The organism is Falsibacillus albus (assembly GCF_003668575.1).
GTDB lineage: Bacteria > Bacillota > Bacilli > Bacillales > DSM-25281 > Falsibacillus > Falsibacillus albus.
This window is the reverse complement of the sequence record NZ_RCVZ01000003.1, coordinates 237,424-295,094: the sequence shown is the minus strand read 5'-3', so window position 1 is coordinate 295,094 and position 57,671 is coordinate 237,424. Positions and strand designations below refer to the sequence as shown.

Here is a 57,671-nt window from a genome sequence, read left to right as displayed (position 1 = left end):
GGCCAGGCGGAACTGCAAGTCGGCATCGTCGACCAGGATCATAGCGTGCTTTCAAAGGACACCACCCAGTTTGTAGAAGGATTGAAGAATGTAAAAGTGACGAAAATCAATTCTGACCAAGTGAAAGATAAAGTAGCATCAGGGGATTTGGATTGCGTCCTCACATTAGGTCAAGGATTTTCAGATAGCCTAAAGTCAGGTGCACCTGGGCACGTCGAATTGACCTCGATTAAAGGGGCGCAGATCACTGCGTTCGTGAAATCCTATCTTTACAATGACTTAGACAACATTGCTGCAATCGGAAAAGCATCAGGGGATCATCCAAATGCTTTCAATAAGATATATCAAAGCTATAAACAAGAGCATTTTAAGCTGACGACTGCAACATTGAAGGATACTTCCAAAAATAAAGACATGACCAATCAAACGATCGGCTTCCTGTTGATGCTGCTCCTTATTTCTGCAGGCAACCTGGGGGAAATCATCCTAAAAGAAAAGGAAGGCAGGACCTATTTCAGACTTTTATCGACGCCGATCACTGCAAGGATGTATGTGTTGTCAAATGTATTGGTCAGCCTGATCATCATGAGCTGTCAAATCCTTGTCACACTGTTCATGATGACAAATGTATTCCATATCCAAACAAGCGTACCTCTGGTTGAGATGTTTATCCTGTTATTTTTGTTCGCACTCGTCGCGATCGGGCTTTCACTCATTACGGTCACATTTGCTTCAAGCACCGCTTCATCCGGTGCGATCCAAAATTTGATCATCGTTCCGACCTGTATGCTGTCAGGCTGCTTCTGGCCAGTGAAAATCATGCCGGATACCGCACAGAAAATTGCAGATTTCCTCCCGCAGCGATGGGTCCTGGCATCTCTTGATAAATTGCAGAGCGGCGTCGATCTGAACAGCATCTACTTGAATATCCTGATTATCATCTCATTCGCCCTTGTGTTTTTCTTGATTGCCATCTATCGATTTGGCCGCAATAACAATGTAAGGAATTTTATCTAGCATTTTCTCGAAGATTTTCGGCAATACGATTTAGTTGGATAAATTCAACATTTGATGTTGATTGGAGCGGAAGGTGCGAGACTCCGGAGGGATCACCGACCGCCCCTCGGAAAGCGAGCATCCTTCTGCGGAAATCAACGTTGCCGAATCTTGATGAATATTAATTAAAAAAGAGCCAAAAGAGGAGAAGAAAGATAATTTAGAATATTCATATTGATTTCCGACCCATCATAAGTTAGTATAAAGACAACTTATATGGATCACATGTGACTGATTCGATCAGGCATGGTGGTGTGTTGGCAAGGGAGTGTCCTTGCTCCGTACCCCCATGCCTTTTTTGCGCATATTTACTGAAGGAGCTGTTGATGTGCTTTCGAAATTATTTAGAAAAACCAAATATGAACAAATACTCGCACCGGTAAATGGAGAAGTCGTTTCATTAAAAGATGTGCCAGATCCCGTTTTCAGTCAGGGGATGATGGGTGAGGGGGTCGCCTTGCAGCCTAATGATGGAAAAGTCTCTGCACCTGTTGCCGGAAGGGTCATCACTGCAGCAAAAACGAAGCATGCTGTTGGTATACGTACGGATGCCGGAAACGAGATCCTCGTTCATGTAGGGATTGATACTGTGCTTCTGAGAGGGGAAGGCTTTGAGTTGCTGGTGAAGGAGGGGGAGTATGTCCAGGCGAGGCAGCCGATTCTCCATTTTTCGTTAGATTTTGTCAAAAACAATGCAAAAAGCATACTGATTCCGATAGTTGTGACTAATATAGAACATAGGGAAACCCCTATAGAATTTTTGCCAAATAAGAGGGTCAATACGGGTGAACCTGTCATGAAGGTGGCAATGGTTAAATGAGAAAGGAGCGTGTCTCGGTTGAGGGTGAAGAAGGTATTGAACAATAATGCAGTCGTGGTCATTGACGGCAATGAAGAAAAAATTGCTTTCGGCCCCGGGATTGCCTTTCAGAAAAAGAAACATGACATCATCAATCGGCAAAAGGTTGAAAAGCTTTTTGTGATGGAGGAAAAGGAAAGATTCCAACAGCTCTTGCTGCAAATTCCTGAAGAGCATCTGGATGTTTCAGAGCAAATCATATCCCATGCTGAAGAGTCTTTAGGCACAAAATTGAATGAGCATATCCACATTGCACTCACCGATCACCTTTCTTTTGCCATAGAAAGGGCTAGAGAGGGAATCCATTTACAAAATAAGCTTCTCCATGAAATAAAAATCCTCTATAAAAAAGAATTTGAAATCGGCAGGTGGGCGATCGAGTATGTCCATCACCAGCTGGGGATTGAAATGAGAATGGATGAAGCAGCCTATATTGCCCTCCATATCCACACAGCCAAGCCTCATAGCCGGGATATACATGAAACCGTCAAATCTACGACAATGATCAGCGATATGGTCGCGATCATCAAGGAGTATTTCGGGATTTCATTGGAAGAGCAGGGGATTGCCTACCAAAGATTGTTGACCCACCTACGATTTTCATTGACGAGGGTGTCCGCTAAGGAATTCCATACGATGGACCCCGAAATGCTTGACATGATCAAAAAGAAATTTTCATTATCTTATAAATGTGCGAAAAGGGTTGGGAAAGTCTTAAGCCGAGACTATGAGATTCATATTTCAGAAGAGGAATTGGGGTACATCACCCTTCATATCGAGAGGCTTCAAAAAACAGAAATAGGTTGATCGGGCTAATGCCCTTCAATAAACATTTTTGAATCAAAGGGGGAGTAGAGATGTTGGGATATCTTCAACGAATAGGAAAAGCACTCATGCTGCCGATTGCCGTTTTGCCGGCCGCTGCATTGCTGCTAAGACTGGGCCAGCCGGACCTGCTTGACATTAAATTCATTGCGGCTTCAGGCGACGCCATTTTTGCAAATCTGGCTTTGTTATTTGCCATCGGTGTCGCCATCGGGTTATCGAAGGATGGCAGCGGGGCTGCGGGATTGGCTGGAGCGGTCGGTTATTTGATCTTGAAAAATGGCAGCGCTGCCATAAATGAATCAGTCGATATGAAAGTGCTTGGTGGAATCATTGCCGGGATTGTCGCCGGCCATTTGTATAATCGCTTTTCAGAAACAAAATTGCCGGATTTCCTCGGCTTTTTCGGCGGAAAACGGTTAGTGCCGATCATGACAGCGCTGGCTACGATTATTTTGGCCCTCATCTTTGGGTTTGTTTGGCCCCCTGTCCAAACAGGCATCGATCATATCGGCGACTGGCTCACCGGAGCAGGTGCACTTGGGGCAGGGGTCTTCGGATTCTTAAACAGACTTCTGATCCCATTCGGGCTTCATCACATCCTTAATAATATCGTTTGGTTCTCGTTTGGTGAATATCATGGGGTCACCGGTGATTTATCAAGATTCTTGAAAACGGATGATCCGACTGCCGGGACATTTATGACAGGATTTTTCCCGGTCATGATGTTCGGACTTCCAGCCGCTGCCTTGGCCATGATCGCCGCGGCAAAAAAGGAAAAAAGAAAAATGGTTACAGGTATGCTTTTAGGGGTGGCCTTCACCTCATTCCTTACCGGGATCACTGAACCGATTGAATTCACGTTCATGTTCCTGTCGCCTGTCCTTTATTTTATCCATGCATTGTTGATGGGTTCATCACTTTATATAACGGAGCTGCTTGGGATCAAGGACGGATTTGGATTCTCAGCAGGTTTCATCGATTATGCCATCAACTTCGGCATCGCTACTAAGCCGCTGCTGTTGCTTGTCGTTGGACTCGTATATGGGGCAGTTTACTTTGTCGTCTTCTATTTCATGATCAAAGGATTGAACATCAAAACCCCTGGACGCGAGGATGACGACGATGTGCTGGCAGATGGCATGAGCGGAGTTGAAGCAGCACCAGCCTTGGAAAATTCCAAAACTAGATTCAAAGATTTGGCGCTCGCTTATTATGATGCCTTGGGAGGAAGGGAGAATATTGTCAATGTGGATAATTGCATCACCCGCCTTCGTATGAAGGTGAAGGATGCCCAGCTGGTGAATGAAAGCGAAATGAAAAAGCTTGGTGCCAAAGGCGTGATGAAATTGAGCAAGACCGAGATTCAGATCATCATCGGGACCGAAGTTGAATTCATCGCGAATGAATTAAATAAACTAATATAATACGAAAATTTAATGACCGTTTCTCTTATTTGGAGAAACGGTTTTTTACTTTTATGGGTATTTGCATCATTTCGTTCCAACTTGCATCAGAATCATTGCAAATTTCCTATTGACCGCATATAATCTGAGTGTGGGAATCAAACGGTTCTTACTTTTTTTACTATTAAAGTTTGCTATGGGAAACATTTTTATATAAAGGAAAAGTAAACCTATAGATAGAAAGTAAAGGGGAAATACTTCATGAAAGACAGAACATTGGAAAGGAAAAACCTATCGACATCCGCAGCGGCGGTGCTCAGCGGAAAAACGAAGGGCTGGAAAAGGATTCTGCCGTTCCTTGGGCCCGCGTTCATCGCTTCGGTTGCCTACATCGATCCAGGAAACTTCGCGACAAACATAGCGGCAGGTTCCAAGTACGGGTATTTACTGCTTTGGGTCATACTCGCTTCGAATTTAATGGCGATCCTGATTCAAACGATGTCGGCAAAATTAGGCATTGCAACCGGACGGAATTTGCCTGAGGTGGCAAGGGAAAGATTTTCAACGCCTGTTCGTATTTTTCTTTGGATACAAGCCGAGCTGGTCATCATTGCCACGGACTTGGCCGAATTCATAGGGGCGGCACTTGGGCTGTATTTGCTGTTCGACATTCCGATGATCGCTGCAGCCCTCATCGCAGCAGCGGGGTCATTTGCGATACTCGAGCTCCAGCGAAGGGGCGTCAGATCATTGGAAGCAGGAATCACGGCAATGGTCATGATCGTGGTGCTCGCATTCGGCATCCAGGTCTTCATTGCAAAGCCTGAAGCGGGGCCATTGGTGACAGGGCTCCTCACCCCTAGGTTCGACGGTGTAAACAGCATCCTTTTGGCAGCTGGAATCCTTGGTGCGACGGTTATGCCGCATGCCATTTACCTTCACTCCGCGCTAACGCAAAAAAGGGTCATCGGAACCAATGAAGCTGAAAAGAAAAAAATCTTTCGCTATGAATTCATTGATATTTTAATTGCCATGGCCATTGCAGGCGCGATCAATGCCAGCATGCTGATTGTGGCCAGTGCTTTGTTTTTCCAAAACGGTTTGGAGGTATCGGATTTAGATGTCGCCTTCCAAAAATTTGGCGAAATGCTGAGTCCGTTTTCATCCCAGCTATTCGGCATCGGCCTCCTGGCTGCAGGACTATCGAGTTCTACGGTTGGAACGATGTCAGGTGACGTCGTCATGCAGGGATTCATCCAAAAAAGGATTCCGATCTACCTGCGGCGGACGATCACGATGCTGCCGCCGCTGGTCGTCATCATCCTTGGGGTCAACCCGACGCATGCCCTCGTTCTCAGCCAGGTTGTCCTCTCTTTCGGCATCGCCTTCGCGCTCATCCCGCTCATCGTCTTCACGAGCAGCCGAAAATTGATGGGGCAGCTCGTCAACAGCAAATGGACGACAAACATCGCATGGTTGATCGCAGCAGTCATCATTGTCTTGAACATCTTTTTGTTGTATCAAACGATATAATAAGATTGAAATCCCTTCTCTGAGTGAGAAGGGATTTTTTTAGGGGATAAAAAAAATGTTCCTCATGCCCGAAACAGGGGTGAAGAGGCCAAAAAGGGAACGAGCCGGGAGTGCTCGTTCCCGAAAAAAGGCTGATTAAATCACTAGAAGTAGCCTCTAATCACCGCAATCTCAATTATTATCTAAACCAGGTAAAATAGAAATCCTGAAATCGTAGACATGCAGACAACCGATAATACAAACACTGCGATCAGCTGCTTTTTAAAAATGGATTTGAGAAGCACGAGTTCAGGCAAACTTGCGCCGGCAGAGCTGATCATCATTGCCATGACCGGACCTAGCGCCATTCCTTTCAAAACTAATATTTGGGAGATGGGAATCATGCTGGATAATCGGATATATAGCGGAATTCCGACAATGGCAGCAGCCGGTATGAGCCACCAGGCATCGTCGCCAAACCATTTCCCGATGAATTCAGCCGGGACTAAGCCGTGAATGACAGCACCGATTCCGGCCCCGATGATTAAATATGGATAGACGCTTTTCATGAGTCCCCATGTTTCTTGGAAAGCTATTTTCCAAGAGAATGCACTTTGCCGTTCTTGGTATCCAGTCATGATGACTTGTTTGATGTATCGTTCAAACCCAAGAAGGTCCAAAACGAATCCAATCACCATAGATAAAACACTGGTCGTAATCGTATAGAAGATGGTGACCTTCCAGCCCATCATCACGGTCATGATCGTCAGGATGGTTGGATCCAAAACCGGGGAAGCAAATAGAAAGATCATGACAATGGAAAAAGGGACCTTATTTTTTAGCATATTGACGACAACGGGTATGGTCGAGCATGAACAAAATGGTGTGATAAAGGCAAATACGATTGCCGCCAATCCATTCAAAACCTTGTTTCCATTCGATAGCCGTTTTTCGATTTTTCGATAAGGGATGTAGGCCTGAAGAAGTGAAATAATGAAGGAAATGCCTACGAAAAGGATGGTTAGTTCGGCTGCAATGTTTAAAAAATTTCTCAAAAATTCAATCATGGCATTTTCCTCATACTTGGCAGCAAGCAGGTTGAATGATTGAAGCTTCTGTTTCGCAGAGGGCTTTTTCAGCAGCTGGACGATGGTTGATTTGCTCCTCGTAATACTTCCATGAATGTTTGGCTCTTTCTTCTGTTTCCTGTATCTTCATTTTCGCAATTAAATGGTAATCCATATACATATTCGTTCTTCCTCTCTGATTTTAATTAATCAATTTTTTTTGATTTATAGTTCAAAATGATTGGCAGCACTCTTCACAACAAGCTTCTTCTTCCTCTGGAACTTCAATTATTTTAATGTCGCAGCAATCTTTTTCTGCTTCTTTGCTAAACCAATTTATCCATAATCCCATTTCTAATCACCTCCTTTGATTAATCAATTTTTTTTGATTTAATACTTAAAAAAAGAATCATGCTTCGGCCTTCTAGCAGCTGGAAGGCCGGAACAGACAGCATAGCTCTGGCGATAAAAGATGATTAATTTCTTCTGTATTGATTTGATAATAGCTCCACGTGCCTTTCGTTTCTTTCGAAATCAGGTTGGCATCCAACAGTATTTTCAAATGATAGGAGAGCTTTGATTGCGGCATATCGATCATTTCACTCAAGTCGCAAACGCATGTCTCTTTTTGGCTGCACAGTAAGTTTAAAATGTGAAGCCTTTTCTGGTCGGCCAATGCTTTAAATTTTTGTTCGTAGCGTTCAAATGCAGTCTGCTTAGTGATATCGAGCAAGGGGATTTGTTGGTCCATAGCGAGTTTCCTTTCATCAAAATTATTTGATATATTGTATTATATTCCCAAAAAATGAAATATGCAACTTCTAAATCAAAATAAATTGATAAATTATATATTAGTGATTGATTATATAAGTGTATGCTTATATAATGGGTTTGGAGCAGGAGGGATGACCTATCATAAATACTCAAATTCAGGAAATGGAAAAGAATGCCCAGTTGTTGAAGCTGCTGGGAGACAAAACGCGGTTGACAATTGTTCGTTTGCTTTCATATTCAGAATGCTGTGTATGCGAGTTTGTTGAAATTTTTCAAATGAGTCAGCCGGCCATCAGCCAGCATATGAAGAAGCTGAAGGATGCAGGGGTTGTGAAGGAAAAGCGGAAGGGTCAGTGGATTTTTTATTCATTGAATGAGCATGCTGACCAATATGCGTACCTGCAAACCATTCTAAAGGATTTACCAGACCTGCATTTTTTAATAGAAGATCTAGACCAAAAAGGAAAAAGAATCTCTTGCTGCTAAGGGATGAGAGGATGAATTTTAATTGACTTCAATCATTTTGGCCATTGTTATTTTTATTGCGACCTTGATCCTCGTCATATGGCAGCCCAAAAATTTGGGGATCGGATGGTCTGCATGCGGTGGTGCGATACTTGCACTCATTGCAGGAGTAGTCAGTTTTCATGATGTATCGGAAGTGACGAGCATTGTCTGGAACGCCACGTTGACATTCATTGCACTTATCATTATTTCATTAATTTTGGATGAAATTGGCTTCTTTGAGTGGGCGGCTCTCCACATGGCCCGTTTTGCGAACGGCAATGGGGTAAAGATGTTCTTCTTTGTCACTCTATTGGGCGCAGTTGTTGCTGCCTTATTTGCGAACGACGGGGCTGCATTAATCCTGACACCGATTGTCTTGGCGATGGTTCGTGCATTGAAGATGGAGGAAAAGATGATATTGCCGTTCATCATCGCGAGCGGCTTTATTGCCGATACCACTTCACTGCCTCTTGTTGTCAGCAATCTAGTGAACATTGTATCTGCCGACTTCTTTCATATCAGCTTTGCTCGATATGCTTCCAGAATGATTGTGCCGGATTTGTTCAGTATAGGGGCAAGCATGCTTGTCTTATATTTATTCTTTAGAAAATCGATACCAAGGGAATATAATGTCGAGGAATTAAAGGCGCCCCAGGATGCAATCAAGGACAAGCGATTGTTCTCCATATCATGGGTGGTGCTCGGCTTCTTGCTGGCAGGATACTTCATCAGCGAATGGGCCGATGTGAAGGTATCATTCATTGCCATCCTGATTGCGATTGTATTTTTATTGTTTGCCAGAAAAAGCTCGGCCGTTCATGTAAGACAGGTCGTAAAAGGAGCTCCATGGGCCATTGTATTTTTCTCGATCGGCATGTACGTCGTCGTCTATGGATTGCGCAACGTTGGTTTGACCGGGGTTTTGGCCGATATCATCAAGGCAGCAGCGGCCCATGGTTTGTTTGCCGCGACGGTTTCGATAGGCTTCTTAGCCGCGATTTTGTCATCGATCATGAACAATATGCCGACTGTCATGATTGACGCATTGGCTATTTCGGATGCACATGCATCGGGTGTGGTCCATGAGGCATTGATTTATGCCAATGTCATCGGAAGTGACCTTGGCCCGAAAATCACACCGATCGGATCGCTGGCAACCTTGCTTTGGCTTCATGTTCTGCAAGGGAAAGGCGTCAAGATTTCTTGGGGCTATTATTTCAAGGTCGGGATTTTATTGACGATTCCGACATTATTCATCACTTTGTTCGGCCTATTCATTTGGCTGAGCGTACTATCATAAAATAGGAGGAATCAAACATGGATAAAAAAACAATCTATTTCTTATGTACAGGCAATTCGTGTCGAAGCCAAATGGCGGAAGGCTGGGCAAAAAAGTATTTGAATGAAGAATGGGAGGTCCGAAGCGCAGGTCTTGAGGCGCATGGACTGAATCCGAATGCAGTCAAAGCGATGAAAGAGGCAGGCATTGATATTTCTGAACAAACATCCGACATCATCGACCAGGATATCCTAAATAATGCTGACCTAGTCGTGACTCTTTGCGGGCATGCAGCAGATCATTGCCCTGTGACGCCTCCACATGTGAAGCGCGTTCACTGGGGATTCGATGATCCAGCAAAGGCAGAAGGAACAGAAGAAGAAAAATGGGCCTTTTTCCAGCGTGTCCGTGATGAAATTGGGTCAAGGATCAAACGATTCGCTGAAACAGGAGAATAATGGTCTATCTCAAGAGCTGTAATACCAACAAAGCATACTATTGATAAAGACGATCAAAGAGACGATGTCCCTATGAATGAGGGGCATCGTCTTTTTGTGCATTCAATCCACTTAATGGTTTAAGTGGAAAAATGGAGTGGTATTGAACAGCATATACGACCTTTCATTTTAGAAGGAGGGAACATGGTTGAAGCCATTGCGCTGGTTATGGTTGTTTTTAGGGTCTGCCCTATTGCTGAGTATGGGCGGATGCAGTCAAATCGAAGTGTTAAACCCAAAAGGCCCGGCAGCAAGGGATCAGTTTCATCTGTTTCAGCTGACGCTTTACCTTATGCTTGCCGTATTAGCAATCGTCATCTTCATATATATTTATTTCCTTGTGAAGTACCGATGGACGCCTGAGAGAAAAAATGTCGTTCCACGGGGGTCAGCCGGAAACAAAAAGCTGGAGATTACATGGACAGTCATTCCCATCATAATTTTGATTATCATCGCTGTTCCCACTGTCCAGGATACATATAAGCTTTCGAAAGCTACGGCTCCAAAGCAATGGAAGGATACACTGATGATTAAGGTGACGGCGCATCAATTTTGGTGGGAGTTCGAATACCCGGAAGAAGGTGTCAAAACTTCGGATGTCGTTCACATTCCAGCTAATCGGGATGTAGTCTTCGTCATTACTTCCAAGGACACCATTCATTCCCTATGGATTCCACAGCTTGGCGGGAAGATGGATGCCGTTCCAGGGAAGACGAATCGCCTTTGGATCAAAGCTGACAATACTGGAACCTATGAAGGGAAATGCGCTGAGCTCTGCGGAGCTGGACATGCGTACATGCTTTTTCAAGTGAAAGCAGATTCCCAAGCCGATTTTGATAAGTGGATGGGCCAAATGAAACAAGAAGAAGTGCCATCCACCGAAAAAGAAAAGGCTGGAAGAGAGGTATTCGCAAAGACGTGTCTTTCCTGCCATGCAGTCAACGATGACAGCTTTAAAAAAATGGGCGATTCCGCACCGAATCTGACGGGATTTGCGGACCACGATCGGATTGCAAGTGTATTACCGAATACAAAGGAAAATCTAAAAAAGTGGTTGGATGATTCGGAGAAATATAAGCCTGGATCCAAAATGCCGCCCTTTAACATGCTCTCTAAAAAAGACAAAAACCATTTAATAGCATACTTGCAAAGCTTAACGAGAAAGCAGGATTTGGAAAATGGGAGGCAAAAGTAAATGGACATTAAATACAGCTTTTTCGGCAAAAGCATCCGGTTTCCATCGGATATTTTGGCAGCGGATTTATCCGTGCTGTTATTCATTCTTTCGGCCGTCTTTTTACTGACCAAATATAAAAAGTGGAAGTGGCTTTGGGGGTGGGTGACGACCACCCACCATAGCAAAATCGGAATCCTTTATTTGACGGCTGGCGGAGCATTTTTTCTCAGGGGCGGTCTGGATGCCTTAATCATGCGGTTGCAGCTCGCTTTGCCTGAAAATCATTTTTGGGTGTTTCAAGGAGAGAAGTACAACCAGATGATGACGACGCATGGAACGACGATGATTTTCTTCGTAGCCATGCCGCTATTGATCGGCCTGATGAATATTGCCGTACCCTTGCAGATCGGGGCAAGGGACCTTGCTTTTCCTTATATGAATGCCCTGAGCTTTTGGCTTTTTTTTGCCGGGGGATCCTTGGTCAATATCAGCTTTGTATTGGGTGGATCGCCTTCTGCCGGCTGGACGGCCTATGCCCCGCTTGCCCTCAGTACATTTTCACCGGGACCGGGTAATGATTACTATGCCCTTGGCCTTCAAATTGCCGGGATCGGGACACTGCTGACGGCGATCAATTTCCTTGTCACAATCTTGAATAAGCGGACCCCAGGCATGAAGCTCAGCCGAATGCCACTTTTTACATGGTCGACGCTGGTGACGGCAATGCTCATTCTTTTTGCTTTTCCAGCGCTGACGGTCGCCCTTTTATTATTAACATTCGACCGCATGTTCGGAACGGCATTTTTGGTTGGAGACATAGGGAATTCACTGATTTGGCAGCATCTCTTCTGGATTTTCGGCCATCCAGAAGTATATATTTTGATATTGCCGGCCTTTGGCATTTTTTCTGATGTCATCACTGTTTTTTCCAAAAAACAGTTGTTTGGCTACACGTCCATGGTATTTGCGATTGTATTGATCGGATTCTTGGGGTTCATGGTTTGGGTGCATCATATGTTTACAGTCGGACTTGGACCATCTTCGAACGCAATTTTTGCTATTTCGACGATGTCCATTGCAGTGCCGACGGGAATCAAGGTGTTTAATTGGCTTTTCACTTTAAGGGGAGGAGTCATTCGTTTTACCACGGCCATGCTGTACGCTCTTGCCTTCATCCCGACGTTTGTGATGGGCGGCGTCACCGGAGTTATGCTTGCAGCTGCTCCAGCTGACTATCAATATCATGACAGCTATTTCGTCGTCGGACATTTTCATTACGTACTTGTCGGCGGTACGATACTTGGGATTTTTTCCGGCATTTATTATTGGTGGCCCAAGATGTTTGGATTCCTTTTGGATGAAAAAAGGGGAAAATGGCAGTTCTGGCTGTTTACGGTCGGCTTTCATCTCACCTTTTTCCCTATGCACATCATGGGTTTGATGGGGATGCCGAGACGCGTCTATACATATCTTGACGGCGAAGGACTCGGCCCCTTGAACATGATCAGTACGATCGGCGCTTTCCTGATGGGATTCAGCGTCTTGCTGCTTCTTTACAATATTTATTGGAGCTATCGCCATGGAGAAAAGGATGAGACAGGAGATCCTTGGAATGGCAGGACGCTCGAATGGTCCATCCCGTCACCTCCACCGGAATACAATTTTGCCAGAAGACCATTCGTCAGGGGAGTCGATGCGTTCTGGAAAGAAAAAATGGAAGGGGATGGCGCTTTTAAGCCGGCAGAAGGCAGGAAGGCTGTCCATATTCCGTCTTCCACCGCGCAGCCGATGATTTTAAGTGGCTTATTCTTTTTGACTGCGTTCGGGTTCATTTTTGATTGGAGGGTTGTACAAATCGGGGGAGGAATATCGATTGTGGCGCTGGCTATCATCCGATCTTTCACAGATTGCGGTGGCCGCATTATCCATCCTGAAGAAATGGAGTTAAATGCTGTAAAGGAGGAGGAGTAAATGGCTGAAGGAACAGGGCAGCATTCGTTTGGTATGAGTGAAGAGAAGGCCAAGGATAAATTACTGGGAATGTGGTTTTTGATTGCAGCGGAGGTAGTCATGTTCGGCGGGCTTTTCGGGGTTTATTTAACCTTGAAAAGCCATATTGGGGATGGACCTCCTTCCGAAGCGCTCTTTGAAATCAAGGAAGTCGCAAAATCGACTTTCGTGCTGCTGTCCAGCAGTTTTACGTGTGCGTTGGCATTTCATCATCTAAAAACCGGCCAAAAAGATAAAGTCATCCTTCTTTTATCCATTACCCTGCTGCTTGGGATGATATTTCTAGGATTGGAAATAAAAGAGTTTTTAAATTACGTAAAAAAGGGGTATAGAATAACATCTAGTCCTTTTCTATCCTCTTTTTACTTATTAGTGGGCACCCATGGTAGCCATGTGCTTGCAGGGTGTATATGGATGGTTGTCCTGCTGTCACACCTAATAAAAAAAGGACTGAATGCTTATACTGGATCAAAGGTTCACGTCTTCAGTCTCTATTGGCATTTCGTCGACGTCGTATGGGTATTCATCTTCACGGTTGTGTACCTATTCGGAAAGGTAGGGTGAAAATGGATTCTACTAATCTGTCAAAATGGCGATATTATTTATCGTTTGCAATCATGATCCTATTTTCAGCCTTTGCTTTTTACTTGACCAGCGAAATGAAAATGATCATCACGCCAGGCAGGCTGATGACCGTGCTTCTTTTGATGGCATTCATTCAAGCAGGCATTCAGTTTATTATTTTTATGCATATATTTAAAACACAGAAATGGTATCGGATCATCGCCCTGTCCAGTGGTGGAATGGTCGCAGCGCTTACGATTCTATTTCTTTGGCTGCTACAATAAATTGAAAGGAACGGTGAAAAAATGACAGTAGCTTCCTATATATTAATTGCAATCGTCATACTATTAATTGTTGTACCTCTTATTTTGATTGGCTGGATTTGGTATAAGGATGAGAAGCAGGAAGAGCATTCAGTGCTGAGAAATTATCCTGTCTTGGGGAAAATGAGATATATTCTTGAAAAAATAGGTCCGGAGTTGCGTCAATACCTTTTTCACAATGACAATGAAGCCAGGCCTTTTTCAAGGAGGGAATATCAAAGCACCGTCATCTCCGCAAAATATAAAAGCAGGCTTTTGGGCTTTGGTTCTGAAAGGGATTTTGACGGACCCGGGTACTATGTCAGAAATGCCATGTATCCTGTTCATCGGGAAGATTTGAAAATTGACAACAGCAAGAAGGTAAAAACAAAAATTTATAAAATCGATAAGGATAATTTATTCAGGAGACAGGAGCATAGGGAGTATACGGAAGCGGATCCATACTATCTTCATGATGATGACGCCATCTTGATCGGCGGGGATACATGCCGGAACCCTTTCAAAGTCAAAGGATTCATCGGCCAATCAGCGATGAGCTACGGGGCTTTGGGAGAAAAAGCCATCACGACTCTCTCCACTGGCCTTGGATTGGCTGGTGGTACGTGGATGAACACCGGTGAAGGAGGATTGTCACAGCATCATTTAAAGGGCGGCGTCGATATCATCTACCAAATTGGTCCTGGATTGTTCGGTGTCCGCACGAAAGACGGCGAATTCTCTTGGGAAGAGTTCAAAAGAAAAAGTGAAATCGAGGAGGTAAAAGCGTTTGAATTGAAGTTCGCCCAAGGCGCCAAAACGCGCGGCGGGCACGTCGACGGATCAAAGGTCACACCTGAGATTGCTGAGATCCGCAATGTGGAGCCGTGGAAATCAGTGGATAGTCCGAATCGTTTCTATCAATTCAACAATAATGAAGAGATGTTCGATTTCCTTGAAAAGCTCCGTGATGTAGGAGGCAAGCCGGTCGGAATCAAAATTGTCGTCGGAAACATCGATGATCTGGAAACCTTCGCAGCCGACATGGCGAGATTGGGCAAAGGCCCTGATTTCATCACGGTCGATGGGGGGGAAGGCGGAACAGGTGCATCCTACCAGGAATTGGCCGATGCAACAGGCCTGCCGATCCGTGCGGCATTGCCGTTGGTCGATGATATGCTGAAGAAATATAAGGTCAGGGATCGAGTGAAGATATTTGCATCCGGTAAATTATTGACACCTGATAAAATTGCCATGGCACTTTCCATGGGTGCAGATTTGGTCAACATTGCAAGGGGACTCATGTTTTCGGTCGGCTGCATTCAAGCACAGGTCTGCCATACGAACAATTGCCCCGTCGGCGTCGCGACGACAGATCCGAAATTGCAGCGTGCACTCATAGTGGAGGAAAAATCCTTCCGTACATGCAATTATTTAATTTCTTTGCGAGAAGGAGTATTTAACCTGGCTGCTGCAGCAGGCATTGATTCTCCTGTTAAATTTGAAAGGAAGCACATTATCTACAAAGACGAATTCGGACTCGTTTATCCCGTGGATGACCTCTTCAAGCAAGTCCCATTCGTCGAAACCCAAACACACGCAGCAAACAGCTAAACAAAAAAGGCTATGCCCCTCAGGTGACAGGCACCTAATGGGCATAGCCTTTTTTTTGTTGAAGTTTTTTTATTCATCCTGTTCTTTTACACTTAGTTCCATTAATATTGTTTCGCCTGCAGTGGCTTCGGCTTCATTTGTGATGGCAAAGTTACCGATTCTGTTGGCGTTTACAACGACAATTGGAGAGGTGGATGATAGATTTTTCTTTTTAAAGCTGTCTAAGTCGAACGTAATCAGCGGGTCGCCGGCTTTCACTTTATCCTTTTCCTCAACATGTACCTCGAACCCATCGCCTTCAAGCTTTTCGGAATCAAGGCCGATTTGCACCATGAGCTCGATGTCATTCTCGGTATGAATCGTCAATGCATGCTTCGTCGGGAAAACCTGGACGACTTCACCATCGCATGGAGCGACTGCTTTTCCTTGAACAGGTTTAACGGCTGCGCCTTTTCCCATCATGCCGCTGGAAAATTTCGTTTTATTCACTTCGCTTAATTTCACGATTTCCCCTGACAATGGAGATAATAGCTTAATGGAATTTTCTTTCTTTTGATCCATCCTTATTCACCTCGAAGAATTTCATTGTTTAGTTGAATTTACCCTTTTTCAAGGAGGGTTAATCTCTCATGGGAAAACTTGCTTTTTTGAGAGTGATAAAGAGGGAAAAATTCCCTTTGAGGAGAATAGTTTAGATTGAGGGGGAAGAAAGATGTTCTATGAATTTTTAAAAAGATATAAAATCCGTTTATTTTTTCTACTGACTGCGCTTATTTTTTTATTCGTTTCAATGATGTTCAATGTTCGGCAAGAACTTCTGCTTAGGCCGGATGCTTGGAGCAGGAGCATTTCCATTCCTGTATCTGCTGAGCATAAGAGCGTCTATACTCGTGAGACGCCAAACTCAATCGTGGTCAACACAGCCAATGAACATAAAATTGATCAAATAGTAATAGACAAGAAGGATTTTTCCGTAACCGACAAACAATCATTCGATATCCCGATAAATCCGTACTATTCTTTTTGGGTCTCAGACGATAATCAAACAATCTATTATGTTGCTGATAAGCAGCTCTGGAAAATGAATGGAGATAAAGCTGAAAAATTGGGGAAGGACATTCAAAGGATATATACAGGTCCGGACACGATTGTTGCGGTTGAAGGGGATCAAATGATCGCATTGGATCCTTCCACCGGGAAACAATCAGCGCTTCTAGCAGGAAAAGAGGCAGAGAATATCAAATCGATATCCATTGATCCCGCACTGTCTTCCATCATGGCATTATCGAATTCCGGAGGGCAGGAAAATACTGTTTTTTATTTTTCCAAAACTAAGACTGGTTACCATAAGAAAGTATTGACTTATATAAGCCCTCCAGTAAAAGAAGTAACAGATCTGTATTTTACCCAAATGAAAGGTAAGGTTCATGTCATTTTCTCTACCGTAATGAAAGAAGGGGGGAGCCGTTCTACTTCTTCATACTATGCCATGTTTTCGCCTGAAAAATCGGAGGGAAACTTATCAGCAAAACCATTGGAAGTGTATGATCAAAATGGAAAGGTATTCGATGCCATTCAGCATGTTCAGCTGAATCAGGTCGGCAATAGCCTCCAATTATTTTTTTCTGCCGACGGATTGCTAAAAAAGTCGAATGAAAATATCAATATGTATTCTGCATCAAAAGAAGGTGGAAAGTGGATAGCGAAGCGGATCAGCACATCCTATCAGCAAGCCACTTTGCCGCTGCTCTTTAATGGCGACGAGGCGATCTGGCTCAGCTTCGATGGAAAAATATATCATGTTTGGGGAGCAGCGACGAAGGATGCCATCATCAAGCAAAGTGAGAAACTGACACAAACAGACTGGAAAAGGGCATTGGAGAGTACTATGATTTCACTTTCGAGCTGTATGGTTTTCTTCTTGCTCTCTCTCATCTTGTTTGCTCCAGCGGTGGTGATGATTTTCATTTCATATGTATTTAAAATTAATAATGCGAAATGGCTCGGCTATATGAGTATTGCGGCGACCCTTATTCTTCAATTTATCGTTATGCAAAAAATCCTTAACAGTCACTTTGCTTATGTCGCACCTTCATATTTGACGTTTCCATACAGCCATATCACCCTGCCCTTCATCATCGACATTATTTCGTTCTTTGCTTTTTACATGACTGAAAACAAAGAATGGGGTTATGAAGGAAAAGCGTTTTATTTTGTTGGTGTGAACATATGGTTTGCAGCATTGGTTGTGGGATCTTACATGATTTAAGTGAGGCTGTTTTTTCAAATACCGACAAACTATACGAAAATAGCCTAAAGATATGAACCCCACTTTAATGGACAATTTTTGAAAAAGAACCCTGACTTAATATATAAAGGAGAATGGACCATGGAATATCGTGTATTGACACCAGATGACGCAGAGGAATATTTGCGGATACGCTTAGAGGGGTTAAAAGGAAATCCAGAAGCATTTGCCACTACATATGAGGATAAAGTAAATGAGAAGGATGCCTTGAAAAAAACGGCGGGTAGACTGACGACAACGGATGATGTGTTTACGATGGGCGCATTTTCCGATGGCAAGCTGGTCAGTGTGGTCACCTTTGTCAGGGAGATGGCACCAAAGCTTCATCACAAAGCCTCTATCTTCGCAGTGTATACCTCCCCGGAATATCGGGGAAAGGGAATCGCCAGACAGCTATTCCTGGAACTGCTTGAAAAGGTGAAGGGATTTAAGGGACTGGAGCAGCTTCATTTGACAGTCGTTTCAGATAATCTTGCAGCCATTCATTTGTACAAGTCGCTAGGGTTTGAAAAGTTCGGAACAGAAAAAAATGCGATGAAGCACGGGGACCGGTATTGGGACGAGGATCTGATGGCGCTATTTTTGAAATGGTGAAAAACTCGGTGGTTCCCGGGTTTTTTTCATGTTTTTCGGCTGTTATTTGCCAGCGATTCCTATTGAATCAATGATTTTAGTAGTGGTTCATTGCTTGTGGAATTGGATATCAGCGAAATATTAAATATATCTTCGAAAATCCGAATTTATCTCCGAAAATGGACAATATATCTTCGAAAACCCCAATTTATCGATTATTCTACATAAAATGACAATCTTCGCGGGACCACGCTGTACAGCACCAATTCCCATACAAAAAAGACCGGGCTTATTCGCCCGGTCGTTCCATTGTATTTAAACCCATCCCAATGCACGGACAACCTGGGCGACAATGAACGTGACAGCAAGTGCGATCCCGGTTGGAATGGCAAAGGCCATGAAGGTCCATTTTTTGCTTTTCGTTTCTTTGTAAATATTGACGAGTGTAGTCCCACACGGGAAATGCAGCAATGAAAACAGCATCATGTTTAATGCAGTCAGCCAAGTCCAGCCATGGTCAAGGAAAATCTGCTTCAATGCATGGAGGTCATCCACTTCTGTCAGGGCGCCGGTCGAAAGATAGCCCATCAATAAAATTGGCAGGACTATTTCATTCGCTGGAAGTCCGATAATGAATGCCATCAAAATGTATCCATCCAATCCCAATGCTTTCGCAAAAGGATCAAGGAAGTCGACAAGATAAACCAGGATGCTTGTGTCCCCTATATAAATATTCGCCAGTACCCAGGTGGCGATACCTGCAGGCGCCGCCACTTTGACCGCCCTCATCAACACGTTCCATGATTTATCGATGCTTGAACGTACGATTGTATTGATGATTTTTGGCCGGCGGTAGGGAGGAAGCTCCAGTGTATAGTGTGTAGGAACCCCTTTGAGTGCTGTTTTTGAAAGGACCCAAGATACGGATAGGGTGACGATGATTCCCACAATGACCATTCCGACCACAACGCCGGCAGTGACAAGCGTTCCCATTCCTCCTGTATATCCTGCCGCCATGAACAGGGAGGCAAGCAGGATCAATGTCGGCCATCTCCCGTTACATGGTACAAAGTTGTTTGTCAGGATGGCGAGCATCCTTTCCCTTGGAGATTCGATGATGCGTGTCGACATGATTGCTGCGGCATTGCATCCAAATCCCATGGCCATCGTAAGCGATTGTTTTCCATGGGCGCCGGATTTTTTGAACAAACGGTCCATATTGAACGCCACCCTAGGCAGATATCCGTAATTCTCCAGCAGGGCGAATATCGGGAAGAATATTGCCATCGGAGGGAGCATGACACTGACAACCCAAGCGGTGCCCCGATACAGACCGAGGACCAGGATTCCGTGAAGCCACTCCGGGGAATGGAAAAATTCAAATGCTTTCGTTAAATATCCTTCGAGCCATCCAAAGAATTCAGCAAGCATCGAGGACGGGACATTTGCGCCGGCGATCGTCAAATAAATAACGACGGAAAGCATGGCAAGCATGATCGGAAAGCCGAAAATCGGTGAAGTGAAAATTTTATCCAATTTCTCATTATGCCTTAATTTATCCTGGTTTTTGACCGAGACGATGCCGCTGCAAATTTCACGTGTGTTTTTGAAAATCTGTCCGACCATTTCATCACGCGTATGGTCGCTGGACATGCCATCTGCCTGTTGAACGAGACGGTCGAATACATTAGATGCTGAATGCTGCACCTTGATTCCTCCCCCTTGGGCTAATCGTTTTCAGCCTCATTTTTAATTCGTTCATTAACTCCTTGTCTCCATCCAATAACCGCAAGGCGATCCAGCGCGTCGGATACTCGTTTCCAAACAATTCTTCAATGGAGGGCTCCAAAGCCTTCACCTTTTCTTCGATTTCAGGTGAATAGCGAATGGAATAAGGGTTCACCTTGATCTGACCGAGCACCATCTTTTCGATCGTCTCCAGCAGTTCCGTTATTCCTTCATTATTTCGGGCTGAAATTTTGATGACTGGGACCCCAAGCTTTTCTCCAAGCTTTTCGGCATTGATTTCGATGCCTTTTTTCCTTGCTTCATCCATCAGGTTCAAGCAAATAATTACCCGGTCCGTCATTTCAAGCACTTGGAGGGCAAGGTTCAGGTTTCTCTCCAAGGAAGTGGCGTCCAATACGACCAGGGTAATATCCGGTTTTTCAAACACAATATAATTGCGTGCAACTTCTTCATCGGCTGAGTTGGAAAATAAAGAATAAGTGCCTGGTAAATCAATCATGCGATATTCGCGGTCCTTATGCTTAAAATAGCCTTCCGCATGAATGACGGTTTTGCCCGGCCAGTTCCCGGTATGCTGCTTCAGTCCGGTCATCCGGTTGAATAAAGTGCTTTTTCCTGTATTCGGATTTCCTGCAAGGGCAATGGTGAACTTAACTGAAGGATCCATCCTCGATCAACTCCCCAATGATTTTTGAACTCTCCTCACGTCTCAATGCGATTGTCGTATTGCTAACATGAAAGGCAACCGGATCGCCGAGCGGACTCTTCTGCAAGACCTTTACTGTGCTTTCGGGAACAAACCCAAGGTCCAGTAAGCGCCGCCTCATCGTCCCTTCTAAATGCAGCTTTTTAATAGTAAAACTTTGCCCGGTTTCAGCTTCGCTTAAAGGCAATAATTTAGACGAGCTCATATTATTTCACATCCACAAAATATTTTTGATTAAAACATTAAAGTTTCCCGTGACCAACTTTTGATTATATCCTATGCATTATGCTCCGATTTGTCAACAGAATATTTTTCAGAAAATAAATAAAAAATAAATTCGGTGTTTAAACAGTTATTAATCAAACGTTTGATTAAAAATGGTGAAAAATATGCTTTTGACTCAGAACCAAGTTTTCATTACAATCATAATATGAGCATATATTCATATAAAATATTTTTGACCGTCAAAGTGTTGACTTAACTTATAGGTTTACGGGAGGTTTTTTGTATGGCCGAATACAAGCTGCAAGGCCTGTCATGTGCCAATTGTGCAAGGGAGCTTGAGGAGGAAATCAATAAACTGGAGCATGGGGATGATGCAAAAATATTATTCAACTCCAGCAAGCTCGTGTTGAATGACCGAATCGATCGGCAGCGTGTGGATAAAATCCTTGCATCTGATGGTGCAAAGATTATCGATGAGTCTCTGGAAGAAGAGCCAGAGGGGCAACATGAGCATACCCATGAAAAAGCAGATCGCCTAAAATTGATGCTTGCCCTGTCTGTGCTGTTGTTTGCCGGAGCGATTTTTATCGATTACCAATGGAATCACCTGGCGGCCGTTTTCTTCTTTTTATTTGCCACTGTACTGAGTGGGCATAAAACGTTCGTGAAAGGATTTAAAAATCTTTTCAAGTTGAAATTCAATATTGATACGTTGATGACCGTTGCCCTCGTCGGTGCATTTGCAATCGGTGATTGGAGAGAGGGAACGTTCGTCGCCATCCTGTTCGGGCTGAATGAATATTTGGAGGGGCTTGGGATGGAAAAGGCGCGCCGTTCCATGGAGGCTCTTCTAAAGGTGGCGCCCAAGGAAGCCACCCTTTATGAAAATGGCATTGAGAGAACGGTTGCCATTGATTCGTTAAAAAAAGGAGACTTGGTCATCGTCAAGGCCGGGGAGAAAATCCCTTCCGATGGGGTCATTGCAGAAGGTATCAGCTCTGTCAATGAAGCGGCCATCACCGGTGAGTCAATGCCGGTCGAAAAATTCGACGGTGAAAACGTTTTTGGAGGAAGCATTAATAATGAAGGTGTCCTGAAGGTGAGAATTCTAAAGCCATATAAGGACTCTTCATTGTCCAAAATTCTTCATTTGGTGGAAGAGGCGCAGGAAACGAAGACCCCGACCGAACAGTTCATCAATCGGTTTGCGAAATACTACACGCCAATCGTGATGCTGATTTCAATCTTTGTCATGGTTTTTCCACCATTATTCATGAGCGGCAATTGGGGAGAATGGTTCTACCAAGGGCTGGCGGTATTGATCGTCGGTTGTCCGTGCGCCCTGATTTTATCTTCGCCGATTGCCATCGTGTCGGGGATTACACGCAATGCGCGCAATGGCATCCTCGTAAAAGGCGGTGTCTTTCTTGAAAAGCTCGGTAAAATAGATACCATCGCGTTTGATAAAACTGGGACATTGACAAAGGGGGCGCCCTTCGTTGAAAAAGTGAAGGTCTATGATGAAGAGTTGTTTTTCAAAATTGCAGGCTCAGTCGAAAAAAGCTCTTCGCATCCGATTGCACAGGCAGTCATGGAAAAGTTGAGTGAAAATGAATGGGTATATTTCAAGCCTGAGCGAATCCAGACTGTAGCGGGTCAGGGTGTCATTGCCCATATTAATGGGAAGGAATACCGAGTGGGTAATGAAAAGAGCCTGATGATCGATGTTCCTGCAGACATTCAAATCGCAATCAATGAATTGAAAAACGAGGGATTCACGCTCGTTATTGTTTCAGATGAGGACCATATTTTGGGCATGTTTGGGTTGCGGGATTCATTAAGGGATGAAAGCAGGGAGATCATTTCAAGTTTGAATGATTCCGGAATCCAGACGGTGATGCTGACCGGTGACCATCAGCTCATGGCAGAAAAAGTGGCCGGGCAAATCGGTTTGACGGATTATTATGGCGGTTTGATGCCGGAAGAAAAAGTGGAAAAGGTGAAAGAACTCACCATGAATGGACGTGTAGCCATGATTGGTGACGGCATTAATGATGCACCTGCATTGGCCATGGCAGATCTCGGGATCGCCATGGGGAAAGGGACGGATAGTGCGATCGAAACTGCGGATATCGTTCTCATGCAGGACCATTTGGGCAAGCTGCCGGCAGCGATCAAAATTTCCAAACGAGTGAATCGTGTCATTCGGTGGAATATCGGGATGGCGCTGGGATTGAAGCTCATTGCCTTGCTCTTGACCATCCCCGGGCTGTTGACACTTTGGATTGCCATCCTATCTGATATGGGGGCAACCATTCTGGTAACCTTGATCAGTTTGACCGTTATGATTGAAAGAAAAAAGTATTAGCTTGAGAGGAAGGCTGGCAATCGTGCCGGCCTTTTTTGAGTCTGCCTTTTCAATAATATTGTGATTGCTTTTTTTTATTATTTCACCATTTGATGTTGATTAGAGCGGAAAGTGCGGGACTTCGTTGAAATCACCACCCGCCCTAGAGCGGAAATAAACCATGCATAACCACTGACAACTAACAGCAAACTTTTCGAAAAGAGCCTCTATAGTCACTATTTGGATTTTTATTGAAGAAATATCTATGTAAGAAGTCACTTATAGATACCTTCATACGTATAATAAGAAGATTTAAAGCAAAACAGCAATCGGAGCATTGGATGCACTAAATAATTTGATTTTAGTTGAATCTTCCAGCCGGAAGTGATAAAATCCTTCGAAATACTTTAAAAAAGGTGATAGACATGGGTGTTCATAACTATTTTAAAAGTTTATCCGACTTGGAAAAACTGATCCGCTGTCCAGGGAAGTTTAAATATCACGAGCATACCGTGGCAAGCCATTCTTTTAAGGTCACGAAAATTGCTCAATTCCTGGGGACGATAGAAGAGAAAAATGGACAGGAAGTGAACTGGAAAACGTTATATGAGAAAGCTCTGAATCATGACTACGCAGAACTGTTTACGGGCGATATCAAAACGCCTGTCAAATATGCTTCAAAAGAGCTGCGGGAATTATTCAGCCAAGTTGAAGAGGAGATGTCGAAGAAATTCATTGAAAAAGAATTTCCCGAAGATATCCAAGGGGCCTATTTTGCCCGTTTCAAGGAGGGAAAGGATGATACCCTGGAAGGTAAGATATTATCGGTCGCTGATAAAATCGATTTGCTTTACGAATCCTTCGGTGAAATTCAAAAAGGAAATCCAGAGCCGCTTTTTTGGGAGATCTATCAGGAAGCCCTCAGTACCATCTTAAAATTCAAAGAGCTTGCCAGTGTCCAATATTTCTTGAACGACATCCTTCCAGATATGCAAAACGAGCGTTTTATCGATCAAAGTGAATTAAACGAAATTACCGATAAGATGATTTCTTCTGCAATAAATGAAATTAAATGAATAAAATGAAAATTATTTTTATGTTAAATGTTGCCTAACCACTCCCATTTGTGAAAAAATAGAATTTGTAGCGTTTTCACAATGTTCAATACGTTCATGGGAGGATTTGAACATGTTCGATAAAGTTATATCCGCGATCTTTCTGCCTGGGCTGCTTGTCATATTATTCTCGAGGGTCACTTATAACCGCATCATCGGGTTGATTTTGACCGTTGCCCTGATTGCAGCTTCTGCTTATAAAGGATATACACACACGTTTCCCCTTATTGTCATCGATGCAGCATCCCTCACACTCGGTTTTTATTATGCAGAAAAAATATTAAAAAAAGACGTCTGATGAAGAGATTCCAAATAAAATCTTCTGCAGACGTTTTTTAATAAGTAAACATGGACCTTGAATAAAGATCACTTAATGGTGGAAAATTAAAAAATGATGTTTGAAAAGATTTGAAAAGGGAACTGATAAAGTATACAATATACCCATAGGGGTAATTTGGAGATAAAAATAAAGGAGGCAATAATGATATGTTTTTAAGAAGTTTTTTTGATGCAGATTTAGCTCAGTACTCTTATATGATCGGCTGCCAGAAAACAGGTGAGGCGATTGTAATCGATCCTGCAAGGGACATCACGCCATATATCAAGACGGCAAAAAAAGAAGGGTTCCATCTTGCAGCAGCTGCGGAGACACATATTCATGCCGACTTTGTGTCCGGAGCACGAGAGCTTGCCGAGAAGCATGATGTCACGCTTTATCTTTCCGATGAAGGTGATGAATCATGGAAGTATCAGTATTTAACCGGACTTTCTTATGAATTGGTGAAGGAAGGTTCCATCATTAATGTAGGAAACGTAGAATTAGAGGTCTTGCATACCCCGGGACATACCCCCGAGAGCATTTCGTTCTTGCTTACAGATAAAGGCGGGGGCTCTGAAGTTCCAATGGGTATTTTCACAGGCGACTTTGTCTTTGTTGGAGATGTCGGCCGTCCCGACCTGTTGGAGAAAGCAGCGGGTGTGAAAGGAACATCAGAAAAAGGGGCCAAGGATATGTTCCATTCGTTGAAAAAATTCAAGGAACTGCCTGACTATTGTATGGTTTGGCCGGGACATGGAGCTGGAAGCGCCTGCGGAAAATCACTTGGAGCTGTCCCACAATCGACTGTCGGCTATGAAAAGATCAATAACTGGGCATTGAAAATCAATGATGAAGCGGAATTTGCGAAGGCATTGTTGAGCGATCAGCCAGAAGCACCATCTTACTTTGCAATGATGAAAAAAGTGAACAAGGAAGGACCAGCATTATTATCGGAAGACGAGGTTCCATTTCTTGAAGGTGAAAAAGAGCTGAAAAAAGCTGTTGAAGAAGGCGAAAGTTCTGTATTGATCGATACGAGACCTGCCAAGGATTATGCTGAAGGGCATATTAAAGGTTCCATCAATATTCCATACAATAAAATCTTTACAAATTGGGCAGGGTGGATTGTTGGTTATGATCAAGACATCATCCTGATAACGGATGAAATCGATCAGGTCGTAAAATCTCTTCATTCAATCGGCTTCGATCGAATCAAGGGATATACAGGAACAGATGTCCTTCAAGAGTGTAAGGGAAATCTTGAAACCTATTCTACAGAATCCGTTAATGAACTTATGAGGGAGTACGATGATTCTTCCAACTATGTTATTGATGTCCGTAATGACCAAGAATGGAAAGACGGACATATTCCGGGAGCCCATCACTTTATGTTGGGTCACTTGAAAGAGCATGTGAAAGAAATTCCGGAAAATAAAAAATTGATCGTCCACTGTCAATCCGGAGCTCGTTCGGCCATCGCAACAAGCCTGCTTCAAGCAAACGGCTTTAAACAGATCGTCAATATGGACGGCGGGATTGCGGCTTGGAAGAAAGCAGATGGTCCGGTAGAAAAAGAATGATTACGGATGATTTGTTTTATAAAATCGGATGCCTTTTGTAAAAAAATTTAGTGTTGATTGGAGTGGGAGGTGCGAGAATCCTTTCGCTCCAATCAACTTTACTTATGTGAATAATAACAAAAAACTTTAAGAATACAGCCCAAATTCAAAATGGGCTTAGACAAAAAGAAAAATAAATATTCGGCCATTGACAAAATACCTAAAGGGGTATAGTATAAATACCGTATTAGGTATTAACCAACAAAAATTATTTTTCAGGAGGAATTTAAATTATGAAAGTAGCTATTATATCAGCAAACGGAAGTTTATTTGATGCATATAAAGTATTCAATATTGCAACAGCGGCAGCTGCAACAGATGCAGAAGTCGGCATTTTCTTCACATTTGAAGGTTTGAACCAAATCCACAAAGAAGGATTGAAAAACCTTCCGTTGCCAGAAGGTAAAGAGCATTTCCAAGAAGGCTTTAAACAAGCAAACGTTCCATCTGTTGAAGAATTAGTTGGAATGGCTCAAGAAATGGGCGTTAAGTTGATCGCTTGCCAAATGACAATGGACGTAATGGGTCTTGAAAAAGAGCAATTCGTCGATGGCATTGAAGTTGGAGGAGCAGCATCCTTCTTGAACTTCGCGAAAGATGCAGATATGACATTAACATTCTAAGATTCTTTGGATAATATTCTGTTGATCGGCTAACAAAGATCTTATATGAAAGGGAGAATATAGAGATGAATCATGATGTGACCGTATATACGACCACAACGTGTCCTTATTGTGTAATGGTGAAAAATTTTCTTAAAGAGAAAAATGTACCGTTCCAAGAGGTGAATGTACAAAGGGATGCAGCCGCCGCGAGAAAGCTGGTCGAGACGACCGGTCAAATGGGTGTGCCGCAAACTGAAATCAACGGAAAGTGGGTTATTGGATTCGATCCAAATGCCATCATGAACCTTCTCTCTAAATAACCCTCCGCCACCCCGCCCCCATTGGTGCCAGGCACCTGGTGGGCGGGCTGGTATTAATTGCTGTATAGAGGAGGAGCAGTACATGGAATATTCAAAAGAAGTCAAAAATCGTCTTAAGCGTGTGGAAGGCCAACTGAAAGGTGTGCTTCGCATGATGGACGAACAGAAGGATTGCAGTAATGTAGTGACACAGCTCAGCGCTGTCAAAGGTGCGCTTGAACGAACAATTGGAGTCATTGTCAGCGAGAATTTGGAGCAATGCGTTCGAAACAACATCGAAAAAGGTGAAGAAACAGAAACATTGGTAAAAGAAGCAGTTCAATTATTAGTAAAAAGCCGATAAATTTTTTTAATTAAAAATATACCCCGTGTGGTACTAATGGAGGATTCAACATGAATTGGATTCAGTATGTAATAATCGCGATCATCCTTATTTATTTCATTCGAACAATCATGCCAGCTAAAGGCATTCAACATATAGATGCTGCGACATTGAAAACTCAGCTGAAAGACAGGAAAAAGCAATTTGTAGATGTACGCACTCCGGGTGAATATAACACTCGTCATATAAAAGAATTTCGCAACATTCCTCTTCATGAACTCGGCGGCAAAGCTTCTGAACTTAAAAAAGATGAAGAGATTGTAGTCATTTGCCAAAGCGGCATGCGCAGTCAAAAAGCAGCGAAGCTATTGAAGAAAAAAGGCTTTGAAAAAGTGACGAATGTACGTGGTGGAATGAGTGCTTGGAGATAATCACGGAACAACAAGAAAGGGGATTTAACTTAATGATTAAAACAGACTTGACTCTAGATGCAAAAGGCTTGGCATGCCCGATGCCTATCGTGAAAACCCGGAAATCCATGAATGAAATTGAAGCTGGCCAGGTGCTCGAAGTCCTTGCAACCGATAAAGGATCTAAAGCAGATATGGCCGCTTGGGCTGAGAGCTCCGGCCATCAATATTTAGGAACAATCGAAGAAGGCGAATTGTTAAAGCACTATATCCGTAAAGCCAGCAATAGCGAAGAAGCGGTAGAGAAAAAATTTGAAATGACTATCGATAATGAAGAACTGGCCAATAAATTGAACGACGATGCCATCATTGTAGATGTAAGGGAACCCGCAGAATATTCATTCGGACATATACCGGGAGCTGTATCCATTCCATTGGGTGAAATCGAGGCAAGAGCAGAAGAATTGGATGATTCAAAAGAAATCTTTGTTGTCTGCCGTACTGGCAGCCGCAGTGATTTTGCCTGCCAAAAGCTCCAAAGCAAAGGCTTTAAGAAAATCTATAATGTGGTGCCTGGAATGTCCAAGTGGGATGGACCTCTGGAGAATCAATAAAAGGGGAGGAAATTATCAATATGTTAACTGCAATGACAGCGAAAGAAGCAGCAAAGAAAGTTCTTTCAAAAGAAGACTTATTTATTTTGGATGTACGCAACGAAGATGCCTATAAAGATTGGAAGATCGAAGGGGAGAATGTTAAATCCATCAATGTCCCTTACTTTGATTTATTGGATGGCGTAGATGGAATCCTTGATCAGCTTCCTAAAGAAAATGTATTGGTCGTTTGTGCAAAAGAAGGCTCATCCATGTTTGTCGCAGGTGAACTAGTGGAGGCAGGAATTAAGAATGTTTCCTATCTTGAAGGCGGTATGAAAGCCTGGAGCGAATATCTTGAGCCGGTAAAAGTAGGAGATCTATCCAACGGCGGAGCACTTTATCAATTTGTCCGCATCGGCAAAGGATGCCTTTCTTATTTAATTGAATCTGACGGCAAGGCGATGATCATTGATAGTGCCCGTACAATCGATGCTTATCTTGATTTTGCAAAGGAAAACAAGTTGTCGATTATCCATGCAGCAGATACGCATTTACATGCAGACCATATCTCTGGCGGCCGTAAAATTGCCGAAGCAGCGGGTGCCCAATACTGGCTGCCTCCTAAGGATGCAGAAGAAGTGACGTTTGATTACAACAAACTAGTCGAAGGTACAGAGCTTCAAATCGGTCAGACAACTGTTCAAGTTCAGCCATTATATTCACCTGGACATACGATTGGCTCAACGTCCTTTATCATTGATGATCAATATTTGCTCACAGGTGATATCTTATTCGTCGAATCAATCGGACGTCCAGACTTGGCGGGTAAAGCGGAAGATTGGGTAAGCGATTTGCGTAATACACTTTACAGCCGCTACAAGGAATTGTCTGATGATTTAATGGTGCTCCCTGCCCATTTCGGAACGATGAGTGAAATCGGAGAAAATGGACTAGTGGCAGCTAGACTGGGCGATTTATTTGCAAAAAATGCAGGATTGAACGTAGAGGATGAGGCGGAATTCCGCAAGCTTGTGACCGAAAATCTGCCGCCCCAGCCGAATGCATATCTAGAAATCCGTCAAACGAATATGGGTAAAATACAACCAAACGAAGAAGAACAAAGAGAAATGGAAATCGGACCTAACCGCTGCGCAGTGCACGGGTAAGAGTTCATCAATCAATCTATTTACGAAATTAGGAGGAATACAAACATGAATGCAGCGAAAATCATTGATGCAACAGGATTATCATGTCCAATGCCGATCATCAAAACAAAAAAAGCGATTGATAGCATCGAGAGCGGTGAAGTGATCGAGCTTCATGCAACGGATAAAGGTTCCACAACAGATTTGAAAGCATGGACAGAATCAACCGGCAATAAGCTAGTCGATGCAAAAGAAGAAGACGGAGTATTCAAATTCTGGATTCAAAAAGCCTGACTATAACTTTACATCTTTGGTGCCAGGCACCCAGGTGCCTGGCACCGGAGGGGAGGGGTAAGATAAATGGATTATAGTATGGCTTTTATCATCACTATTTTTATATTGGGCTTTATAGGATCATTCATTTCGGGGATGGTTGGAATCGGAGGTTCTGTCATCAACTATCCTTTGCTTTTATTCGTTCCGCCTCTGATCGGTTTTGCTTCGTTCACAGCTCATGAAGCATCAGGAATAACGGCAGTCCAAGTATTCTTTGCCACGCTCAGTGGTGTGTGGGCATACCGTAAAGATGGTTATCTCAATAAAAAGCTGATTATTTATATGGGGATAGCAGTCTTGATCGGAAGTCTTCTTGGCGGCTTCGGCTCAGACCATATGTCGGAAGGGAACATCAATGTCGTATACGGTATTTTAGCCATATTAGCAGTTATATTAATGTTCATTCCTAGAAAGGGAAAAGAAGACAGACCCAATAATGAAGTTGAATTTTCGAAATGGCTTGCGTCATCATTGGCATTTATCGTAGGTGTTGCAGCAGGGATCGTTGGAGCAGGCGGTGCATTTTTGCTTGTGCCGATCATGCTCGTCGTCTTGAAAATCCCTGTGAGGATGACGATTGCTAGTTCATTGGCCATAACTTTTATATCCTCGATCGGTTCAATGTCTTCCAAGATCATCACAGGCCAAGTACTATTGATTCCCGCCATCGTGCTTGTCATTGCAAGCATTATTGCGTCACCGCTTGGAGCCAAGGTTGGTAAAAAAGTAAACACGAAGTTTTTGCAAATCTTCCTTGGCATTTTGATTTTGGCAACGGCCATCAAGATTTGGTTAGATATTTTAATGTGAAAGAAATTCCTGACTATAGGGGAAAATTATAGATAGAGTAAAAAGGCATCCGGATACGATTATTTCGGATGCTTTTTTTTGTCAAAACGATCGGGAAGGATGATAATGGCTCGAATGTTGATTGGAGCGGAACTTGCTAGACTCTTGAGGGCTCACCGCCAGCACCTCGGAATTCAACCATACTCAGCCTTTTAGGAAAAGAACCAATCTTTACGAAACAGCCAATAATTTAAAAATGAGATTGCTGCCAGACTAAAGGTGAATCAAAAAAGCGAAAGTTTGTTCGCTTTTTGTTGGTTAGAAAGATGGGTAATGTGGTAGAATGATGATGAGCAAAAATATGTAAATCAATATAGTAAAAATATACTTTTTATATAAAGGCTTTTTTCTCAAAAATTGTTGGTTTTAGCTGTTTCTAAAAATCATTTAATTCACCTCTTTATTTGTTTAATAGCAACAAAACTTGTGCAAGAACCTGAATAATAAACCGAAACCAAAGTATGGGAGGCTTTGCTTTGAAAGATCAATTTGAACTTGTATCGAAATATGAACCACAGGGCGATCAACCGGAAGCGATAAAGAAAATCGTAAAAGGGATCAATAACGGCAAGAGGCATCAAACACTGCTTGGTGCAACAGGGACCGGGAAGACCTTTACCGTCTCAAATGTGATTAAAGAAGTGAACAAACCTACTTTGGTCATTGCCCATAATAAAACGTTGGCTGGTCAATTATACAGTGAATTTAAGGAATTCTTCCCGAACAATGCGGTAGAATATTTCGTCAGCTACTATGACTACTATCAACCAGAAGCCTATGTTCCGCAGACCGATACATTCATTGAAAAAGATGCAAGCATCAATGATGAAATTGATAAACTGCGCCATTCTGCCACATCCTCCTTATTTGAAAGGAAGGATGTCATCATCATTGCCAGTGTATCGTGCATTTATGGCTTGGGTTCCCCTGAAGAATACCGTGAACTCGTACTGTCGCTTCGTGAAGGCATGGAGATTGAGAGGAATCAGCTGCTCCGCAAGCTGGTAGACATTCAATATGAAAGAAATGATATTGACTTCCGCCGCGGGACATTCCGGGTCCGCGGGGATGTTGTCGAGATCTTCCCTGCATCCCGGGATGAGCATTGCATCCGCGTCGAGTTTTTCGGAGATGAGATCGACCGGATCCGCGAAGTGGACGCATTGACAGGTGAAATCATGGGCGACAGGGATCATGTGGCCATCTTCCCTGCATCCCACTTCGTCACACGAGAAGAAAAAATGAAGCTTGCGATTGAAAATATTAAGGAAGAACTTGAAGCACAATTGAAAGTGCTAAGGGAAAATAATAAGCTGCTTGAAGCGCAAAGGCTGGAGCAGAGGACCCGATATGATATCGAAATGATGCAGGAAATGGGATTCTGTTCGGGAATCGAGAACTATTCCCGCCATTTGACGTTGAGGCCACCAGGCTCAACACCATATACGCTGCTTGACTATTTCCCGGATGACTTCCTCCTTGTTGTGGATGAGTCCCATGTGACGCTTCCCCAAATCCGCGGAATGTACAACGGGGACCAGGCAAGGAAAGGTGTGCTTGTGGACCATGGCTTCCGCCTTCCATCAGCGCTTGATAACCGTCCATTGAAATTTGAAGAGTTTGAAAAGCGTGTCCATCAAAACGTTTATGTATCTGCGACACCAGGGCCGTATGAGATGGAGCATACCCCTGAAATGGTCGAACAGATCATCCGTCCGACAGGCCTGCTGGATCCGACAATCGATGTCAGGCCGATCGAGGGGCAAATTGACGATCTCCTTGGTGAAATCAATGAGAGGGTCGAAAAGAATGAACGTGTCCTTGTCACGACATTGACCAAAAAAATGTCCGAGGATCTTACCGCATATTTAAAGGAAATCGGGGTAAAAGTAGAGTATTTGCATTCCGAAATCAAGACGCTTGAGCGAATCCAAATCATCAGAGACCTGCGCTTAGGAAAGTTTGATGTTCTAGTGGGAATCAATCTATTGAGGGAAGGTCTTGATATCCCTGAGGTTTCCCTGGTTGCGATCCTTGATGCCGATAAGGAAGGCTTCCTGCGTTCAGAACGTTCGTTGATCCAGACCATGGGGCGTGCTGCCAGGAACGCAAACGGTCATGTCATCATGTATGCCGATAAAATCACCGATTCAATGGAAAAGGCGATGGACGAGACGAAACGGCGCCGTGAAAAGCAGGAAGCTTATAATGAAGAGCATGGCATCACACCAAAAACAATCATAAAAGAAGTCCGGGATGTGATTCGCGCCACCCATGCTGCAGAAGAAGAGGAAGAATATAAACCAACGGCAGCTAAGATGACGAAAAAAGAAAAAGAATCGCTGATCGAGAAAATGGAGCTCGAAATGAAGGAAGCGGCCAAGGCATTGGACTTCGAAAGAGCTGCCCAGCTGCGTGATTCAATTTTAGAGTTGAAAGCGGAAGGATGAGCTTTAATGGGAATGGATAAAATCATTGTAAAAGGAGCAAGAGCTCATAATCTTAAAAATATTGATGTGACGATTCCAAGGGATCAATTAGTAGTGTTGACGGGATTATCAGGTTCAGGAAAATCATCACTTGCCTTTGACACCATTTATGCGGAGGGGCAGCGCAGATACGTCGAGTCTTTATCCGCATATGCCCGCCAATTCCTTGGCCAGATGGATAAACCTGATGTCGATGCGATCGAAGGCCTTTCACCGGCGATCTCGATCGACCAAAAAACGACGAGCCGCAACCCGCGCTCCACTGTTGGAACGGTGACAGAAATCTATGACTATCTTCGATTATTGTATGCACGTGTCGGGCGGCCGATCTGTCCGATTCATGATATTGAGATCACTTCACAGACGGTCGAGCAAATGGTCGATAGAATCTTGGAATATCCTGAAAGAACAAAGCTGCAGATTTTGGCCCCGGTCGTATCCGGGAGGAAGGGCACCCATGCCAAAACACTAGACGAAATTAAGAAGCAGGGATATGTAAGGGTCCGCATCGACAATGAATTGCAAGATCTTGGTGAAGAAATAGAGTTGGAGAAAAATAAGAAGCATTCTATCGAAGTGGTCGTTGATCGGATCGTGGTGAAGGATGGCGTTGCTGCAAGGCTCGCTGATTCGTTGGAAACAGCTCTTAAGCTTGGGGATGGAAGAGTCATCATCGATGTCATCGGTGAAGAAGAGCTCTTGTTCAGCGAGCATCATGCATGTCCGATTTGCGGATTTTCCATTGGGGAGCTAGAACCGAGGATGTTCTCCTTTAACAGTCCTTATGGCGCTTGCCCTGACTGCGATGGCCTCGGAAGCAAGCTTGAGGTTGATCGTGAGCTGGTCATCCCGAATTGGGACCTTTCACTGAAAGAGCATGCAATTGCGCCGTGGGAGCCTACAAGTTCCCAATACTATCCTCAATTGTTGGAAGCGGTATGCACACATTTCGGCATTGATATGGATGTCCCTGTCCATAAAATCCCGAAGAATCTAATGGATAAGGTGCTCTACGGTTCCGGAAATGAAAAAGTATATTTCCGCTACGAAAATGACTTTGGTCAAGTGCGTGAGAACTATATCCATTTTGAAGGTGTCATTTCAAATATCGAGAGGCGGTATCGTGAAACAAGCTCCGATTATATCCGTGAGCAAATGGAAAAGTATATGGCCCAGCAGAACTGTCCGACTTGTGGAGGACATCGTTTGAAGCCTGAAAGCCTGGCAGTGAAGATCGATCAAAAGCATATCGGGGAAATCACCTCCTATTCCATTGAGGAAGCTGAACAGTTTTTTAAGCAGCTTGAACTGACTGAGAAGGAAATGAAGATTGCCCATATGATCTTCAGGGAAATTTGTGAACGTCTCGGATTCTTAGTCAATGTCGGCCTCGATTATTTGACATTGAGCCGTTCTGCGGGAACATTATCCGGCGGGGAAGCACAAAGGATAAGGCTTGCCACCCAAATCGGCTCAAGGCTGACTGGGGTCCTTTACATTTTGGATGAACCGTCGATCGGCCTTCATCAGCGCGATAATGACCGGCTGATTGAAACACTTAAGAATATGCGTGATATCGGTAATACATTGATTGTTGTCGAGCATGACGAGGATACGATGCTTGCAGCAGATTACTTGATTGATGTAGGTCCCGGAGCCGGTGTCCATGGCGGGGATATTGTTTCTGCAGGAACGCCTGAGCATGTCATGAACGATGAAAACTCGCTGACTGGGCAATACCTATCAGGCAAAAAATTCATCCCGCTTCCGTTTGAACGTCGAAAGAGCGACGGGCGCTATCTTGAAATCAAAGGGGCGAAAGAAAATAATCTGAAGAACGTCAATGTAAAATTTCCATTGGGCAGCTTTATTTCTGTCACAGGCGTTTCCGGTTCTGGAAAAAGTACATTGATCAATGAAATCCTTCATAAATCGCTTGCGCAAAAGCTTCATAATGCGAAAAGCAAGCCGGGTGAACATAAAGAAATCAAAGGGATCGAACATTTGGAAAAGGTCATTGACATCGACCAATCGCCAATCGGCCGGACGCCGCGTTCCAATCCTGCCACCTATACTGGCGTGTTTGATGATATCCGTGATGTATTTGCATCCACGAATGAAGCGAAGGTAAGGGGCTATAAAAAAGGACGATTCAGTTTCAATGTGAAGGGCGGACGCTGTGAAGCCTGCCGTGGGGATGGAATCATAAAGATCGAGATGCATTTCCTTCCGGATGTTTATGTGCCTTGCGAGGTTTGCCACGGGAAGCGTTATAACCGTGAAACATTGGAAGTGAAATATAAAGGCAAGAATATTGCTGATGTCCTCGGTATGACGGTCGAAGATGCCCTTGAATTCTTTGAAAACATTCCAAAGATCAGCCGGAAGCTTCAAACCATTTTTGACGTCGGGTTAGGGTATATCCAACTTGGGCAGCCGGCAACTACCCTTTCCGGAGGTGAAGCGCAAAGGGTTAAGCTTGCTTCTGAGCTTCACCGCAGGTCTACAGGTAAATCGATGTACATTCTCGATGAACCAACAACCGGTCTTCATGTTGATGATATCGCTAGATTACTGATCGTGCTTCAAAGGCTTGTTGAAAATGGAGACACGGTCCTAGTCATCGAACATAATCTTGATGTAATCAAGGCAGCAGACTACATTGTCGATTTGGGACCTGAAGGCGGCGATAAAGGCGGCACCATCCTCGCGACAGGAACGCCTGAAAAAATTGCTGAAAATCCTGATTCCTATACAGGCAAATATTTAGCGCCGATTCTCCAGCGTGATCGTGACCGCATGGAAAAACGGATACATGAACAGGAAAAAGCTGAGGTTACCTCTTCATAAAAATCAAGCGCTCTGGCGCTTGATTTTTTAATACCATCCTTCAGCCCTCCACATTAGGTGACAGGCACCAAGAGGGAGGGGTTGGATTCCATCTGCGGACCGATGGAATTGGGAGGGGGAAATGAGATAATGGGATTATAGAAAAAGAAATGGCATATGGTTATGCATGAAACTTTTCTGTTGGGTTCATCGTATAGATATCAAGGAGTTGATATTTTTGAACGATAACAGCAACAAAGCGATTTCTTCTTTATGTTATTTCAGTGTGTTTTTTGCAGGATTCATACTTCCGCTGATCGTTTGGCTCGTTGTAAAGGACTCCGAAGTGAAACGACATGCAAAAAGCGCATTGATCTCACATATCATCCCCGTCATCACCATTCCGTTTATTATCGGGGCTGTATTCATGGACATAGGGACATTTTCGTCCGGAACCGGAATTCCCGGGTTTTTCATCATCGCCATCGTCCTTTCGATTCTTTTATCGCTCATAGTCGTCATCTGGAATGTTTACAAAGGGATCAAAGTGCTTTTATAAAAGGCTATGTTAAAGCTTATTATTGATTTTAGCCTGTTTCAAGCTGTTGATTGGAGCACAAGCCGGAGACTCCAGCGGGAAATGCGGAGTCAGGGAGATCCCGCAGCGAAGCCAGGAGAGGTAAGGCGGATGTTCGATTAAGTTCGGCACGTCCTTGAAAAATGGCAGGCATTTTTCTTCGTGCGATGTGTCGCTGTCGAAGAGTTCCTTGTCCTGTGCCAACATCGAACGACCTCACTTCGAGTGAGTCCCGCGGAAAACGAGGACCTGCGTGGAAATCAACAGCGGTGCTTAACAGAGCCTTATAAAAAACATATCCTGAAGGAGGAAATACGATGCAAAATGAACGTAAACGAATTTTAGATATGGTTGAAAAGGGGACACTATCCGCAAAAGAAGCATTGACATTGCTCGAAGCCCTCGAAGAAGCTGAAACAATCAAGGATCAAAAGGAAAAAGACATCTTTAATGAAATTTCACGTGAAGTAGAGAAAAAGGATCGAGAAAGCAATGAAAGGTACCATAAGTACTCCCAACAATTTTCGGATACGAAAGATAAGGTAATGGATTTCGTCAACACCACCCTTCAAAAAATCAAAGATTTCGAATTTGATTTTCAGTTCGGTCAGTCGGTTGAAATCACTCACGCCTTCGAAGAGGCAGATGTATTCCTTTCGCATATGGATATTGATGTCGCAAATGGAAAAGTAGATGTGAAGTCATGGGATCGAAATGACCTCCTTATCGATTGCCATGCGAAAGTATACCGCACAGAAGACCCTGAAGAAGCGCAAGACACGTTCTTAAAGAACACTTTATATACTCTGGATAATGGCAAGATGCGCTTTTCTACACAGCTAAAATGGATGAAGGTGGACACCACGATTTTCGTGCCAAGGGATCATTATGAAAAATTGAATGTTCGTATTTTCAATGGCGCCTTTCACTCGAATGAGCTTGATGTCGATGATTTCACCGCCAAATCTGCAAATGGCAAAATGAATATGAGCGGACTCAGGACAAAGAAACTTGAAGCGGAGACTGCAAATGGTCATATTACCATCCATGATAGTTCTGCTGAAAAGCTTGAAGCGGAAACGATCAATGGTGCACTGAAGATCGATGGTTCTTTTGAAAAAGTCGACCTTCAATCATTTAATGGAAATGTGGTTTGTCAATTTAAAAATGATACCGTCGACTCCCTTCATGTTAAAGCGGTAACCGGGAATGTCGATGTTTATGTACATGAGAATGTTGCCATGGAAGGGGAATTGAAGACGAATTTAGGTGGTTTCAAGCTTGAGCTCGAGGGAATGAATGTACTAGAAGAAAAGAGTGAAATCGCCCAGAAGCAGTTGAAATTCCAGCGAAAAGGCACCACTGAATCGCCGATGCATGTGTTTGCGGATACGAAAACCGGCTCCATCTTCATTAAGAAGCTTTCGTAGGCAGCTTGATCCGGCAATGGGGACATATGAGCAGGCATCATCTTTTCTTCTATAAAAGTCATATCCCTCAAATATGTTCTTTTTTCTAAGGCTATTTTCATAACTAAGATGATTGGAGCGCCAACCGGGGCCCCCCTCCATTAACGGGCATCCTGCAGGCGAAACCAGCCATACACAATCTTTAATGATCAACATGAAAAGAGAACCTCATAAAAAAGAGGGAAATGACGAATCTTAATAAAAACTAAGCATAGGATGAAGGAGAGATACCATCATGAAAAAGCTAGCGCGTTCACGTTCGAACCGAAAGATTGCAGGAGTATTAGGAGGGATTTCCAATTCGATTGGAATCGATGCAAATATCTTGAGAGTATTGTTCATCATCCTCCTGTTTCCAACGGGCGTGTTCCCTTTGCTTATCACATACGGCTTGCTTTTGTTCGTATTACCTAATGAAGAGGATGTTATTACGTAATGAGATGGCTGATTGGAATTTTATTGAATGCAGTTTTATTTATCGCCATAGCAGGATTCTTTGACGGTTTTCATGTGTCAGGATTTGGAGCTGCCGTCACAGCAAGCTTCATATTATCCATTTTGAATGTACTGGTGAGGCCGATCCTGATCATTTTGACATTGCCTGTGACCATATTAACGCTAGGATTGTTCTTATTCGTCATCAATGCGATCACGCTCATCATCACAGAGCAGATCATGGGCGGTGCACTTGAAATCGATGGGTTTGGCATGGCGTTTCTCGTGTCGATCATCATGTCTATTGCCAATGTGATCATTCACAAAGCAGTCCTTGATCCATGGAAGGAGCGATAAAGCTGTTTTCACATTTGTGGAAATAGCTTTATTTTTTTGAAAGACTACTTTTCAACATTCAGTATTGAAACATCTATGGAAAATAATGATTCAGAAAAAACTTTGGTGGCTTGACCTTGTGGTAAAATGCTAAAATAGAAAAGGTGTACAGTTTTTTGCTGGGTATCTTAATTTGCTGCAGGATTAAAGGAGGATGCCAAGGTGGCTAAAGTTCGAACAAAAGATATTATCGACAAATTTGATTTAGAATTAGTGAGTGGAGAAGAAGGGATCCATCGTCCAATCGTGACAAGCGATTTATCACGTCCAGGTCTGGAAGTGGCAGGGTTCTTTAATTATTATCCATCGGAACGCGTTCAGCTATTGGGAAAAACCGAGCTGTCTTTTTTTGAAAGATTGGATGATGCCGAACGGAAGATCCGGATGGAAAAACTGTGTACGGATGTCACACCGGCTATCATCATTTCCAGGGACTTGCAGGTTCCGCCGGAGTTGATCGAGGCATCAGAACGCAATTCCGTACCTGTCATGACCTCTACGATGAAGACGACCAGGCTTTCAAGCAGACTCACGAATTTTCTGGAAGGAAAATTGGCTCCGACCACAGCCGTCCACGGTGTGCTTGTTGACATTTATGGCGTCGGTGTGTTGATTACGGGAAAAAGTGGTGTCGGTAAAAGTGAAACGGCGCTTGAGCTCGTAAAGCGAGGACATCGCCTCGTCGCAGATGATTGCGTCGAAATTCGTCAAGAAGATACAGATACATTAATCGGCAGTTCACCTGAACTAATTGAACACTTGCTTGAAATCAGGGGACTGGGAATCATTAACGTCATGACGTTATTTGGTGCAGGCGCAGTTCGGACGCATAAACGGATTACCTTGGTAGTGAACCTCGAACTTTGGGATCAAAACAAGCATTACGATCGGTTGGGTCTGGAAGAAGAGAAGATGAAAATCATCGATACCGATATTACGAAGCTGACGATTCCTGTTCGGCCTGGCCGAAACCTTGCGGTTATCATTGAGGTGGCAGCAATGAACTTCCGATTGAAACGAATGGGTGTCAATGCCGCAGAGCAATTTACAAACCGTCTTTCGGATGTCATTGAAGACGGAGATGAAAACGAAGAATTATAGAGAGAAAATATTGGGAGTTATAGGGCTGCTTTTATACTAATTATTAAGGAGCAGATGTGATGAATTCAACAATTCAACCGCTTAATCCGATTGCTTTTCATTTAGGGCCATTGGAAGTGCACTGGTATGGAATTATCATTGGGTGCGGAATAGCATTAGGATTATATTTGGTCATCCGAGAAGGAGAAAGACGTGGATTGCCAAAAGATACATACGCTGATTTATTGATATGGGCGATTCCTATATCGATCATTTGCGCCAGGGCCTACTATGTTTTATTCGAATGGGGTTATTATGCCAAGCATCCGAACGAAATCGTCCAGATTTGGCATGGCGGCATCGCCATACACGGGGCGCTCATCGGTGCCATTGCAACAACCCTTATCTACTCTAGGATCAAAAATGTTTCCTTTTGGAAGCTGGCAGATATTGCAGCACCAAGCATCATCATTGGACAGGCGATCGGCCGCTGGGGAAATTTCATGAACCAGGAGGCACATGGTGGGGAAGTGAGCAGACACTTTTTGGAAAGCCTTCATCTCCCTCAATTTATCATTAATCAAATGTATATTGATGGGCACTATTATCATCCTACCTTTTTATATGAATCCATCTGGGATTTCCTTGGATTCATCCTCCTCATGTCATTGAGAAGAGTGAACTTAATGCGCGGGGAAGTGTTTCTCAGTTATGTAATCTGGTATTCCATCGGCAGGTTCTTCGTCGAGGGAATGAGAACTGACAGCTTGATGCTGACGAATACGTTGAGGATGGCACAGGTCATTTCCATTGTATTAGTGGCGGTTTGCCTTATTTTGTGGGTGGTCAGAAGAAAGACGGGCATGGCTCATAAAAGATATTTAGCTAAAGATTAAGGCGAGGGGATAACATGGCATCGTCCATCAAAGCAGGATTGATGGCAGGCTTGAAAACGACATGGTCGTTGGGGAAAATAATTTTCCCGATTACGTTGATCGTCGTTATTCTGCAATACACTCCATTTTTGCCTTGGATCATACAATTTGTTTCCCCAGTGATGGGGTGGCTGGGTCTCAGTGGAAATGCAGCCATCCCTATCGTCCTGGGGATATTTTTGAATTTGTATGCAGGGATTGCAGGAGTGCTGTCATTGACCTTGACTGTTAAGGAAGTTTTTATCATTGCAGTGATGCTTTCATTTGCACATAATTTGTGGATAGAGTCCAGCGTTGCGGTAAAGGCAGGCGTGAAGTCATGGGTGGTCCTCTTTGTCAGGCTCGGACTTGCCCTGCTTTCGGCATTCATCATCCAGCTGGTTTGGCATGGAGGGAACGAGCAGGCGCAGTACGGCTTTTCTGCAGCTGCCGAGGTTGGAGTCCATGGCTTTTGGGATATACTATTGCTGGGCTTTGAAAAGGCCATCATGGGCATCTGGAAATTGGCATTGATTGTCATGCCGCTGATGATAGGCATTCAGATTTTAAAGGATTTGAAATGGATTGACGTCTTTTCGAGATGGATGGCACCTTTTACAAAGATGCTGGGGATGAGGGAAAACACCTCTACCACTCTCGCAGCCGGATTGCTTTTTGGCCTCGCATATGGTGCAGGTGTGATGATCCAAGCGGTTGAAGAAGATGGAGTGAGCCAAAAAGATGTCACATTGGCCTTTATCTTTCTTGTTGCTTGCCATGCGGTTGTGGAGGATACGATTATTTTCGCCCCGCTCGGGATCAATGTACTGCCGCTGCTTCTTATCCGTTTGTCCACAGCTACAGTTTTGACTCTCATTGTCGGATTTTTTTGGAAGCGCAAAAAGTCTAAGGTTATAGAAGGAAGTGGATTGAAATTATGAAACAACGAATTACGACTTTATTATTTGATTTAGATGGAACGTTAATCGATACGAATGAATTGATTATTTCTTCATTTTTACATACGTTAAACCATTATTACCCTGGTCAGTATGAACGAAAGGATGTCCTGCCTTTCATGGGACCGACTCTTCAGGAGACATTTGAAAAGATCAACCCCGAGAAACTGGAAGAAATGGTGAAGCACTATAGAGACTATAACTTGACCCATCATGACGATTTGGTTACGGAATTTACCGGGGTTTTTGAAACGGTCAAGCAGTTGAAGGAATCGGGATATAAGCTTGCTATCGTGTCTACTAAGGTAAGGACTACTGTCATCAAAGGCTTGAAGTTGACAAAGCTGGATCAATTTTTCGATGTGATCGTTTCTTTGGATGAAGTAAAAGCACCAAAGCCTGATCCAGAGCCACTTCTCCTGGCATTATCTCAATTGAATTCCACTCCTGAAGAGGCTATCATGGTCGGTGATAACCATCATGATATTTTAGGCGGCAAGAATGCCGGCACCTATACCGCTGGTGTTGCTTGGACGGCAAAAGGAAGAGAGCATTTGGAACAGTATGAGCCGGACTTCATGCTCGATGAAATGACAGATCTGCTTCAAATCGTGGGAGAGCAGCAAGGATGAGGAGAACAGAGCGTTTTCCCGTTTCAGGTGGAAACTCCCTCTGGCACGTTTATAAGACCGTTCCATTTTGGAAGGTTGTCAAAAATTTCGTTGTGATACAGCTGGCGCGCTATACACCGTTTCTCGGGATGAAAAGTTGGCTGTATCGCACGTTTCTGCGCATGGAAGTCGGTCCAAAGGCATCCTTTGCCCTTATGGTGATGCTGGATATCATGTTCCCTGAAAAAATTTCAGTGGGTGAAAATACGGTCATTGGCTACAATACGACCATTCTTGCCCATGAATATTTGATCAAGGAATACCGACTAGGTCAAGTGGAAATAGGAAGCAGGGTCATGATCGGGGCAAACACGACCATTCTCCCAGGAGTGAAAATCGGGGATGGCGCGATTGTCTCGGCTGGAACTTTGGTCCACAAGGATGTGGAGCCTGGCACCTTCGTTGGGGGCAACCCGATGCGGGTCATCTATACGAAGGAAGAAATGGCAACCCGTTGGCTAAACGACCCGATATACGGAAAAGATAAAGCCTGATGCTAAAAGCATCAGGCTTTTAGTTTATAGATAAAATCGATTATTAAATGGATTCAGACTGAATGATAACGCTTGTCATTCCAAGCGCGAGGCCGATGAGGAGCGGAGTTACCTGGGCATATTCGCTTTGCGAATGTTGCCTTAAAGGCGCTTTGAAGTTCAAATGCGCCCGGGTAATGAGCATCCGAAGAGGTCGAGCAACAAAGAATGCGAGCGTTTGTCAACAGTCTGAAACCTGGCACCAAGGTGCATGGCTTCCAAACTTGTTTAAAAGTTTGGGGTTGACGGGAATGGTAATGATGGATAAACTAGTTACTAACTTCTTTATCTTGTTACCACATTAGCAAACTAAAGTATTTTGAAAATTAAATATGCCATTAAGCAATTTTTAATCAAACGTTTGATTAAATAGGATGTTGCCAATATATTGTTACGAAATACGGAAGAACCTGAATACACGTACACTCCCGCGGGAATAGGGGCCAATGTGAGACCCCGCAGGGAAGAACGACCGAGAAAGGTCACCCGCGGAAAGCGAAGTGTATTCAGACTGCAGATATTGTAAAGAACCAACCATTAAATAAGAAATAGTGCAGGTGGTTTAAGATGTCAAAACGATTTATGTTCGAAAAACCATTGGGTATGAGAGATACCTTTCCTATAATTTATGAAACAAAGCAGTCCATGAAAAAAAGAATAAATAAAACGATGGAAATGTGGGGCTACCGCTTTCTTGAAACCCCTACTTTGGAGTTCTATGAAACAGTCGGGGCTGCTTCCTCCACGATGGATCAGCAGCTATTCAAACTTCTCGACCAACAGGGGCACACATTGGTCCTCAGGCCGGATATGACAGCTCCCATTGCCCGTGTGGCTTCTTCCAAGCTTTTGAATGACCAGATCCCTCTCAGGCTTGCCTATTCAGCCAATGTATTTAGGGCCCAGCAGAATGAAGGGGGAAGGCCGGCTGAATTCGAGCAGGCAGGAATTGAGTTGATTGGCGATCCTACGATCAGTGCCGATGCGGAAGTCATCGCCTTGATGGTCTCTGTGCTTCGAGATGCAGGTTTAGAAAATTTTCAAATTTCAATCGGGCATATCGGCTTTGTACAGGACTTGTTCATTCAAATACTCGGAAATAAGGAAAGAGCAAATGAATTAAGCGGGTTCCTTTTCGATAAAAATTTCGTCGGCTATCGCCAGCATGTCTCTTCTCTTGGCCTTTCTTCGATCGATAAAGAACGCCTCATGAAATTTTTGCAGATTCGAGGAACACATGAAGTCATTGAGCAAGCCTATGATCTGATTGAAAACAATCAGGGAAAACAGGCGCTCATTCAGCTGGAAGAACTATGGAACCAGCTTGAAGAGTATGGGATTTCCGAATATGTGAAATTGGATTTATCTCTTGTCAGTCATTTAAGCTACTATACTGGCATCTTGTTTGAAGTGTACGCCGAAAAAGTAGGCTCCCCGATCGGCAACGGCGGAAGATATGACAAGCTTCTCGGAAAATTTGGAAAGGATACTGTCGCGACGGGCTTTGGACTTCGTCTGGATTATTTGATTGAAGCAATTGAGGTTCTTGAAAAGCCATCTTCCACACATTGCATTTTGTTCAGTGCGGAACGAAGGAAAGAGGCATTCCAACAAGCCAGGGATATGAGATTGCAAGGGAAATATGTATTAGCACAGGATATTGCAGGTGTCCAGGACGTTGATCGGTTTACAAAGTCATTCTCAGATGTCACGTATTTGATCGGTGCTGCTCCTGACAGGGAGGGGATTCGCTCATGAGCTTACTGACGATTGCCATGCCGAAGGGCAGGATCTTTGATGAAGCACTTCATTTATTAAGAAAAGCGGGATATAAACTTCCGCCGGAATTTGATGAATCACGGAAATTGATCATAGAAGTGCCGGAGGAAAACTTGCGATTCATTCTAGCAAAGCCGATGGATGTCCCGACCTATGTAGAACATGGAGTCGCGGATTTAGGAATAGCCGGAAAAGATGTCATGCTGGAGGAGGAACGGGAGGTTTATGAGCTGCTCGACCTCAAAATCAGTCTTTGCTATCTCGCGGTGGCAGGTCTTCCCGGTACAAAAATGAATGATGTGGCGCCAAAAATCGCCACCAAGTATCCGAATGTGGCCTCATCCTATTTTAGGGAGCAGGGCGAGCAAGTTGAAATCATCAAGTTGAATGGATCTATCGAGCTTGCTCCATTGATCGGACTCGCCGATCGAATTGTCGATATCGTTTCATCCGGCAGGACATTGAAGGAAAATGGCCTTGTGGAATATGAAAAAATCGTATCGATCACCTCGAGGTTGATTGTCAATCCCGTAAGCTATCGAATAAAGGACGACCGCATCCAGGAACTGGTGGAAAGGCTGGAAGGCATCGTCCAGCAGGATGCGAATTGAATCAGTTTCTCTTAAGAAGGTGAAAAAATGAAAATCATTCAGGTGGATAAAAATATTTCAATTAAACGTTCGATCGACACCGGAACGGATTTACAGCGGAATTCAGTGAAGAAAATCATTGCGGAAGTACAGGAAAACGGTGATCAAGCCCTTAAATATTTCACAGCCAAATTTGACGGGATCGATCTTGAAGATCTTCAGGTAAAAGAAGAAGAAATTCAAGCGGCCTATCAATCTGTCGAACCCGAAATGATTGAGATCATTCAGGAAGCAGCGGCCAATATCGGTGCCTTTCATGATAAGCAAAAACGGCAGTCATGGATGACTATGGAAGAGAACGGGACTATCCTTGGTCAAAAGCTTACACCCCTCGACTCGGTGGGGGTCTATGTTCCTGGGGGGACGGCTGCATATCCTTCCTCCGTACTGATGAATGTCATGCCGGCGAAAACAGCAGGGGTCGCTCGCATCGTCATGGCCACCCCGCCGAACAGGGAGGGCAAAGTGCCTCCAGCCGTGCTTGTGGCTGCGAAGGAAGCGGGTGTTCAGGAAATTTGGAAGGTAGGGGGTGCCCAGGCGATTGCTGCACTTGCTTATGGATCGGAGTCCATACAGCCCGTGGACAAGATCGTCGGTCCGGGGAATCTTTATGTAGCATTGGCAAAGCGTGAAGTTTATGGAGATGTCGACATTGATATGATCGCGGGGCCAAGTGAAATCGCCGTTTTGGCTGATGAAACCGCGCACGCGAACGAAATTGCCGCCGATCTTTTGTCACAGGCGGAACATGACACGAGGGCCTGCAGTGTCCTGGTAACACACTCCCGATCACTTGCTGAGGAAGTTTCCGGTGAAGTCGATCGCCAGTTGTCTTTGCTCCCGCGAAAGGAAATTGCTGAAAAGGCCATTGAGGATTATGGAGTCATCTATACAACAAACAGCTTGGTGGAATCAGTCGATGTCATCAATCGACTGGCGCCGGAGCATTTGGAAATCGTCACGGAAAATGCGATGGAGCTCGTTGGACAAATCCGCCACGCAGGTGCGATCTTTGTCGGAAGGTACAGCTCTGAACCTGTCGGCGACTATTTTGCAGGACCGAACCATGTACTGCCCACAAACGGTACGGCAAGGTTTTCAAGCCCGTTGAATGTCGACGATTTTATGAAAAAATCAAGCATCATTTCCTATAGCAGGCAGGCACTGGAACAAAACGCGTCCAAAATTGCCGCCTTTGCCCGATTGGAAGGACTGGAAGCCCACGCAAGGGCAGTCGAAGAACGGTTTAAAAAATAGGAGGCGTACCATGAGAACAGCATCAGTCGAAAGAAAAACAAATGAAACAGACATATCATTAAAGCTTCAAATAGATGGAGAAGGAAAAGCGGATATTACAACAGGAGTTCCATTTTTAACACATATGCTTGATCTTTTTACAAAGCATGGCCAATTCGATTTAACCGTTCATGCAAATGGAGATACCGATGTCGACGACCATCACACAACCGAGGATATCGGCATTTGTCTGGGACAGGTTCTGCGGGAGTCGCTCGGTGATAAAAAAGGGATTAAACGATATGGCAATGCATTCGTTCCGATGGATGAAGCACTTGCACAAGTCGTCATTGACTTGAGTAACCGTCCTCACCTTGAATTTCGCGGCGAGTTTCCAAGTCAGAAGGTCGGTACATTCGATACCGAGCTCGTTCATGAGTTCTTGTGGAAACTTGCATTGGAAGCAAGGATGAATCTACACGTCATCGTTCATTACGGCAGCAATACGCATCACATGATCGAGGCGGTATTCAAGGCGCTGGCGAGGGCTTTGGATGAAGCGACGATCATCGATCCGAGAATAAAAGGAGTCCCATCTACGAAAGGAATGTTATAGATGATCGGCATCATAGATTACGGAATGGGGAATCTTTTCAGTGTGGGAAAAGCACTCGAGAGACTGAACGTTCCTTATTTAATAAGCGATGATCCAGACACATTGAAGCAGGCAGATGGATTGATCCTACCTGGTGTGGGTTCGTTTTATGACGCTATGGCCCTCCTTCGCGAAAAAGGACTGCTGGATTTGATCCTGGATTATGCTAAGTCGGATAGGCCGCTTTTAGGCATCTGCCTTGGGATGCAGCTTTTGTTTGATGCAAGTGAGGAAAACGGCTTTTCCGAAGGACTCGGACTTCTAAAGGGAAAGGTCAAGGCGATCCCCCCTCAAGGAAAGGGAGGGGAATCATATAAGGTCCCTCACATGGGCTGGAATAAGCTAAGATTCCAAAAACGTTCGGTCCTTTTGGATGGCTTGGAAGAGGATCACGTTTACTTCGTCCATTCTTATTTTGTCGATGAGATGGAAAGGGAAGATCTGGCGGCAAGTGCGGAGTATAACGTTGAAATTCCGGCAGTAGTTTCCAAGGGAAATGTTTATGGCATGCAATTCCACCCAGAGAAAAGCAGCCGACTTGGTATGTCACTATTAAAAAATTTCACCGGCATGGTTTATGAGAAGGAGAGTCTGCGATGAGCTATACAATTTATCCTGCCATCGATATGAGAAATGGAAAATGCGTCCGCCTTGTCCAAGGCGACTATAATAGAGAAACTGTATACGGCGATTCACCCTTTGCAATGGCGAAAACTTTCGTGGATCAAGGTGCACAATGGATTCATATGGTAGACCTTGACGGTGCCAAAAGCGGCAGCAGGGTGAACAGCCAATATGTCATACAGGCTGCCAAGGAGCTGAATGCAAAGGTGCAGATCGGCGGTGGAATCCGGACCGAAGATGATGTCCAATATTATCTGGAAAATGGTGTCGATCGGGTAATCATTGGGAGCTTGGCAGTCACTCAGCCTGAATTGGTGAAGAAGTGGCTTGGAAAATACGGCAATCGGATTGCCATTGGGTTGGACGCAAAGGATGGAATGGTTGCGACGCATGGCTGGATCGAAACTTCTACCGTCAAAGCAGTGGATATCGCAAAAGAACTTGCGGATGCAGGTGCAGAAACGTTCATTTTCACGGACATCGCAACAGACGGAATGCTGTCTGGACCAAATATAGATGCCATCGCAGGGCTTGCCAAGGCGACGGGGAAACAAATCATTGCTTCTGGAGGCGTAAGCTCACTCCAAGATTTGAAGGATTTGAAGAAGTATGAACAAGATGGAGTGAGCGGCTCGATTGTGGGTAAAGCGATCTACACCGACAAGATTAATCTTGAAGAGGCAATCAAAGAGGTGGAATCCGTATGATCACAAAGAGAATCATCCCTTGTCTCGATGTAAAGGAAGGGCGCGTCGTGAAGGGAATTCAATTTCTCGAGCTGCGTGATGCAGGCGATCCGGTCGAATTGGCAAAGGCATACGATGAACAGGGCGCGGACGAGCTTGTATTTCTGGACATCTCTGCATCCCATGAAGGACGGAAAACGATGGTCGAAGTTGTTCGTGAAGTTGCGTCAGAATTGGCGATACCATTTACCGTAGGCGGAGGCATCAATTCGCTTGAGGACATGAAGCGGATTTTACGTGCTGGTGCGGATAAAGTATCGCTGAATACGGCTGCAGTATTGACTCCGGCATTGATTACGGAAGGTGCGAATTATTTCGGCAAGCAATGTATCGTGGTCGCCATCGATGCCAAGTATGATGATTCTCTCGGTTCATGGCGTGTATACACACATGGCGGCCGGAAGCCAACAGAATGGGAAGTCATCGATTGGGCAACGGAGGCCGTGTCGAGGGGAGCAGGGGAAATCCTTCTTACCAGTATGGATGCAGATGGAGAAAAGAAAGGGTTCAATCTTCCTTTGACGAAGGCAGTCAGCGAAGCGGTCACGGTGCCTGTCATTGCTTCTGGAGGCGCAGGGAATGCCTCTGACTTTCAGGAAGCTTTTGAACAAGGAAAAGCAGATGCGGCCCTCGCAGCTTCGATTTTTCACTATAAAGAAACGAGCGTCATGGAAGTGAAGCAATATTTGAAATCGAAAGGAGTGCTTGTGCGATGACAACGGAATTTACAATCGATTCAATCCGGTTTGATGACAATGGCCTCGTTCCGGCAATCGTACAGGATGCCGAAACGAAAGAAGTATTGACATTGGCATATATGAATAAAGAATCTCTCAGATTGTCAATGGACAAAGGCGAGACATGGTTTTACAGCCGCTCACGCCAACAGCTGTGGCACAAGGGGGAGACGAGCGGACATACACAGAAAATCGTTGAGATGAAGTATGACTGTGACAAAGATGCCCTTGTCGTCCTCGTATTGCCGAATGGTCCTGCCTGCCATAATGGAACGGTGAGCTGTTTTGAAGAATCGTTTTATAATAGACCGCTGCCGGAAGAGAAAAAGAAGAGTGGCTCTACGGAAATCCTCTCCCTGCTTGAGCAAGTGATCGAGGAGCGGGATTTGAAGAGGCCTGAAGGGACTTACACCACCTACTTATTTCAAAAAGGCGTCGATAAAATCCTGAAAAAAGTGGGAGAAGAAGCATCTGAGGTCATCATCGCGGCAAAAAATCGCGATCGGGAAGAATTGAAATGGGAGGCGGCGGACCTTCTGTATCATCTGATGGTCCTGCTGAGGGAACAAAAGCTGCCATTTGCAGATGTACTCCACGTTTTAGAGAAGCGCCATAAGGAAAAAACGAAAGAATCATGAGCACCCTGACTTTAGGGTGTTTTTTTGTTGTTTCGAGGGCAGTGGGAAAAGGCAAAGAAAGAGCGTTTATTGCGCCAGTTTTCGGATGTGCTTGGTCAAAGCGGCATCAAAAGGGTGTGACTAGCGCCAGTTGCTGGATGTGGTATGCCGAAACGGCAGCAAAATGAGAAGAAAAGCCCCGGTAAACTTAGATCGTCATCCAAATTATGCCCAACAGAAGCATATTCCTTCAATCGCTGCGATTCATGTTTCGTTATATTTGCGAATTTGCTTAATATATTTTCAAATATTCACTAAATCAATTTCTCTACATAATTTTCCAAAATGCTCAATGAAGTTCCATTCAATAGCTTTTTTACTAATCTGCTCTACATGATAGGGTGTTTACATTATTTTCTATCTTTTTATTTGTAAAAAGATGCAATTGGCTGTTAAAGTGCATTTTGTTCTGTGATATACTACATAAGTTAATATGTACGGTTCTGGGGGACTTTCATGAGAAAAGACTCGAAGGCAAGAAAAGAAAAATCAAAAATATTAAACTTTATTCCGACTGGTGAGTATTATTTTAATAAGGGCATCAAAGCATACCACCGGAGGGATCTGCCGCTTTCCAAAAAATATTTGTTGCGGGCTGTTCAGCTTGAGCCGCAAGAACCGATGATCCTTTGCCAACTGGCGATGGTTTGTACTGAAATCGGGGAATACCAAGAATCGAATGAGCTTCTTCATAAAATCATAGATGAATTGGATCCTGACATGACGGAATGTCATTATTTTTTGGCCAATAACTATGCCCATATCGGTTTTTTCAAGGAAGCCTATAAGCATGCAAGTATATATATCGAGGATGATATAGATGGTGAGTTCATGGAGGATGCTGAAGATCTGATCGAGTTAATCAGCTTGGATGCAGAGGAAGTGATCGATTCCCTCAGTGAGCAGGACGAACTCATCCTGAAACAGGAAGAAGCGAGAGACCTTTTGGAAAAAGGCAATTTTCAAAAAGCTGTGGAGCTTTTACAGGATATCGTCAAGAATTATCCTGAATTTTGGTCTGCCTACAATAATCTCGCACTTGCTTATTTTTATTTGGGTGAAATGGAAAAGACAGCGGATGTGCTGGAGGAAGTACTGGAAAAAAGTCCAGGAAATCTGCATGCGTTATGCAATTTGGCCGTCTTCCTATTCTATCAAAAAAGGAAGCGGGATCTGGAAAACATTCTGGACGGCTTATTTAAAGTAAAGCCGATGCTTCAGGAGCATCAATATAAACTTGGTGCAACGTTTGCGTTGATCGGGAAATATGAGGAATCCTACTACTGGTTGAAGAAATTGCAAAAGATCGGCTTTGATGGAGATCCAGGATTCTATTATTGGCTTTCCCAATCGGCATATCAGATGGGGCATATGAAAACAGCCAAGCAGGCTTGGGAAGTTGTACTGGAGTTCAATCCTGAAAAAGAAGGATTGGAACCGTGGAATGAAGACAGGCAAGATGAGGTAGGATATGAAAATCATCTTAGCTCGCTTTTAAAAAAGCTTGGAAGCAAATATCCGGAGGAAAGATGGTTTGGGCTCTTTTTATTGTCCGTTTCTGAGAAAAAGGCCGCAATCCTTTCGCATGAAGATTTCCCTAGCTTGGATAAGTTTTCTGAAGCTGAACAGCAGTATGCATCAGCGATAATGGCTTCAGAAAAAAATAATCAGCCGATCAGGATCCCCGACAGGATATCTGCTGGCCATGAAACGGCCATGGTCCTATTTCAACGTTACCAGCCGATTGGCCCTGTTGAATCCGGGTTATTTTTGATGTGGTTCTCTGTTGTTCAGGCGATGCTCGAAAAGGATGCATTCGCTCCCAATGTGAATGCATTTGCGGCCGGGATTGAATACTTATGGTATAAGTTGAGACATGAAAAGAAATCACAAAAGGAGCTTGCAGAAATGAACTGCATCTCAATTTCTACACTGCGCAAATATGTAAAAATGCTTGAGGATTTCTTGCGTTGAGCATATTTTTGGACGAATGGCCATGTCCTCTTATAGGATAGCTATAGGCAGGAAATACTATCTACGACTATTAGTGAACTATTGCGATACATGATGTAAGGAGTGTTGGTACATGTCTGAAGAACAAATTTATGATGTGATCATCGTTGGGGCCGGACCAGCAGGGATGACAGCAGCAGTTTATACATCTCGTGCAAACCTTAGCACCTTGATGATTGAACGCGGTGTCCCTGGTGGACAGATGGCGAATACGGAGGAAGTTGAAAACTATCCAGGATATGACCATATTCTTGGTCCGGATCTTTCCAATAAAATGTTCGAACATGCCAAGAAATTTGGTGCTGAATATGCGTACGGAGATATTAAGGAAATCGTTGACGGCGAAGAATTCAAAACGGTCAAAGCGGGATCGAAAGAATATAAAACCCGATCCATCATTCTTGCGACTGGTGCCGAGTATAAAAAAATCGGTGTTCCGGGTGAAAAAGAATTGGGTGGCCGCGGCGTTTCCTATTGTGCAGTCTGTGATGGTGCATTCTTTAAAGGAAAAGACCTGGTCGTTGTAGGCGGCGGAGACTCAGCGGTAGAAGAGGGAGTCTACTTGACGCGTTTTGCGAACAAAGTGACCATCGTTCACCGCCGCGACGAGCTTCGTGCACAGAAAATTCTTCAACAGCGTGCATTTGACAATGAAAAAATTGATTTCATTTGGAATCATACTATTAAAGAAATCAATGATTCAAACGGAAAAGTCGGTAGTGTGACACTTGTTTCCACTGAAAATGGCGAAGAAAAAGATTTTAAAACCGATGGTGTGTTCATCTATATCGGAATGGTCCCATTAACTAAGCCTTTCGCTAATCTGGGCATTACGAATGAAGCTGGCTATATCGAAACGAACGATCAAATGGAAACAAAAGTGAATGGCATTTTTGCCGCTGGAGACGTTCGCGAAAAGACGCTTCGTCAAATTGTTACAGCTACAGGAGACGGCAGCATTGCCGCCCAAAGCGCTCAACACTATGTTGAAGAGCTTAACGAGGCTTTGAAGGCCAAATAATTTCTTGTCCGGATTTTAACAAAAACGTCACTGGGTTTTAACCCATTTGTAACAGTAGTGAAACAATAAAGAGTTATACTGTTTACAGATGAAATTGACCCCCTTTTTAATATATCCCTTTTTCGCACAAGGATTTTCCTTGTGCTCTTTTTTTTATGTTTCGAATAGTTTTTGCTATTCATTAAAGGTTGTGTAAGGTTGGTTTCCGCTGCAGGATGCTCCCTTTCAGAGGGACGTGCCGTGAGCTTCCTCGCTTCGTTGCGGGGCCTCACAACTTCCGCTCCAATCACCTTCATATGATGAGTTTTTTAAGGAAAACTGTTAAAAACGACAATCTTTGAGAAAAGAGCTTTACGAAAACAACCTTTTATTTATAGGGGATTAAAGCTTTGACTCTTTATACTCCAGAAAATATGTAAGCGAGCCAACTTCTTTGAATTAATCCTTTTCAGCCAATCGTTTTTTCATTCTTCCAGCCATGTGCTTTTGTGCCTGGCAACGAAACATAGTATAATTAGGAGGACTGATAATGAGGCAGATTGTGTGTCTTGGTTGATGCATTTTATATAGGTTTTGAGGTGAATGCCAGTGCAACGAGTGACGAATTGTGTTCTCTTAAAAGGAGATCAAGTTTTATTATTGAATAAACCTAGTAGAGGCTGGTGGGTTGCTCCCGGTGGAAAAATGGAGCCTGGTGAAACCATCAAGGATTCTGTCGTACGTGAATTTCGCGAAGAGACGGGCATTTATTTGCGCAGTCCTGCCATTAAAGGGATTTTTACCTTCATCATCAAGGACGGAGATGAAGTCGTTTCTGAATGGATGATGTTTACGTTTTTAGCGAAAGAAAGCGATGGTGTCAATGTCAAGCAATCTGAAGAAGGCACTTTGGAATGGCACAGCATCGACGATATCAAGGAGCTTCCGATGGCGGAGGGGGATTACCATATTCTCGACTATGTCATTCATGGGCAGGGAGTCATCTACGGAAGGTTTACATATACTCCTGATTTCAAGTTATTATCTTATCGTCTTGATCCTAACTAAAAATATATAGAAAAAGATCTTCGAGGGGAGCAGAATATTATGAGTACAGGAGCAACTAATGATGTTCAGTTAGTCATTATTACGGGGATGTCCGGGGCAGGGAAAACAGTCGCGATTCAAAGCTTTGAAGACCTTGGTTTTTTCTGTGTCGATAATTTGCCCCCCACACTGCTTCCAAAATTTTTGGAACTCATGAAAGAGTCGGGTAATAAAATGAATAAAGTCGCTCTCGTCATGGACCTGCGCGGGCGGGAGTTCTTCGATCATTTGTTCAAGGCATTGGATGATTTAGCGGAAACCTCTTGGGTGACACCGCAAATTCTTTTCTTGGATGCAGATGACTCTTCGCTTGTACGCCGGTATAAGGAAACGCGCAGATCACATCCATTGGCTCCGTCAGGCTTGCCGCTTGAAGGGATCCGGCAGGAAAGAAGTCTGCTGGAAGAGCTTAAAGGTCGTGCACAAACGATCTATAACACCTCTGTGATGAAACCGAGAGAGCTGCGTGAAAAGATCCTAACGGAGTTCTCTGTAAATAAACAGACGATATTCACGGTCAATGTCATGTCATTTGGATTTAAGCATGGGCTTCCGATAGATGCCGATTTGGTGTTTGACGTGCGGTTCCTGCCCAATCCCCATTACATTGAACATATGCGGCCAAAAACCGGACTCGAGCAGGAGGTTTCCAGCTACGTCCTAAAATGGAATGAAACGCAGAAATTCCTTGAAAAGGTGACGGATTTATTAGGATTCATGCTCCCTCAATACAAAAGGGAAGGAAAAGCGCAGCTCGTAATCGGCATCGGCTGTACGGGCGGCCAGCATCGGTCCGTGGCACTGGCGGAATATATCGGGAAACACTTTGAAGACGACTATCATACAAGAATCTCGCATCGTGATATCGACAAGAGAAAGGGTAAGACTACATGAGAAAACATGACAATCCTAAAGTGGTTATCATCGGTGGTGGCACTGGCTTGCCTGTGCTTTTGAGGGGATTGAAGCAGCATCCCATCGATATAACCGCCGTAGTAACCGTTGCGGATGATGGAGGAAGTTCGGGCAGGCTTCGTCAGGACCTGGAAATCCCTCCTCCTGGAGATATCCGCAATGTCTTGGCAGCTCTATCGGATGTTGAACCGTTGATTGAGCAGATGTTTCAGCATCGCTTTAAAACTTCAAATGAATTGGCTGGGCATTCTCTCGGCAATTTAATCATTGCTGCGCTGACATCCATAACAGGTGACTTTGTTCATGCCATCCAGGAAATGAGCAAAGTGCTCAATGTCAGCGGAAAGGTATTGCCTGCTGCCAATCAGAGCGTCGTTCTCCATGCTGAAATGGAAGATGGAACGATCGTTTCCGGTGAGTCCAAGATTCCCTATTCAGGGAAACGGATCAAAAGGGTCTTTTTGACGCCTGAGCTTGTTATGCCGCTTTCTGAAACCATCGATGCGATCCGAAAAGCGGATATCATTGTCATTGGTCCCGGCAGCCTGTATACAAGCATCCTGCCGAACCTACTTGTGCCGGGGCTGGGAGAAGAAGTATGCCGTTCAAGAGCGAGGAAGGTTTATATATGCAACTTAATGACACAAGCAGGGGAAACGTTGAATTTCACTGCAAGCGACCATGTAAAAGCTATTTATGATCATATGGACTGCGCCTTCATGGATACGATCCTCGTCAATAATGAGGAAATCCCGGCGTTTATCCAGAATAAATATAAAGAAGAGCTTGCAAAGCCCGTTGTGTATGATGTGGAAAAATTGATGAAAATGGGCTTGAATGTCATATATGATCGCATTATAACGTATAAAGACGATGTTATTCGGCATGATACGGATAAAGTCGCGAAGATCATTGTTTCCTTGCTGGAGGAAAAACGAAAACCTTATGCCCAATTATAGAAATGATTGAATTTTTAAAAAGTTGTGCAAACGGTTGTTTTTGGAACGGGAGGTGAAGAGATGTCATTTGCATCTGAGACAAAAAAAGAATTGACCAATCTGGAGGTAAAGGACTGCTGTGCTAAAGCAGAACTATCGGCGCTGATCCGCATGAATGGCTCATTGTCCTTTTCCAATCGTACGCTGGTATTGAATATCCAAACGGAAAATGCCGCCATCGCCAGAAGGATATATACGTTAATCAAGAAGAATTACGATTTGCCCGTTGAATTGCTCGTCCGCAAAAAAATGAGGCTGAAGAAAAATAACGTCTATATCGTCCGCATCAAAGAGGGAGCAAAGGGCATCCTTGAGGACCTGAAAATTTTGGGTGAAGGATTTTCATTTGTCCATGATATTTCATCGGAATTAGTGAAGAAGAAGTGCTGTAAACGGTCTTACTTAAGAGGGGCGTTTTTGGCCGGGGGTTCTGTCAATAATCCGGAAACTTCATCCTATCACCTCGAAATTTTCTCCCTTTATATCGAACATAATGAATCATTGAGCCAATTAATGAATAGCTTTGGTTTGAACAGCAAGACATTGGAGAGAAAAAAAGGGTATATCACTTACTTGAAGGAAGCAGAAAAAATCACCGAGTTCCTCAACGTCATCGGTGCACACAACGCGCTCCTTCGTTTTGAAGATGTCCGCATCGTCCGCGATATGCGAAATTCCGTCAATCGACTTGTCAATTGTGAAACAGCTAACTTGAATAAAACCATCGGGGCTGCACTGAGACAGGTAGAAAACATCAAATTCATTGATCGGACCGTCGGGTTGCATGTACTGCCGGATAAATTGAGGGAGATTGCCGAGCTTCGAGTGAGTTATCAAGATGTCACATTAAAAGAATTAGGGGAAATGGTGTCCGGTGGAACAATCAGCAAATCAGGCATCAACCACCGCCTGAGGAAGATAGACCAATTGGCTGAAAAGCTGAGAGCAGGGGAATCCATCACTTCGCACTCTTAAAATAAATATAAAGGGAATAATGGGAGGAATAATCATGGTTGAGAAAAAGGTTGAAGTAAAACTGAAATCCGGCTTGCAGGCAAGACCTGCTGCCTTGTTCGTACAAGAGGCAAATCGTTTTTCTTCTGAAATCTTCTTGGAGAAAGATCAGAAAAAAGTGAATGCCAAAAGCATCATGGGCTTGATGAGCCTTGCTGTAAATGCAGGCTCCAATATC

General features: G+C 43.9%; 61 protein-coding genes (2 of these 61 only partly in view). 53 read left to right on the top strand and 8 right to left on the bottom strand.

Translation table 11 applies throughout. The features are described from left to right. The 5 genes from D9X91_RS06450 to D9X91_RS06430 all read left to right on the top strand — a co-directional run. Positions 1-1,017: the 3' portion of an ABC transporter permease gene (locus D9X91_RS06450; protein ID WP_121679760.1), read on the top strand. 129 nt of this gene lie to the left of the window's left edge; 1,017 of the gene's 1,146 nt are visible here — the last part of the coding sequence; the start codon falls outside the window, past its left edge; its stop codon occupies positions 1,015-1,017. Between the two features lie 367 nt (positions 1,018-1,384). Then, positions 1,385-1,876 (top strand): PTS sugar transporter subunit IIA, encoded by a 492-nt coding sequence (locus D9X91_RS06445; RefSeq protein ID WP_121679908.1) that lies wholly within the window; start codon positions 1,385-1,387, stop codon positions 1,874-1,876. Positions 1,877-1,894: 18 nt separating this feature from the next. Next, entirely contained in the window at positions 1,895-2,722 is an 828-nt protein-coding gene (locus D9X91_RS06440; RefSeq protein ID WP_121679759.1) for a PRD domain-containing protein, read from the top strand. A 50-nt stretch (positions 2,723-2,772) separates the two neighbouring features. Continuing rightward, positions 2,773-4,167: an N-acetylglucosamine-specific PTS transporter subunit IIBC gene (nagE, locus tag D9X91_RS06435; RefSeq protein WP_121679758.1), complete on the top strand. Its 1,395-nt coding sequence runs from the start codon at positions 2,773-2,775 to the stop codon at positions 4,165-4,167. A gap of 240 nt (positions 4,168-4,407) precedes the next feature. Then, complete coding sequence (locus D9X91_RS06430; protein WP_121679757.1) at positions 4,408-5,679, top strand: Nramp family divalent metal transporter; 1,272 nt, start codon at positions 4,408-4,410, stop codon at positions 5,677-5,679. 182 nt (positions 5,680-5,861) lie between these two features. Here D9X91_RS06430 and D9X91_RS06425 read toward each other — a convergent pair whose 3' ends face one another. The 3 genes from D9X91_RS06425 to D9X91_RS06420 all read right to left on the bottom strand — a co-directional run bounded on the left by D9X91_RS06425 (position 5,862) and on the right by D9X91_RS06420 (position 7,476). Next, on the bottom strand, positions 5,862-6,725 hold the full coding sequence (locus tag D9X91_RS06425; RefSeq protein ID WP_121679756.1) for a permease: 864 nt from the start codon (positions 6,723-6,725) through the stop codon (positions 5,862-5,864). Positions 6,726-6,735: 10 nt separating this feature from the next. Beyond that, entirely contained in the window at positions 6,736-6,906 is a 171-nt protein-coding gene (locus D9X91_RS22455; RefSeq protein ID WP_158598250.1) for a hypothetical protein, read from the bottom strand. A 243-nt stretch (positions 6,907-7,149) separates the two neighbouring features. Next, positions 7,150-7,476, bottom strand: a complete 327-nt coding sequence (locus tag D9X91_RS06420) for an ArsR/SmtB family transcription factor (RefSeq protein WP_121679755.1) — start codon at positions 7,474-7,476, stop codon at positions 7,150-7,152. Positions 7,477-7,661: 185 nt separating this feature from the next. Here D9X91_RS06420 and D9X91_RS06415 point away from each other — a divergent pair, with 185 nt between their 5' ends. The 8 genes from D9X91_RS06415 to D9X91_RS06380 all read left to right on the top strand — a co-directional run bounded on the left by D9X91_RS06415 (position 7,662) and on the right by D9X91_RS06380 (position 15,446). Then, a complete protein-coding gene (locus D9X91_RS06415) occupies positions 7,662-7,985 on the top strand; it encodes an ArsR/SmtB family transcription factor (RefSeq protein WP_121679754.1) in 324 nt (107 codons plus the stop codon). A gap of 22 nt (positions 7,986-8,007) precedes the next feature. Then, complete coding sequence (locus D9X91_RS06410; RefSeq protein ID WP_121679753.1) at positions 8,008-9,306, top strand: arsenic transporter; 1,299 nt, start codon at positions 8,008-8,010, stop codon at positions 9,304-9,306. Positions 9,307-9,323: 17 nt separating this feature from the next. Beyond that, entirely contained in the window at positions 9,324-9,743 is a 420-nt protein-coding gene (gene arsC, locus D9X91_RS06405; RefSeq protein ID WP_121679752.1) for an arsenate reductase (thioredoxin), read from the top strand. A 187-nt stretch (positions 9,744-9,930) separates the two neighbouring features. Next, positions 9,931-10,977, top strand: a complete 1,047-nt coding sequence (coxB, locus tag D9X91_RS06400; protein WP_121679751.1) for a cytochrome c oxidase subunit II — start codon at positions 9,931-9,933, stop codon at positions 10,975-10,977. Then, positions 10,978-12,930: a cytochrome c oxidase subunit I gene (locus tag D9X91_RS06395; protein WP_121679750.1), complete on the top strand. Its 1,953-nt coding sequence runs from the start codon at positions 10,978-10,980 to the stop codon at positions 12,928-12,930. Then, a complete protein-coding gene (locus tag D9X91_RS06390) occupies positions 12,931-13,533 on the top strand; it encodes a cytochrome c oxidase subunit 3 (protein ID WP_121679749.1) in 603 nt (200 codons plus the stop codon). It abuts the gene before it with no gap. Positions 13,534-13,535: 2 nt separating this feature from the next. Continuing rightward, the gene (locus tag D9X91_RS06385) at positions 13,536-13,817 is read left to right on the top strand and encodes a cytochrome C oxidase subunit IV family protein (protein WP_121679748.1); all 282 of its coding nucleotides are present in this window, start codon (positions 13,536-13,538) and stop codon (positions 13,815-13,817) included. 21 nt (positions 13,818-13,838) lie between these two features. After that, positions 13,839-15,446 (top strand): FMN-binding glutamate synthase family protein, encoded by a 1,608-nt coding sequence (locus D9X91_RS06380; RefSeq protein WP_121679747.1) that lies wholly within the window; start codon positions 13,839-13,841, stop codon positions 15,444-15,446. A gap of 69 nt (positions 15,447-15,515) precedes the next feature. Here the strand turns inward: D9X91_RS06380 and D9X91_RS06375 are convergent, their stop codons facing one another. Further along, the gene (locus tag D9X91_RS06375; protein ID WP_121679746.1) at positions 15,516-16,007 is read right to left on the bottom strand and encodes a PTS sugar transporter subunit IIA; all 492 of its coding nucleotides are present in this window, start codon (positions 16,005-16,007) and stop codon (positions 15,516-15,518) included. A gap of 151 nt (positions 16,008-16,158) precedes the next feature. Between D9X91_RS06375 and D9X91_RS06370 the strand changes: the two genes are divergently transcribed. After that, entirely contained in the window at positions 16,159-17,715 is a 1,557-nt protein-coding gene (locus D9X91_RS06370) for a hypothetical protein (RefSeq protein ID WP_121679745.1), read from the top strand. 120 nt (positions 17,716-17,835) lie between these two features. Beyond that, positions 17,836-18,348 (top strand): GNAT family N-acetyltransferase, encoded by a 513-nt coding sequence (locus D9X91_RS06365; RefSeq protein WP_121679744.1) that lies wholly within the window; start codon positions 17,836-17,838, stop codon positions 18,346-18,348. 294 nt (positions 18,349-18,642) lie between these two features. Here the strand turns inward: D9X91_RS06365 and D9X91_RS06360 are convergent, their stop codons facing one another. Genes D9X91_RS06360 through D9X91_RS06350 form a run of 3 tightly spaced genes read right to left on the bottom strand, consistent with a single transcriptional unit; the run spans position 18,643 to position 20,987 of the window. Beyond that, the gene (locus D9X91_RS06360) at positions 18,643-19,980 is read right to left on the bottom strand and encodes a nucleoside recognition domain-containing protein (protein ID WP_121679907.1); all 1,338 of its coding nucleotides are present in this window, start codon (positions 19,978-19,980) and stop codon (positions 18,643-18,645) included. Between the two features lie 34 nt (positions 19,981-20,014). Then, the gene (locus D9X91_RS06355) at positions 20,015-20,743 is read right to left on the bottom strand and encodes a FeoB small GTPase domain-containing protein (RefSeq protein WP_121679743.1); all 729 of its coding nucleotides are present in this window, start codon (positions 20,741-20,743) and stop codon (positions 20,015-20,017) included. Next, the gene (locus D9X91_RS06350; protein ID WP_121679742.1) at positions 20,727-20,987 is read right to left on the bottom strand and encodes a FeoA family protein; all 261 of its coding nucleotides are present in this window, start codon (positions 20,985-20,987) and stop codon (positions 20,727-20,729) included. Before D9X91_RS06350 ends, D9X91_RS06355 begins: the two co-directional genes overlap by 17 nt. Before the next feature lie 303 nt (positions 20,988-21,290). Here D9X91_RS06350 and D9X91_RS06345 point away from each other — a divergent pair, with 303 nt between their 5' ends. From D9X91_RS06345 to D9X91_RS06275, 15 genes are all read left to right on the top strand, one after another. Then, a complete protein-coding gene (locus tag D9X91_RS06345; RefSeq protein ID WP_121679741.1) occupies positions 21,291-23,375 on the top strand; it encodes a heavy metal translocating P-type ATPase in 2,085 nt (694 codons plus the stop codon). A gap of 404 nt (positions 23,376-23,779) precedes the next feature. Continuing rightward, complete coding sequence (locus tag D9X91_RS06340) at positions 23,780-24,430, top strand: HD domain-containing protein (protein ID WP_121679740.1); 651 nt, start codon at positions 23,780-23,782, stop codon at positions 24,428-24,430. Between the two features lie 112 nt (positions 24,431-24,542). Continuing rightward, a complete protein-coding gene (locus D9X91_RS06335) occupies positions 24,543-24,767 on the top strand; it encodes a CsbA family protein (protein ID WP_121679739.1) in 225 nt (74 codons plus the stop codon). A gap of 188 nt (positions 24,768-24,955) precedes the next feature. Then, the gene (locus tag D9X91_RS06330) at positions 24,956-26,368 is read left to right on the top strand and encodes an MBL fold metallo-hydrolase (RefSeq protein WP_121679738.1); all 1,413 of its coding nucleotides are present in this window, start codon (positions 24,956-24,958) and stop codon (positions 26,366-26,368) included. 272 nt (positions 26,369-26,640) lie between these two features. After that, positions 26,641-27,030, top strand: a complete 390-nt coding sequence (locus D9X91_RS06325; protein WP_121679737.1) for a DsrE/DsrF/DrsH-like family protein — start codon at positions 26,641-26,643, stop codon at positions 27,028-27,030. 65 nt (positions 27,031-27,095) lie between these two features. Beyond that, positions 27,096-27,332 (top strand): glutaredoxin family protein, encoded by a 237-nt coding sequence (locus D9X91_RS06320; protein WP_121679736.1) that lies wholly within the window; start codon positions 27,096-27,098, stop codon positions 27,330-27,332. An 82-nt stretch (positions 27,333-27,414) separates the two neighbouring features. Then, positions 27,415-27,675, top strand: coding sequence for a metal-sensitive transcriptional regulator (locus tag D9X91_RS06315; RefSeq protein WP_121679735.1), 261 nt, complete (start codon positions 27,415-27,417; stop codon positions 27,673-27,675). Between the two features lie 50 nt (positions 27,676-27,725). After that, positions 27,726-28,085: a rhodanese-like domain-containing protein gene (locus D9X91_RS06310; protein ID WP_121679734.1), complete on the top strand. Its 360-nt coding sequence runs from the start codon at positions 27,726-27,728 to the stop codon at positions 28,083-28,085. Positions 28,086-28,117: 32 nt separating this feature from the next. After that, on the top strand, positions 28,118-28,678 hold the full coding sequence (locus D9X91_RS06305; RefSeq protein WP_121679906.1) for a sulfurtransferase TusA family protein: 561 nt from the start codon (positions 28,118-28,120) through the stop codon (positions 28,676-28,678). Between the two features lie 20 nt (positions 28,679-28,698). Next, entirely contained in the window at positions 28,699-29,826 is a 1,128-nt protein-coding gene (locus D9X91_RS06300) for an MBL fold metallo-hydrolase (RefSeq protein WP_121679733.1), read from the top strand. Positions 29,827-29,871: 45 nt separating this feature from the next. Continuing rightward, positions 29,872-30,099 (top strand): sulfurtransferase TusA family protein, encoded by a 228-nt coding sequence (locus D9X91_RS06295; RefSeq protein ID WP_121679732.1) that lies wholly within the window; start codon positions 29,872-29,874, stop codon positions 30,097-30,099. Positions 30,100-30,165: 66 nt separating this feature from the next. After that, the gene (locus D9X91_RS06290) at positions 30,166-30,951 is read left to right on the top strand and encodes a sulfite exporter TauE/SafE family protein (protein WP_121679731.1); all 786 of its coding nucleotides are present in this window, start codon (positions 30,166-30,168) and stop codon (positions 30,949-30,951) included. Between the two features lie 515 nt (positions 30,952-31,466). Further along, positions 31,467-33,440, top strand: coding sequence for an excinuclease ABC subunit UvrB (gene uvrB / locus D9X91_RS06285; protein ID WP_121679730.1), 1,974 nt, complete (start codon positions 31,467-31,469; stop codon positions 33,438-33,440). A 6-nt stretch (positions 33,441-33,446) separates the two neighbouring features. Then, the gene (uvrA, locus tag D9X91_RS06280; RefSeq protein WP_121679729.1) at positions 33,447-36,329 is read left to right on the top strand and encodes an excinuclease ABC subunit UvrA; all 2,883 of its coding nucleotides are present in this window, start codon (positions 33,447-33,449) and stop codon (positions 36,327-36,329) included. A gap of 217 nt (positions 36,330-36,546) precedes the next feature. Next, positions 36,547-36,867: a DUF4870 domain-containing protein gene (locus D9X91_RS06275; RefSeq protein ID WP_233569711.1), complete on the top strand. Its 321-nt coding sequence runs from the start codon at positions 36,547-36,549 to the stop codon at positions 36,865-36,867. 9 nt (positions 36,868-36,876) lie between these two features. On the opposite strand, the gene D9X91_RS06270 is transcribed toward D9X91_RS06275, so the two are convergent. Continuing rightward, positions 36,877-37,092, bottom strand: a complete 216-nt coding sequence (locus D9X91_RS06270; RefSeq protein ID WP_121679727.1) for a hypothetical protein — start codon at positions 37,090-37,092, stop codon at positions 36,877-36,879. 110 nt (positions 37,093-37,202) lie between these two features. Between D9X91_RS06270 and D9X91_RS06265 the strand changes: the two genes are divergently transcribed. The 23 genes from D9X91_RS06265 to D9X91_RS06155 all read left to right on the top strand — a co-directional run. Further along, positions 37,203-38,315, top strand: coding sequence for a DUF4097 family beta strand repeat-containing protein (locus tag D9X91_RS06265; protein ID WP_121679726.1), 1,113 nt, complete (start codon positions 37,203-37,205; stop codon positions 38,313-38,315). Between the two features lie 274 nt (positions 38,316-38,589). Continuing rightward, positions 38,590-38,790 carry a PspC domain-containing protein gene (locus tag D9X91_RS06260; RefSeq protein ID WP_121679725.1) on the top strand — a complete coding sequence of 67 codons (201 nt, stop codon included), beginning with the start codon at positions 38,590-38,592 and terminating at the stop codon, positions 38,788-38,790. After that, positions 38,790-39,146: a phage holin family protein gene (locus tag D9X91_RS06255; protein WP_121679724.1), complete on the top strand. Its 357-nt coding sequence runs from the start codon at positions 38,790-38,792 to the stop codon at positions 39,144-39,146. The genes D9X91_RS06260 and D9X91_RS06255 overlap by 1 nt, the downstream gene beginning before the upstream one ends. 201 nt (positions 39,147-39,347) lie before the next feature. Then, on the top strand, positions 39,348-40,286 hold the full coding sequence (gene hprK / locus D9X91_RS06250; RefSeq protein WP_121679723.1) for an HPr(Ser) kinase/phosphatase: 939 nt from the start codon (positions 39,348-39,350) through the stop codon (positions 40,284-40,286). Positions 40,287-40,345: 59 nt separating this feature from the next. Further along, the gene (gene lgt / locus D9X91_RS06245) at positions 40,346-41,161 is read left to right on the top strand and encodes a prolipoprotein diacylglyceryl transferase (RefSeq protein ID WP_121679722.1); all 816 of its coding nucleotides are present in this window, start codon (positions 40,346-40,348) and stop codon (positions 41,159-41,161) included. Between the two features lie 14 nt (positions 41,162-41,175). Next, on the top strand, positions 41,176-42,120 hold the full coding sequence (locus tag D9X91_RS06240) for a nucleoside recognition domain-containing protein (protein ID WP_121679721.1): 945 nt from the start codon (positions 41,176-41,178) through the stop codon (positions 42,118-42,120). Next, positions 42,117-42,770 (top strand): pyrophosphatase PpaX, encoded by a 654-nt coding sequence (gene ppaX, locus D9X91_RS06235; protein ID WP_121679720.1) that lies wholly within the window; start codon positions 42,117-42,119, stop codon positions 42,768-42,770. Before D9X91_RS06240 ends, ppaX begins: the two co-directional genes overlap by 4 nt. Then, positions 42,767-43,303 carry an acyltransferase gene (locus D9X91_RS06230; RefSeq protein WP_121679719.1) on the top strand — a complete coding sequence of 179 codons (537 nt, stop codon included), beginning with the start codon at positions 42,767-42,769 and terminating at the stop codon, positions 43,301-43,303. The genes ppaX and D9X91_RS06230 overlap by 4 nt, the downstream gene beginning before the upstream one ends. A gap of 606 nt (positions 43,304-43,909) precedes the next feature. Further along, a complete protein-coding gene (locus tag D9X91_RS06225; protein WP_121679718.1) occupies positions 43,910-45,100 on the top strand; it encodes an ATP phosphoribosyltransferase regulatory subunit in 1,191 nt (396 codons plus the stop codon). Then, on the top strand, positions 45,097-45,732 hold the full coding sequence (hisG, locus tag D9X91_RS06220) for an ATP phosphoribosyltransferase (protein ID WP_121679717.1): 636 nt from the start codon (positions 45,097-45,099) through the stop codon (positions 45,730-45,732). Before D9X91_RS06225 ends, hisG begins: the two co-directional genes overlap by 4 nt. Positions 45,733-45,759: 27 nt before the next feature. Further along, positions 45,760-47,028: a histidinol dehydrogenase gene (gene hisD, locus D9X91_RS06215; protein WP_121679716.1), complete on the top strand. Its 1,269-nt coding sequence runs from the start codon at positions 45,760-45,762 to the stop codon at positions 47,026-47,028. Positions 47,029-47,038: 10 nt separating this feature from the next. Then, entirely contained in the window at positions 47,039-47,623 is a 585-nt protein-coding gene (hisB, locus tag D9X91_RS06210) for an imidazoleglycerol-phosphate dehydratase HisB (protein ID WP_121679715.1), read from the top strand. Continuing rightward, positions 47,624-48,262, top strand: a complete 639-nt coding sequence (hisH, locus tag D9X91_RS06205; protein WP_121679714.1) for an imidazole glycerol phosphate synthase subunit HisH — start codon at positions 47,624-47,626, stop codon at positions 48,260-48,262. Further along, positions 48,259-48,993: a 1-(5-phosphoribosyl)-5-[(5-phosphoribosylamino)methylideneamino]imidazole-4-carboxamide isomerase gene (gene hisA, locus D9X91_RS06200; RefSeq protein ID WP_121679713.1), complete on the top strand. Its 735-nt coding sequence runs from the start codon at positions 48,259-48,261 to the stop codon at positions 48,991-48,993. Before hisH ends, hisA begins: the two co-directional genes overlap by 4 nt. Then, entirely contained in the window at positions 48,990-49,748 is a 759-nt protein-coding gene (gene hisF, locus D9X91_RS06195; RefSeq protein ID WP_121679712.1) for an imidazole glycerol phosphate synthase subunit HisF, read from the top strand. Before hisA ends, hisF begins: the two co-directional genes overlap by 4 nt. After that, entirely contained in the window at positions 49,745-50,407 is a 663-nt protein-coding gene (hisIE, locus tag D9X91_RS06190; RefSeq protein WP_121679711.1) for a bifunctional phosphoribosyl-AMP cyclohydrolase/phosphoribosyl-ATP diphosphatase HisIE, read from the top strand. Before hisF ends, hisIE begins: the two co-directional genes overlap by 4 nt. Before the next feature lie 495 nt (positions 50,408-50,902). Beyond that, positions 50,903-52,420 carry a tetratricopeptide repeat protein gene (locus D9X91_RS06185; RefSeq protein WP_121679710.1) on the top strand — a complete coding sequence of 506 codons (1,518 nt, stop codon included), beginning with the start codon at positions 50,903-50,905 and terminating at the stop codon, positions 52,418-52,420. 112 nt (positions 52,421-52,532) lie between these two features. Further along, the gene (gene trxB / locus D9X91_RS06180) at positions 52,533-53,480 is read left to right on the top strand and encodes a thioredoxin-disulfide reductase (protein ID WP_121679709.1); all 948 of its coding nucleotides are present in this window, start codon (positions 52,533-52,535) and stop codon (positions 53,478-53,480) included. A 588-nt stretch (positions 53,481-54,068) separates the two neighbouring features. Beyond that, positions 54,069-54,527, top strand: coding sequence for an NUDIX hydrolase (locus tag D9X91_RS06175; RefSeq protein ID WP_121679708.1), 459 nt, complete (start codon positions 54,069-54,071; stop codon positions 54,525-54,527). Between the two features lie 39 nt (positions 54,528-54,566). Further along, positions 54,567-55,460, top strand: coding sequence for an RNase adapter RapZ (gene rapZ, locus D9X91_RS06170; RefSeq protein ID WP_121679707.1), 894 nt, complete (start codon positions 54,567-54,569; stop codon positions 55,458-55,460). Continuing rightward, positions 55,457-56,440: a gluconeogenesis factor YvcK family protein gene (locus D9X91_RS06165; RefSeq protein WP_121679706.1), complete on the top strand. Its 984-nt coding sequence runs from the start codon at positions 55,457-55,459 to the stop codon at positions 56,438-56,440. The genes rapZ and D9X91_RS06165 overlap by 4 nt, the downstream gene beginning before the upstream one ends. Before the next feature lie 60 nt (positions 56,441-56,500). Further along, a complete protein-coding gene (gene whiA, locus D9X91_RS06160; protein ID WP_121679705.1) occupies positions 56,501-57,454 on the top strand; it encodes a DNA-binding protein WhiA in 954 nt (317 codons plus the stop codon). Positions 57,455-57,488: 34 nt separating this feature from the next. Then, positions 57,489-57,671: the 5' portion of an HPr family phosphocarrier protein gene (locus D9X91_RS06155; protein ID WP_121679704.1), read on the top strand. Its footprint extends 75 nt past the window's final position; only the first 183 of its 258 coding nucleotides appear in the window; it begins with the start codon at positions 57,489-57,491; its stop codon lies beyond the right edge, outside the window.

Bases quoted from the DNA above. Each gene is read 5' to 3' on its own strand.
- D9X91_RS06310 (WP_121679734.1), top strand. From the start codon at position 27,726: ATGAATTGGATTCAGTATGTAATAATCGCGATCATCCTTATTTATTTC.
- D9X91_RS06425 (WP_121679756.1), bottom strand. From the start codon at position 6,725: ATGATTGAATTTTTGAGAAATTTTTTAAACATTGCAGCCGAACTAACC.
- D9X91_RS06255 (WP_121679724.1), top strand. From the start codon at position 38,790: ATGAGATGGCTGATTGGAATTTTATTGAATGCAGTTTTATTTATCGCC.
- hisA (WP_121679713.1), top strand. From the start codon at position 48,259: ATGAGCTATACAATTTATCCTGCCATCGATATGAGAAATGGAAAATGC.
- D9X91_RS06345 (WP_121679741.1), top strand. From the start codon at position 21,291: ATGGCCGAATACAAGCTGCAAGGCCTGTCATGTGCCAATTGTGCAAGG.
- D9X91_RS06165 (WP_121679706.1), top strand. From the start codon at position 55,457: ATGAGAAAACATGACAATCCTAAAGTGGTTATCATCGGTGGTGGCACT.
- whiA (WP_121679705.1), top strand. From the start codon at position 56,501: ATGTCATTTGCATCTGAGACAAAAAAAGAATTGACCAATCTGGAGGTA.
- nagE (WP_121679758.1), top strand. From the start codon at position 2,773: ATGTTGGGATATCTTCAACGAATAGGAAAAGCACTCATGCTGCCGATT.
- lgt (WP_121679722.1), top strand. From the start codon at position 40,346: ATGAATTCAACAATTCAACCGCTTAATCCGATTGCTTTTCATTTAGGG.
- hisG (WP_121679717.1), top strand. From the start codon at position 45,097: ATGAGCTTACTGACGATTGCCATGCCGAAGGGCAGGATCTTTGATGAA.
- D9X91_RS06290 (WP_121679731.1), top strand. From the start codon at position 30,166: ATGGATTATAGTATGGCTTTTATCATCACTATTTTTATATTGGGCTTT.
- D9X91_RS06350 (WP_121679742.1), bottom strand. From the start codon at position 20,987: ATGAGCTCGTCTAAATTATTGCCTTTAAGCGAAGCTGAAACCGGGCAA.
- D9X91_RS06270 (WP_121679727.1), bottom strand. From the start codon at position 37,092: ATGTTGGCACAGGACAAGGAACTCTTCGACAGCGACACATCGCACGAA.
- hisF (WP_121679712.1), top strand. From the start codon at position 48,990: ATGATCACAAAGAGAATCATCCCTTGTCTCGATGTAAAGGAAGGGCGC.
- hisIE (WP_121679711.1), top strand. From the start codon at position 49,745: ATGACAACGGAATTTACAATCGATTCAATCCGGTTTGATGACAATGGC.
- D9X91_RS06360 (WP_121679907.1), bottom strand. From the start codon at position 19,980: ATGTCCAGCGACCATACGCGTGATGAAATGGTCGGACAGATTTTCAAA.
- ppaX (WP_121679720.1), top strand. From the start codon at position 42,117: ATGAAACAACGAATTACGACTTTATTATTTGATTTAGATGGAACGTTA.
- D9X91_RS06370 (WP_121679745.1), top strand. From the start codon at position 16,159: ATGTTCTATGAATTTTTAAAAAGATATAAAATCCGTTTATTTTTTCTA.
- D9X91_RS06300 (WP_121679733.1), top strand. From the start codon at position 28,699: ATGTTAACTGCAATGACAGCGAAAGAAGCAGCAAAGAAAGTTCTTTCA.
- D9X91_RS06420 (WP_121679755.1), bottom strand. From the start codon at position 7,476: ATGGACCAACAAATCCCCTTGCTCGATATCACTAAGCAGACTGCATTT.
- D9X91_RS06330 (WP_121679738.1), top strand. From the start codon at position 24,956: ATGTTTTTAAGAAGTTTTTTTGATGCAGATTTAGCTCAGTACTCTTAT.
- D9X91_RS06380 (WP_121679747.1), top strand. From the start codon at position 13,839: ATGACAGTAGCTTCCTATATATTAATTGCAATCGTCATACTATTAATT.
- D9X91_RS06390 (WP_121679749.1), top strand. From the start codon at position 12,931: ATGGCTGAAGGAACAGGGCAGCATTCGTTTGGTATGAGTGAAGAGAAG.
- D9X91_RS06320 (WP_121679736.1), top strand. From the start codon at position 27,096: ATGAATCATGATGTGACCGTATATACGACCACAACGTGTCCTTATTGT.
- arsC (WP_121679752.1), top strand. From the start codon at position 9,324: ATGGATAAAAAAACAATCTATTTCTTATGTACAGGCAATTCGTGTCGA.
- D9X91_RS06335 (WP_121679739.1), top strand. From the start codon at position 24,543: ATGTTCGATAAAGTTATATCCGCGATCTTTCTGCCTGGGCTGCTTGTC.
- D9X91_RS06375 (WP_121679746.1), bottom strand. From the start codon at position 16,007: ATGGATCAAAAGAAAGAAAATTCCATTAAGCTATTATCTCCATTGTCA.
- D9X91_RS06260 (WP_121679725.1), top strand. From the start codon at position 38,590: ATGAAAAAGCTAGCGCGTTCACGTTCGAACCGAAAGATTGCAGGAGTA.
- hisD (WP_121679716.1), top strand. From the start codon at position 45,760: ATGAAAATCATTCAGGTGGATAAAAATATTTCAATTAAACGTTCGATC.
- D9X91_RS06385 (WP_121679748.1), top strand. From the start codon at position 13,536: ATGGATTCTACTAATCTGTCAAAATGGCGATATTATTTATCGTTTGCA.
- D9X91_RS06355 (WP_121679743.1), bottom strand. From the start codon at position 20,743: ATGGATCCTTCAGTTAAGTTCACCATTGCCCTTGCAGGAAATCCGAAT.
- D9X91_RS06225 (WP_121679718.1), top strand. From the start codon at position 43,910: ATGTCAAAACGATTTATGTTCGAAAAACCATTGGGTATGAGAGATACC.
- D9X91_RS06265 (WP_121679726.1), top strand. From the start codon at position 37,203: ATGCAAAATGAACGTAAACGAATTTTAGATATGGTTGAAAAGGGGACA.
- D9X91_RS06430 (WP_121679757.1), top strand. From the start codon at position 4,408: ATGAAAGACAGAACATTGGAAAGGAAAAACCTATCGACATCCGCAGCG.
- D9X91_RS06315 (WP_121679735.1), top strand. From the start codon at position 27,415: ATGGAATATTCAAAAGAAGTCAAAAATCGTCTTAAGCGTGTGGAAGGC.
- D9X91_RS06305 (WP_121679906.1), top strand. From the start codon at position 28,118: ATGATTAAAACAGACTTGACTCTAGATGCAAAAGGCTTGGCATGCCCG.
- trxB (WP_121679709.1), top strand. From the start codon at position 52,533: ATGTCTGAAGAACAAATTTATGATGTGATCATCGTTGGGGCCGGACCA.
- D9X91_RS06230 (WP_121679719.1), top strand. From the start codon at position 42,767: ATGAGGAGAACAGAGCGTTTTCCCGTTTCAGGTGGAAACTCCCTCTGG.
- D9X91_RS22455 (WP_158598250.1), bottom strand. From the start codon at position 6,906: ATGTATATGGATTACCATTTAATTGCGAAAATGAAGATACAGGAAACA.
- D9X91_RS06295 (WP_121679732.1), top strand. From the start codon at position 29,872: ATGAATGCAGCGAAAATCATTGATGCAACAGGATTATCATGTCCAATG.
- D9X91_RS06325 (WP_121679737.1), top strand. From the start codon at position 26,641: ATGAAAGTAGCTATTATATCAGCAAACGGAAGTTTATTTGATGCATAT.
- hisH (WP_121679714.1), top strand. From the start codon at position 47,624: ATGATCGGCATCATAGATTACGGAATGGGGAATCTTTTCAGTGTGGGA.
- D9X91_RS06415 (WP_121679754.1), top strand. From the start codon at position 7,662: ATGGAAAAGAATGCCCAGTTGTTGAAGCTGCTGGGAGACAAAACGCGG.
- uvrA (WP_121679729.1), top strand. From the start codon at position 33,447: ATGGGAATGGATAAAATCATTGTAAAAGGAGCAAGAGCTCATAATCTT.
- rapZ (WP_121679707.1), top strand. From the start codon at position 54,567: ATGAGTACAGGAGCAACTAATGATGTTCAGTTAGTCATTATTACGGGG.
- D9X91_RS06185 (WP_121679710.1), top strand. From the start codon at position 50,903: ATGAGAAAAGACTCGAAGGCAAGAAAAGAAAAATCAAAAATATTAAAC.
- D9X91_RS06395 (WP_121679750.1), top strand. From the start codon at position 10,978: ATGGACATTAAATACAGCTTTTTCGGCAAAAGCATCCGGTTTCCATCG.
- hisB (WP_121679715.1), top strand. From the start codon at position 47,039: ATGAGAACAGCATCAGTCGAAAGAAAAACAAATGAAACAGACATATCA.
- D9X91_RS06340 (WP_121679740.1), top strand. From the start codon at position 23,780: ATGGGTGTTCATAACTATTTTAAAAGTTTATCCGACTTGGAAAAACTG.
- D9X91_RS06240 (WP_121679721.1), top strand. From the start codon at position 41,176: ATGGCATCGTCCATCAAAGCAGGATTGATGGCAGGCTTGAAAACGACA.
- D9X91_RS06365 (WP_121679744.1), top strand. From the start codon at position 17,836: ATGGAATATCGTGTATTGACACCAGATGACGCAGAGGAATATTTGCGG.